Annotated in this window: 49 protein-coding genes and 3 pseudogenes (1 of these 52 running past the window's edge); 29 read left to right on the top strand and 23 right to left on the bottom strand. The window is 65.2% G+C overall.

Going from position 1 to position 56163, the window contains the following annotated elements:
- Nucleotides 1-149: 149 nt before the first annotated feature.
- A complete protein-coding gene (locus BRAGE_RS56220) occupies nt 150-683 on the bottom strand; it encodes a hypothetical protein (protein WP_159073945.1) in 534 nt (177 codons plus the stop codon).
- Between BRAGE_RS56220 and BRAGE_RS0135850 the strand changes: the two genes are divergently transcribed.
- The gene (locus BRAGE_RS0135850) at nt 664-2358 is read left to right on the top strand and encodes an autotransporter outer membrane beta-barrel domain-containing protein (protein WP_159073944.1); all 1695 of its coding nucleotides are present in this window, start codon (nt 664-666) and stop codon (nt 2356-2358) included. The two genes, BRAGE_RS56220 and BRAGE_RS0135850, sit on opposite strands and share 20 nt — an antisense overlap.
- Before the next feature lie 115 nt (nt 2359-2473).
- Here BRAGE_RS0135850 and BRAGE_RS0135845 read toward each other — a convergent pair whose 3' ends face one another.
- Nucleotides 2474-3250, bottom strand: coding sequence for an IclR family transcriptional regulator (locus BRAGE_RS0135845; protein WP_027561533.1), 777 nt, complete (start codon nt 3248-3250; stop codon nt 2474-2476).
- A 121-nt stretch (nt 3251-3371) separates the two neighbouring features.
- On the opposite strand from BRAGE_RS0135845, the gene BRAGE_RS0135840 reads away from it, so the two are divergent.
- The 3 genes from BRAGE_RS0135840 to BRAGE_RS0135830 are packed head-to-tail and all read left to right on the top strand — an operon-like array spanning nt 3372 to nt 7311.
- On the top strand, nt 3372-4163 hold the full coding sequence (locus BRAGE_RS0135840; protein ID WP_027561532.1) for an enoyl-CoA hydratase/isomerase family protein: 792 nt from the start codon (nt 3372-3374) through the stop codon (nt 4161-4163).
- Nucleotides 4164-4166: 3 nt separating this feature from the next.
- A complete protein-coding gene (locus tag BRAGE_RS0135835) occupies nt 4167-6254 on the top strand; it encodes an acetate--CoA ligase family protein (protein ID WP_027561531.1) in 2088 nt (695 codons plus the stop codon).
- Between the two features lie 22 nt (nt 6255-6276).
- A complete protein-coding gene (locus tag BRAGE_RS0135830; protein WP_027561530.1) occupies nt 6277-7311 on the top strand; it encodes a tripartite tricarboxylate transporter substrate binding protein in 1035 nt (344 codons plus the stop codon).
- Between the two features lie 63 nt (nt 7312-7374).
- Here BRAGE_RS0135830 and BRAGE_RS50835 read toward each other — a convergent pair.
- Nucleotides 7375-7701: pseudogene (locus tag BRAGE_RS50835) on the bottom strand (hypothetical protein).
- 310 nt (nt 7702-8011) lie between these two features.
- Here BRAGE_RS50835 and BRAGE_RS0135820 point away from each other — a divergent pair.
- Nucleotides 8012-8230: a hypothetical protein gene (locus tag BRAGE_RS0135820; protein WP_027561529.1), complete on the top strand. Its 219-nt coding sequence runs from the start codon at nt 8012-8014 to the stop codon at nt 8228-8230.
- 71 nt (nt 8231-8301) lie between these two features.
- Here BRAGE_RS0135820 and BRAGE_RS0135815 read toward each other — a convergent pair whose 3' ends face one another.
- Together BRAGE_RS0135815 and BRAGE_RS50830 are read right to left on the bottom strand one after the other, a co-directional pair.
- Complete coding sequence (locus tag BRAGE_RS0135815) at nt 8302-8655, bottom strand: hypothetical protein (protein ID WP_027561528.1); 354 nt, start codon at nt 8653-8655, stop codon at nt 8302-8304.
- Between the two features lie 230 nt (nt 8656-8885).
- Nucleotides 8886-10691, bottom strand: coding sequence for a tetratricopeptide repeat protein (locus tag BRAGE_RS50830; protein WP_027561527.1), 1806 nt, complete (start codon nt 10689-10691; stop codon nt 8886-8888).
- A gap of 156 nt (nt 10692-10847) precedes the next feature.
- Between BRAGE_RS50830 and BRAGE_RS0135805 the strand changes: the two genes are divergently transcribed.
- Nucleotides 10848-11288, top strand: a complete 441-nt coding sequence (locus BRAGE_RS0135805) for a hypothetical protein (protein WP_027561526.1) — start codon at nt 10848-10850, stop codon at nt 11286-11288.
- Nucleotides 11289-11308: 20 nt separating this feature from the next.
- Here BRAGE_RS0135805 and BRAGE_RS0135800 read toward each other — a convergent pair whose 3' ends face one another.
- Both BRAGE_RS0135800 and BRAGE_RS50825 read right to left on the bottom strand, forming a co-directional pair.
- Nucleotides 11309-12331, bottom strand: a complete 1023-nt coding sequence (locus tag BRAGE_RS0135800; protein WP_027561525.1) for an LLM class flavin-dependent oxidoreductase — start codon at nt 12329-12331, stop codon at nt 11309-11311.
- Between the two features lie 9 nt (nt 12332-12340).
- On the bottom strand, nt 12341-13426 hold the full coding sequence (locus BRAGE_RS50825) for an AraC family transcriptional regulator (protein ID WP_035730464.1): 1086 nt from the start codon (nt 13424-13426) through the stop codon (nt 12341-12343).
- 230 nt (nt 13427-13656) lie between these two features.
- Here BRAGE_RS50825 and BRAGE_RS0135790 point away from each other — a divergent pair, with 230 nt between their 5' ends.
- Entirely contained in the window at nt 13657-13995 is a 339-nt protein-coding gene (locus BRAGE_RS0135790; RefSeq protein ID WP_231164184.1) for a hypothetical protein, read from the top strand.
- Between the two features lie 36 nt (nt 13996-14031).
- Nucleotides 14032-14379 (top strand): DUF1488 family protein, encoded by a 348-nt coding sequence (locus BRAGE_RS50820; RefSeq protein ID WP_051378259.1) that lies wholly within the window; start codon nt 14032-14034, stop codon nt 14377-14379.
- Here the strand turns inward: BRAGE_RS50820 and BRAGE_RS0135780 are convergent.
- From BRAGE_RS0135780 to BRAGE_RS50815, 3 genes and pseudogenes are all read right to left on the bottom strand, one after another.
- Nucleotides 14348-15058: a class I SAM-dependent methyltransferase gene (locus BRAGE_RS0135780; protein ID WP_035730462.1), complete on the bottom strand. Its 711-nt coding sequence runs from the start codon at nt 15056-15058 to the stop codon at nt 14348-14350. The genes BRAGE_RS50820 and BRAGE_RS0135780 overlap by 32 nt on opposite strands.
- Nucleotides 15058-15513, bottom strand: a complete 456-nt coding sequence (locus BRAGE_RS0135775) for an Rrf2 family transcriptional regulator (protein ID WP_027561522.1) — start codon at nt 15511-15513, stop codon at nt 15058-15060. The genes BRAGE_RS0135780 and BRAGE_RS0135775 overlap by 1 nt, the downstream gene beginning before the upstream one ends.
- Nucleotides 15514-15905: 392 nt before the next feature.
- A pseudogene (locus tag BRAGE_RS50815) lies at nt 15906-16155 on the bottom strand (DUF3362 domain-containing protein); the annotation flags it as partial.
- A gap of 132 nt (nt 16156-16287) precedes the next feature.
- Between BRAGE_RS50815 and clcA the strand changes: the two are divergent.
- Nucleotides 16288-17613: a H(+)/Cl(-) exchange transporter ClcA gene (gene clcA, locus BRAGE_RS0135765; RefSeq protein WP_035730459.1), complete on the top strand. Its 1326-nt coding sequence runs from the start codon at nt 16288-16290 to the stop codon at nt 17611-17613.
- A gap of 134 nt (nt 17614-17747) precedes the next feature.
- On the opposite strand, the gene BRAGE_RS0135760 is transcribed toward clcA, so the two are convergent.
- Both BRAGE_RS0135760 and BRAGE_RS50810 read right to left on the bottom strand, forming a co-directional pair.
- Nucleotides 17748-19769 (bottom strand): YgiQ family radical SAM protein, encoded by a 2022-nt coding sequence (locus BRAGE_RS0135760; protein ID WP_027561520.1) that lies wholly within the window; start codon nt 19767-19769, stop codon nt 17748-17750.
- A gap of 83 nt (nt 19770-19852) precedes the next feature.
- A pseudogene (locus tag BRAGE_RS50810) lies at nt 19853-20657 on the bottom strand (3-keto-5-aminohexanoate cleavage protein).
- Nucleotides 20658-20811: 154 nt separating this feature from the next.
- On the opposite strand from BRAGE_RS50810, the gene BRAGE_RS0135750 reads away from it, so the two are divergent.
- Both BRAGE_RS0135750 and BRAGE_RS56215 read left to right on the top strand, forming a co-directional pair.
- On the top strand, nt 20812-21000 hold the full coding sequence (locus BRAGE_RS0135750) for a hypothetical protein (RefSeq protein ID WP_027561519.1): 189 nt from the start codon (nt 20812-20814) through the stop codon (nt 20998-21000).
- A gap of 174 nt (nt 21001-21174) precedes the next feature.
- Nucleotides 21175-21339, top strand: a complete 165-nt coding sequence (locus BRAGE_RS56215) for a hypothetical protein (protein ID WP_167336543.1) — start codon at nt 21175-21177, stop codon at nt 21337-21339.
- A gap of 6 nt (nt 21340-21345) precedes the next feature.
- Here the strand turns inward: BRAGE_RS56215 and BRAGE_RS0135740 are convergent, their stop codons facing one another.
- Together BRAGE_RS0135740 and BRAGE_RS0135735 are read right to left on the bottom strand one after the other, a co-directional pair.
- Entirely contained in the window at nt 21346-22011 is a 666-nt protein-coding gene (locus tag BRAGE_RS0135740; protein ID WP_027561518.1) for a GntR family transcriptional regulator, read from the bottom strand.
- A 12-nt stretch (nt 22012-22023) separates the two neighbouring features.
- Complete coding sequence (locus tag BRAGE_RS0135735; RefSeq protein ID WP_027561517.1) at nt 22024-23436, bottom strand: FAD-binding oxidoreductase; 1413 nt, start codon at nt 23434-23436, stop codon at nt 22024-22026.
- A gap of 186 nt (nt 23437-23622) precedes the next feature.
- Here BRAGE_RS0135735 and BRAGE_RS0135730 point away from each other — a divergent pair, with 186 nt between their 5' ends.
- From BRAGE_RS0135730 to BRAGE_RS0135695, 8 genes are all read left to right on the top strand, one after another.
- A complete protein-coding gene (locus tag BRAGE_RS0135730; protein ID WP_027561516.1) occupies nt 23623-24507 on the top strand; it encodes a dihydrodipicolinate synthase family protein in 885 nt (294 codons plus the stop codon).
- Nucleotides 24508-24719: 212 nt separating this feature from the next.
- On the top strand, nt 24720-27041 hold the full coding sequence (locus BRAGE_RS0135725; protein ID WP_027561515.1) for a TonB-dependent siderophore receptor: 2322 nt from the start codon (nt 24720-24722) through the stop codon (nt 27039-27041).
- A 2-nt stretch (nt 27042-27043) separates the two neighbouring features.
- Nucleotides 27044-28072, top strand: coding sequence for an extracellular solute-binding protein (locus tag BRAGE_RS0135720; protein WP_027561514.1), 1029 nt, complete (start codon nt 27044-27046; stop codon nt 28070-28072).
- Entirely contained in the window at nt 28065-29258 is a 1194-nt protein-coding gene (locus BRAGE_RS0135715) for a PepSY-associated TM helix domain-containing protein (protein WP_027561513.1), read from the top strand. The genes BRAGE_RS0135720 and BRAGE_RS0135715 overlap by 8 nt, the downstream gene beginning before the upstream one ends.
- A 74-nt stretch (nt 29259-29332) precedes the next feature.
- Nucleotides 29333-30565 carry a rhodanese-like domain-containing protein gene (locus tag BRAGE_RS0135710; RefSeq protein WP_027561512.1) on the top strand — a complete coding sequence of 411 codons (1233 nt, stop codon included), beginning with the start codon at nt 29333-29335 and terminating at the stop codon, nt 30563-30565.
- Between the two features lie 317 nt (nt 30566-30882).
- Nucleotides 30883-32127, top strand: coding sequence for a phosphoglycerate dehydrogenase (gene serA, locus BRAGE_RS0135705; RefSeq protein ID WP_027561511.1), 1245 nt, complete (start codon nt 30883-30885; stop codon nt 32125-32127).
- A gap of 211 nt (nt 32128-32338) precedes the next feature.
- Entirely contained in the window at nt 32339-33358 is a 1020-nt protein-coding gene (locus BRAGE_RS0135700) for a patatin-like phospholipase family protein (RefSeq protein ID WP_027561510.1), read from the top strand.
- A 3-nt stretch (nt 33359-33361) separates the two neighbouring features.
- Nucleotides 33362-34816 (top strand): GntP family permease, encoded by a 1455-nt coding sequence (locus BRAGE_RS0135695; protein ID WP_027561509.1) that lies wholly within the window; start codon nt 33362-33364, stop codon nt 34814-34816.
- A gap of 9 nt (nt 34817-34825) precedes the next feature.
- On the opposite strand, the gene BRAGE_RS0135690 is transcribed toward BRAGE_RS0135695, so the two are convergent.
- From BRAGE_RS0135690 to BRAGE_RS0135675, 4 genes are all read right to left on the bottom strand, one after another.
- Complete coding sequence (locus BRAGE_RS0135690) at nt 34826-35935, bottom strand: hypothetical protein (RefSeq protein WP_027561508.1); 1110 nt, start codon at nt 35933-35935, stop codon at nt 34826-34828.
- Nucleotides 35935-36591: a 5-bromo-4-chloroindolyl phosphate hydrolysis family protein gene (locus BRAGE_RS0135685; protein ID WP_027561507.1), complete on the bottom strand. Its 657-nt coding sequence runs from the start codon at nt 36589-36591 to the stop codon at nt 35935-35937. The genes BRAGE_RS0135690 and BRAGE_RS0135685 overlap by 1 nt, the downstream gene beginning before the upstream one ends.
- A complete protein-coding gene (locus BRAGE_RS0135680; protein WP_035730456.1) occupies nt 36592-38178 on the bottom strand; it encodes a vWA domain-containing protein in 1587 nt (528 codons plus the stop codon).
- 65 nt (nt 38179-38243) lie between these two features.
- Complete coding sequence (locus tag BRAGE_RS0135675; protein ID WP_027561505.1) at nt 38244-39302, bottom strand: toxic anion resistance protein; 1059 nt, start codon at nt 39300-39302, stop codon at nt 38244-38246.
- A 310-nt stretch (nt 39303-39612) separates the two neighbouring features.
- Between BRAGE_RS0135675 and BRAGE_RS0135670 the strand changes: the two genes are divergently transcribed.
- Complete coding sequence (locus tag BRAGE_RS0135670) at nt 39613-41274, top strand: tannase/feruloyl esterase family alpha/beta hydrolase (RefSeq protein WP_027561504.1); 1662 nt, start codon at nt 39613-39615, stop codon at nt 41272-41274.
- Nucleotides 41275-41426: 152 nt separating this feature from the next.
- Here BRAGE_RS0135670 and BRAGE_RS0135665 read toward each other — a convergent pair whose 3' ends face one another.
- Both BRAGE_RS0135665 and BRAGE_RS0135660 read right to left on the bottom strand, forming a co-directional pair.
- Nucleotides 41427-43049 (bottom strand): MDR family MFS transporter, encoded by a 1623-nt coding sequence (locus tag BRAGE_RS0135665; protein ID WP_199820244.1) that lies wholly within the window; start codon nt 43047-43049, stop codon nt 41427-41429.
- Nucleotides 42991-44253 carry an HlyD family secretion protein gene (locus BRAGE_RS0135660; protein ID WP_035730453.1) on the bottom strand — a complete coding sequence of 421 codons (1263 nt, stop codon included), beginning with the start codon at nt 44251-44253 and terminating at the stop codon, nt 42991-42993. Before BRAGE_RS0135660 ends, BRAGE_RS0135665 begins: the two co-directional genes overlap by 59 nt.
- A gap of 142 nt (nt 44254-44395) precedes the next feature.
- On the opposite strand from BRAGE_RS0135660, the gene BRAGE_RS0135655 reads away from it, so the two are divergent.
- The 7 genes from BRAGE_RS0135655 (at nt 44396) to BRAGE_RS0135625 (ending at nt 52126) form a co-directional block, all read left to right on the top strand.
- Nucleotides 44396-45007, top strand: a complete 612-nt coding sequence (locus BRAGE_RS0135655; protein WP_322596935.1) for a TetR/AcrR family transcriptional regulator — start codon at nt 44396-44398, stop codon at nt 45005-45007.
- Between the two features lie 48 nt (nt 45008-45055).
- Nucleotides 45056-45511 (top strand): MarR family winged helix-turn-helix transcriptional regulator, encoded by a 456-nt coding sequence (locus BRAGE_RS0135650; RefSeq protein ID WP_027561500.1) that lies wholly within the window; start codon nt 45056-45058, stop codon nt 45509-45511.
- A gap of 4 nt (nt 45512-45515) precedes the next feature.
- Nucleotides 45516-46286, top strand: a complete 771-nt coding sequence (locus tag BRAGE_RS0135645; protein WP_027561499.1) for an enoyl-CoA hydratase — start codon at nt 45516-45518, stop codon at nt 46284-46286.
- 124 nt (nt 46287-46410) lie between these two features.
- On the top strand, nt 46411-48492 hold the full coding sequence (locus tag BRAGE_RS0135640) for a methyl-accepting chemotaxis protein (protein ID WP_027561498.1): 2082 nt from the start codon (nt 46411-46413) through the stop codon (nt 48490-48492).
- Nucleotides 48493-48615: 123 nt separating this feature from the next.
- Nucleotides 48616-49554, top strand: a complete 939-nt coding sequence (locus BRAGE_RS0135635; protein ID WP_027561497.1) for a dihydrodipicolinate synthase family protein — start codon at nt 48616-48618, stop codon at nt 49552-49554.
- Nucleotides 49555-50048: 494 nt separating this feature from the next.
- Nucleotides 50049-51449 carry a selenium-binding protein SBP56-related protein gene (locus BRAGE_RS0135630; RefSeq protein ID WP_027561496.1) on the top strand — a complete coding sequence of 467 codons (1401 nt, stop codon included), beginning with the start codon at nt 50049-50051 and terminating at the stop codon, nt 51447-51449.
- 83 nt (nt 51450-51532) lie between these two features.
- Entirely contained in the window at nt 51533-52126 is a 594-nt protein-coding gene (locus tag BRAGE_RS0135625) for a hypothetical protein (protein WP_092217953.1), read from the top strand.
- A 3-nt stretch (nt 52127-52129) separates the two neighbouring features.
- Here BRAGE_RS0135625 and BRAGE_RS0135620 read toward each other — a convergent pair whose 3' ends face one another.
- The 3 genes from BRAGE_RS0135620 to BRAGE_RS0135610 are packed head-to-tail and all read right to left on the bottom strand — an operon-like array spanning nt 52130 to nt 54696.
- Nucleotides 52130-52828 carry a DUF1045 domain-containing protein gene (locus tag BRAGE_RS0135620; protein ID WP_027561494.1) on the bottom strand — a complete coding sequence of 233 codons (699 nt, stop codon included), beginning with the start codon at nt 52826-52828 and terminating at the stop codon, nt 52130-52132.
- Nucleotides 52829-52846: 18 nt separating this feature from the next.
- A complete protein-coding gene (locus BRAGE_RS0135615) occupies nt 52847-54040 on the bottom strand; it encodes an alpha-D-ribose 1-methylphosphonate 5-triphosphate diphosphatase (protein WP_027561493.1) in 1194 nt (397 codons plus the stop codon).
- Nucleotides 54037-54696 (bottom strand): chloramphenicol acetyltransferase, encoded by a 660-nt coding sequence (locus BRAGE_RS0135610; RefSeq protein WP_027561492.1) that lies wholly within the window; start codon nt 54694-54696, stop codon nt 54037-54039. The genes BRAGE_RS0135615 and BRAGE_RS0135610 overlap by 4 nt, the downstream gene beginning before the upstream one ends.
- Nucleotides 54697-54869: 173 nt before the next feature.
- On the opposite strand from BRAGE_RS0135610, the gene phnC reads away from it, so the two are divergent.
- Complete coding sequence (gene phnC / locus BRAGE_RS0135605) at nt 54870-55679, top strand: phosphonate ABC transporter ATP-binding protein (RefSeq protein ID WP_027561491.1); 810 nt, start codon at nt 54870-54872, stop codon at nt 55677-55679.
- A gap of 65 nt (nt 55680-55744) precedes the next feature.
- On the top strand, nt 55745-56163 hold the beginning of the coding sequence (gene phnD, locus BRAGE_RS0135600; RefSeq protein ID WP_027561490.1) for a phosphonate ABC transporter substrate-binding protein. It continues 517 nt past the right edge of the window; only the first 419 of its 936 coding nucleotides appear in the window; it begins with the start codon at nt 55745-55747; the stop codon falls past the right edge of the window.

Raw genomic sequence — 56163 nt, 5'->3', positions numbered from 1 at the left:
GCTGCGTGCGATCAGTCGGGCACCAGCGTTACCTGCAGCGGCACCGCCACGGCCGGTTTCGGCGACGGCACGCAGAATGGCTATGCCGTGACCGTTCAGCCGGACGCATCGATTGCGCTTGGCACGGGTGTTAACGGGATTTGGCTCAATCAGAACAACACCGTCACAAACAATGGCGCGATTACGACGGGCGACAGCTCTTTCGCTATTCGGGGAGAGGGCGACGGCAACATCGTGACGAATAACGGCTCGATCTCTCTCGGGGCGCAATCAAGCGCCATTCTAGTGAATGGCGTTGGAAACACGGTGACGAACAACGGTACCATTTCCTCGAGTTCTTTCCACACATACGGTCTTGACCTTTCGAGTGACGGGAGCGTTGCCACAAATACCGGCACGATCACGCTGACCGGCTCGTCGAGTAACGGCATCAATATTTTCGGAAGCGGCAACACCGTCTTCAATTCCGGAACGGTCACGGTTGGGAACAGCGCTTCGACCAACAATGTCGGAGTCTTTCTGTACATAGGCAACACGTTTACCAACACGGGTACGATCAATGCCTTGGGCAACAATTCGGTCGGCGTTGATGTGTCCGGCGACGGCAACGCCATCGTCAACAAAGGTGTGATCCGTGGCACTTCGGGGCTCTCGATCATCGGCATGAACGAGACGATCGTCAACGATGGCACCATCATCTCTTCGTCCGCCGGAGGCTCGATCATCGGTCTCATGGTCCAGAGCTCGCTGACCAACAACGGAACGATCGACGGCCGGCTGTTTGTGAACGACGTCTTCAACACGAACACGTTCACCAACGCGGGGCTCGTCACCATTACCGACCCGAACACGCCGGTGGGCACCGCTCACCTGTTTCAAGGAACGTTCAACCAGACCGCGACAGGCGTCCTGGCGCTTCGGGTGAACGCGGCGGGTGCTGCGGACACGTTCGTCGCCACGACCGCCAATCTCGGCGGCACGTTGCGTGCGGTGGTCCAGCCAGGGACCTATGCGTCGAACACGTTCTACAGCGGCATCGTCGCAGCGACCAATCCGCTCAGCGGCCGGTTTGACCAGGTCACCACTTCATCGGCGTTCTACAACGCGGTCGCCACCTACAACAGCACCAGCGTCGACCTGACTTTGACCCGCTCCGGCTTTGGTGGGGTTGTGGGGGAAACGGCGAACCAGCGCGCGGTCGGCAATGCGCTCGAAGCCGGCTATTCGCCGTCGCTCACCGGTGCGGCCGCGACGTTCTATTCCAATCTGTTGCAGGCTGGCTCGGTCCGCGTGCTCGACCAGCTTTCCGGCGAGGGCACCAGCGGCACGCAAAACAGCGCCTTTGCCGCCGGCAACCTGTTCGGTCAGACCATGGACGGCCAGATGGATGCGTGGCGCGCGGGCCATCGCGCCGATGCTGCGGGCTCGGGCGCGCTCGGTTACGCCTCGGAGCGCCCGGTGACCTCGGCCTTCAATGCTCTGAAGGCGCCGCCGCGGGTCGAGCCGCAGTGGCACGCCTGGGCGTCAGGCTTCGGCGCCGGTCAGTCGCTGTCGGGCGATGCCACGGTCGGCAGCGCCGGCTTCAGCGGCCGCACCGCGGGCGGCGCAGTCGGTGTCGATCATCTCGTCGGGCCCGATCTGCTGGTCGGCATCGCCGCGGGCGGCTCCAGCGCGACGTTCAATGTCGATGATCGCTTGACCTCCGGCAGGCTCGACGGCGCCCATCTCGGCGGCTATGCGATGGCACGCTTCGGCGCGACCTACCTCTCGGGCCAACTCGCCTACGGCCATTTCAACAATTCGACGACACGCACCATCACCGGCATCGGCGCTGACGAGGTCGCCAAGGGTTCGTTCGGCAGCGACCAGCTCGGTGGACGCCTTGAGGTCGGCCGCACCTACGATTTCGGCACGGTCACGGCCACGCCGTTCGCAGCGCTGCAGGCCGCAGAGCTGTGGCAGGCGGGCTATACCGAGACCAGCGTCACCGGCGCTGGTCCGGGCGTACTCGGCCTCAGCTACGCCTCGCGCCGCGTCTCCTCGCTGCCGACCTTCCTTGGCAGCAAGTTCGACGCTCGCTTCGATCTCGGCAATGGCATGATCTGGATGCCGTTCGGAAGCCTCGCCTGGGTGCACGAGTTCTTGCCGAACCGCGACGTCACGGCATCGTTGATCTCGATGCCGGTCCCGGCCTTCACCGTCGAGGGTGCGCGTGCCGCGAGCGATTCGGCACGGATCGAACTCGGCTCGCGCCTGGTCCTGAACCGCTGGTCGGAACTGTCCGCGCGCTTCAGCGGCGAGTTCTCGAGCGCAGGCCAGAGCTACACTGGGATGGGCTCGCTCAGGGTCAATTGGTGAGGGCGGGATCCGAGAGCTTGGAAATCGGCGATGCTCTGCGTTGCGCCTTGAGCGTGGGCGCGGCCGTAGCGGGCTAGGCCCACCGCCGCGTGTGACCGCCGTTCCCATGGCGGCATCACCGGCCCGCCAGCGCCTCCTTGCATTTGGCCGCAAAGGCGTTGAGGTACGAACCGATCTCGCTCGCCAGCGCGTCGGAGCGGTCGACATTTTGCAGGCTCATGTTGAGTGCGTAGACCGGAAGCCCCTCCAGCACGATGGGCGTCGCGACGGCGAGAACGCCGGGCTGCCACGACACCGCGCAATAGCCGTCGCGTTCGACGGAGCGGATCGATGTCCTGACGTCCGCAAGCAGCGCCTTGGTGGCAGCAGTGCTGCGCCGCTTGAACAGTCTCAGCAATCGCTCGCGCTCGGTGTCTGCAATGCCGGCGAGGTAAGCGCGACCGAGCGACGTCAGCTCCATCGGGACCTGCTGGCCGGCGACCACGTTGCGCAGCGCCGCGCGCGGGCTGTAGCGGATCGACTCCAGGTAAACCATCATGGTCCTATCAGCTGCAGCCAGCCCGACGTTCAGCCGGCGCTTGGCCGACTCCGCCCGCATCATCGGGCCGATCGCGTTGAGCAGGGGTGATCCCGTCCGCATGGCGTGGCCGATGCTGATGACGGACGCGGCAAGGCGGTAGGTTCGCTCGGTGCGGACTTCGTCGAGCATCCCGGAATTGACCAGCGTGCGTGTCAGCCGGCTGACCGTCGATCGCGGCAATCCTGTTCGCTCCGCGATCTCGCCGTTGCCCAGCGTGTCGACGCCGGGCCGGAACGCCCTGAGGATCTCGATGCCCCTTTCGAGCGACCGGTTGCCGTCGACGCCGCCCGCATATCTGCGCACCTGTGCCAAATCCACCCCCTCCCGGCATTTCCACTAAGTGGAATAGGGGGATGTTCTGGGCGGTGCAAGCCGCGATACGTTCGAAACAAGGCGAATATTTCCGCCGCGCACGCCAACCACGGGCCTTGCCATGTCCTATCAGCTCATCGAATTTTCCGTCGAGAACGGCGTCGCGACCATTGCATTCAACCGTCCCGAACGGCGCAACGCCATGAGCGACGAGATGCGCGCCGAATTCGCAGGCGCGCTCGAAACCGTTGCGCGTGACAAGGCCATCAGGGCCCTGGTGCTGACGGGGCGTGGCAACGCCTTCTGTGCCGGGGGGGATATCAGCGGAATGAAGCGCCGGCTCGCCGCGCCGCAGGGCGAGGTTGCGTTCAACGGCTGGAGCCGTCAGCAGGGCGTGCATCACGTGCAGTCGTTCCTGCTGGGCCTGCCGAAGCCGACGATTGCCGCCGTCAACGGCGCCGCGGCGGGGCTTGGTGCGGACACCGCGCTCGCCTGCGACTTCGTGATGGGAACGGAGCGATCGAAATTCACCTGGTCCTACATCAAGCGCGGCCTCATCCCCGATGGCGGCGGGCTGTATTTCCTGCCGCGCCGGGTCGGGCTTCCCAAGGCGAAAGAGCTGATCTTCACCGGCCGCGTCGTCGAGGCCGACGAAGCGCTCGCGCTCGGCATCGTCGATCGCAAGGTGGCCTCGGCCGAGCTTCTGCCGGCGGCGCAGGCCTGGGCGGCCGAGCTGGCGCAGGGCTCTCCCACCGCGCTGGCGCTGGGCAAGAAGATCCTGAACGAGACCTTCGAGCATTCCGCGCACGATATCTTCAGCCTCGGCAGCCAGGCGCAGGCGATCTGCTACACCAGCACCGAGCATCGCGACGCCGTGACGGCGTTCCTCGCGCAATCCGCGTCGAAGGATTGAGCCATGGATGCGATCGAACGCCTGATCCGGCCGCGCAGTGTCGCGATCATCGGCGCATCCGCGGACCCGACCAAGACGTCGGGGCGGCCGGTCGCCTATCTCCAGAAGCATGGTTTTGCGGGTGCGATCTATCCCGTCAATCCGAAGGTCGCAGAGATCGGCGGTCTCGTCTGCTATCCCGACATCGCTTCGCTGCCTGATGTGCCCGATGTCGGCATTGTCCTGTTAGGTGCCGAGCGCGCCCACGTCGCAGTGCACGACTTGTCCGAGCGCGGGGCTGCCGCGGCGATCGTTCTCGCCAGCGGCTTCACCGAGACGGGGGCGGAAGGCGCCGCGCGCCAGAAGCAGCTGATGGAAGCCGCCGGATCCATGCGCCTGCTCGGGCCGAACACCATCGGTCTCGTCAATCTCACGGACAATATCGTGCTTTCGGCGTCCGGCGCGCTGGCGATGGATCACTTTCCGGCGGGCCCCATTGGCCTCGTCTCGCAAAGCGGCGGCATTTTGGGCGCCTTGCTGTCGCGCGCCGCTGCGCGCGGCATTGGACTGTCCAAGCTGGTGTCGACCAGCAACGAGGCCGATCTCGAGCTCGCCGACTTCATCGACTTTCTGGCCGATGACAGTGCGACCAAGGTCATTGCGCTCTACATCGAGGCGATCCGCAATCCGGCTCGCTTCCGCGAGGCGGTTCTCAAGGCGCAGCGCGCCGGCAAGTCCGTTGTTGCCTTCAAGATCGGGCGGTCGGAGGCGGGCGCAAAGGCGGCGGTCTCGCACACGGGCGCGCTCGCGGGCTCCGACCGCATGTACGACGCCCTGTTCAGGCAGCTCGGCGTGATCCGCGCGAGGACGTTCGAAGACCTGCTCGACATTCCTGCGCTGCTTGCGGCCGGACGGAAGCTGCGCGGCAGGCGCGTGGCGATCCTCACCTCCACCGGCGGCGCCGGCACGATCGTATCCGACAGTCTGGGCGTCGCAGGCTTCACGACGCCCGCACCCGATGCGGAAACGGCCGCGCAATTGCGAGCATTGCAGTCGGGATCGCACGCCGCACTCGATCGCAATCCGATCGACGTGACCCTGGCCGGTCTCCAACCGGATCTGCTGCGCGCCGCAATCAAGATCCTGCTCGCCAGTCCCTCCTACGATGCGCTGGCCGTCATTGCCGGCTCGTCGGCCGTGGGATCGCCGGCCCTGATGGCCGATGCCATCCACGATTGCCTGCCGCTCAGCGACAAGCCCGTCATTGCCTATGTGAGCCCCTACGCGCCCGACGTGGTCTCCGTCCTCACCCGGCGCGGCGTCCCGGCGTACACCTCCGCCGAGAGCTGCGCTGCTGCGCTCGACGGGCTTTTGCAGGCCGGAATGCCAAACGAGGTCCAGACCTCCGGCTCGATCGCGGCGACGGCCGATGTCAGCGACTTCCCGGCGGGATCGCTGGATGAGGCGCAGGCGAAAGCACTCTTCGCCCGCTTCGGCGTTCCGATCGTGGCGGAGAAGGTGGTCGCAACGCCAGGCGAAGCGGAGCAGGCTGCGCGAGACTTCGGCGGCCGGGTCGTGCTCAAGATTCTCTCGCGCGAGATCGCGCACAAGAGCGACGTCGGCGGCGTCGCGGTCAACCTGACCGCTGATGCGATTGGCGCCCGCCTGACGGCGATGGCTCACGAGGTCGAGTCCAGGACCGGGAAGCGACCCGAACGGTTCCTGGTTCAGGAAATGGTGTTAGGCGGCGTCGAGATCATTCTCGGCATGCATCGCGATCCCCTGGGCACCGCGATCCTGCTCGGAATGGGCGGCGTCACCGCAGAACTATTCAAGGACACGACGATGCGCCTGCTTCCCCCCGAGGGCGGCCTCAGCCTCGTCGAAGCTTCAGCGATGGCGCGCGATCTCGTCACATGGCCGTTACTGGACGGTTTTCGCGGCCGGCCGAAATGCGATGTCGAAGCGCTCGCGAAGGCGATCGTCGCTTGCTCGCGCATGGTTGCGCAGCTCGGCGACCGCCTCACTGAAGCCGAGATCAATCCGGTCTTCGTTCTGCCCGCGGGCCAGGGCGTGAAGGCAGCCGATGGATTGGTTGTTCTCAATGTCTGAACAAGAAACGAGGGAGGCCCAGATGGCCATTGGCGATATCATCGATCATGATGGCGCACGCGGGAAGGATTTCGCCATGCGGCGCCGGCTGAACCTCGCCATCCTTGCCTGCGCCGTCCTGCCGGCCGTCGCCGGGCTTGGAGTTGCGCCGGCGCGCGCCGAATATCCCGAGAAGATCATCAAGATCGTGGTGCCCTTCGCGGCCGGCGGCGGGACCGACATCATCGCGCGAACGACAGCGCAGGAAATCCAGACGGACCTCGGCAAATCCGTCATCATCGAGAACAAGCCGGGCGCCGGCACCATCATCGGCACCCAGACGGTCGCCACCAGCGATCCCGACGGCTATTCGCTGCTGATGGCGACCTTCGCGCACGCAGTCAATCCGAGCCTGTACAACAAGCTGCCGTTCGATCCGCACAAGGATTTCGCGGCGGTCTCGCTGATCGCGCGATCCTTCAATATCGTCGTCGTCAACCCGGCCTCCAAGATCAACTCGATCGCCGATCTGATCGCGGAGGCCAAGGCCAATCCGGGCAAGCTCAATTTCGGGACGTTCGGCACCGGCACCTCGGCCCATCTCGCCGGCGAGCTGTTCAATTCCATGGCGAAGGTCAAGATGACGGCGGTGCCCTACAAGGGCGCGGCGCCTGCGATCAGCGATCTCCTGGGCGGGCAGATCGACGTGATGTTCACCACCGTTGCAAGCGCGGCCTCGCTGGTGGCCGCAGGTCAGCTCCGGGCGCTGGCTGTCACCTCCACCGAGCGTTCGGCAGCGTTTCCGCAACTGCCGACCATCGCCGAGGCCGGCGTGCCCGGCTACGCCGCCGAGTCCTGGTACGGATTGTACGCTCCGGCCAAGACCCCCGCTCCGGTGATTGCGCGGCTGAACCAGGCGGTCGCAAAGGCCGTCAAATCAGGTGGTTTCAAGCAACTCGAGGCAAACGAAGGCCTCATCATGGTTGGCAGCGCTCCCGAAGAGCTCGATCGCTACGTCGGGCAGGAGGAGGAGCGCTGGCGCAAGCTGGTCAAGGACGCGAACATCGAGGTGCAATAGGTTCAGCACTCCGAGCTGGTACTCGCTTCGGCGCCCGGGTCAGCTCCACGCTGCCGCCAGCGTTCAGCGCAGACCCTGTTCGTCGATCAGAATGCGATGGATCTCGATGCGCTCCGGCAGTTCGATCAGGAATTCCGGATCGCGCGCGAGATGATGCACCTTGGTCGGCTCGCCCTTGGTGAATGCCGTCATTGCCATGATATCGGCCCAGTAGGAGATGGTCGTGAACCACGTCTCCTCATCACGGTCCTCGCGCAACTACTGCACGCCGAGCGCCGTGTTCATCAGCGGGGGAATGCCCTCGGCTTGCAGATAGGCCTGGTAGGCGTCAGCGACGTCGCGGCGGGTCCGGCCGCGCCAGATGCGCGCGATGGTCGGCTTGGTTGGCATATGAATTCCCTTCCGTGCGTGGAACCCGAGGGCCGATCAACCTAAAGCATGATCCGGAAAAGTGCGCAGCGGTTTTCCGAAAAGATCATGCTCAAACAACAACCTAAAGCGCGATGACGATTCATCCTGATCTCATCGCGCTTCAAGCCAAATGCCGTAGCCCAGCACCAGTTCACATCGTCCGGTGCAGTGTTTCGTCGCAGTCCCAAGGTGAGGACGGCAGGGGTGGAGATTTCCGGCGCCACGCGGGAACTTCCCACTTTTTCCCGACGTTGATCATGCGGCTCCCAGAAGCCGTTGGCCCGACGCGATGAAAAACTTTTCCAACGCCGCATTTTCCCCCGAGGTGATCGAGCTCATGACCGCCACCCTGGAAGCTGCGGTTGCGACCCTGCCGGAGCCCGTGCATTCCTCGCATGTCAACGCGCTCGCCGAATCCATCCTGCGCACGGCAAGTGCGGGCGAACGTAACGTCGCTGATCTCCAGAGGATCGCCTTGATGGAGCTGCAGCTGGCGCCGCGCAAGTGATGAAGCCGACATGAAGACGACAGCTGCGGTCACCGCAGCCGGCTGAATCCCTGGTTGCTCCGGCTATTCCGCTACGGATCGCGGGTCAGCTCCACGCCGTCGACCACCATCTTCCATGTCCCTGCATCCTGATGAGGCGGCGTCGACACCTCGAAGGTCGTCGAAATGAATGGAATTCCGACGACGAAATTGTCGCCCTCGAACCGCCGCAGCGGGGCCTTGATGGTCGTCGTGGCCTCGCCGATCGCGGTGCCGTGCCTGACGCGCTTGTAGCGGACCATCCCGTCCTTGGTGAGCTCGACATCCATCGCCGGCGCATGCCACTCGCCGACATAAGCGGCCTTGTCCTCCGGCACCGGCTGTCCGCACGCCGTCAGCATCGGCAGTGCCGCAACCAGAACCACCACGGAAATTTGCTTTCTCATGTTTCGCTCGACCACGGGAGGTGTCGCGGAAAATGCGACAGTGCCCATCTTCGTCGGCCAGCGCGCCATTCGGGTTCAAGAGCGACGGTCGCCGTTCGCCGTACATGCCGGCCTCGAACCGCGATCGGGATGAAGCGTTCGCGCGGTTACGGTTGTCGTTTGCGCATGATCTCTCGCAAAACTGCGTCGCGCTTTTGCGCTGACGCGGCCCTTCAGGCCCGGATCACGCTTTAATGCGGGCTAGGTTCAAATGAGCTGGCCCGTGTCCGCAATTCGTCCCTGATACGATCGAGCACGCTCTCATACTCACGCGTTTCGGTCTGCCGGAACAGCCGCATGCTGGGGTACCAGGGGCTGTCGGTGCGGTCGAGCAGCCAGCGATAGTCGGGCGTCCATGGCAACAGAAGCCAGGTTGGACGGCCAAGGGCGCCGGCCAGATGGGCGATGCTGGTGTCGACGGTGATCACGAGATCAAGACAGCTCATCAAGGCGGCGGTCTCGGTGAAATCGGTGAGCTCGGCGGTCAGGTCGACAATGTCGTTTCTTTCCCGCAGCACCGCGGCGTCGCTCGGGCGCGGCCCCTTCTGGAGGCTGACAAAGGTGGCATCGACGTCGAGGATACGGGACAGCGTCCGCAGCGGTATCGAGCGCGCGTGATCGTTGACGTGGGTCGGATCGCCGGACCAGGCGAGACCGACCCGGAGCCTGGTTCGAGGACCAAGACGATTGTCCCAGGCCTGAATACGGTCGTCCGGTGGCGAGGCCAGATACGGCATGTCCGCCGGGATCGTATCGAGGCGGGTGCCGAAGGCGAGCGGAAGGCTGGATATCGGGCAGTGCAAATCGAAATGCGGCAGCGCGCCTGCAGCCGACATCGGGACGTGGTGGGATACGCCGCTCAGACCCGACATCAGCCGACGCAGCGGGTCCTGAACGGCAAGAATAACGCGCGCCCCCCGCGCCGCCAGCATGGGGACGTAGCGGACGAAGTGAATGGTGTCCCCCAGTCCCTCGTCCGCAGCGACCAGGATCGTCTTTCCTTCGATGTCTTCGCCACCGAGCCACATCGGTTGCGCAAAGCGGGCGTATTTTGCCGAAGGCAGTTTCAATCGGGTCTGGTGCCCGCGCCAGCCGGCTTCGAAATCGCCTGTCAGGAGATGAGCCAGGGCCACATTCCAGTCTGTCACCGTATCATTCAGCCCGAGCGCCTTCATGTGATCGGACAGCGCGAAGACCTCGTCGAAGCGATGCAGCTGGAACAGCGTGGTCAGCTTGTTGTTGAAGGCGGCCAGCAGGCGCGGCTCTATCGCAATGGCCTTTTCGAACCATGCCAGCGCCTCTTCATCCCTGCCGAGCCGGCGCAGCGAAAGGCCGAGATTGTTGCAGGTGTCGGCCTTGTCGGGAGCGAGCTGGTGCGCCCGCTTGCCCTCGGTCGCGGACTCCTCGAACCGCTTCAGGCTGTAGAGGATCCATGCGCGCGCGTGCACCGTCGGGGCATGGTTCGGGAACAGCCTGTCGCTGAGGTCCAGATGCGCGATGGCTTCCTCGTCCCGTCCGAGATTGTGGAGAAGAATCCCGCTCTTGCGCAGGGTGTCATGATGCTGCGGATCGAGCTTGAGTGCGTGCTCGAAGCTCGCCAGGGCTTGATCGAGGCGCGAGAGCTGAGAGAGGATGTCGCCGCGCTGACGCCACAAGCCGGCGTCGTCAGGCCGAAGCTGGATCGCCTTGTCGAGGACGTTGAGCGCCTCCTCGAAGCGCCCGTGCTGCTGCAATGCCGTTCCGAAGCTTGCAAGATATTCGGGCTTGGGCGCTCGACGGATCGCGCGGACGATCCACTCCAGGGCGTCATTGTAGTGTTTGTCGTGGAGAAACAGCAGGCCCATCAGATGCTGGGCGTCCGTGTGCTCCGCATCGATCGTGAGGGCCTGCTCGCAGCAAGCACGCGCGTCGAGATGCCGTCCGGCCCGGAGATGCTGAAGGCCCGCTTCACAATAAGCGGCTGGTGTTTCCATCACTGGCACGTTGCGGGCTGTCATTGAGCTCTTGCTGGCGGCGCGGCGCTAGCGATGTCCGGCCAATTCATGAGTTTCGACGTTGAGGCCGGCAAAAATGCATGATTCTGGTGATGGTAGAAAGCTGGGCAGCCGACGGTTACGATCTCCTTCACAAGCCTCGCGCAAGGAGACTGACGCGTGATCGAACACATTCTCAGATTCATGACGCTCGGCACGGTCATCGTCGGCATGGCGGCGATCTATGCGGCGCTTCATACCAACAACCGGCGCCTGGGCGCGGACATCTTCCTGCGATACTCCGACCGGGTCTCCGACCTGCGGCGCCGCCTTCCGGTCGCAGTGTTCCTCGAGCGAGGGGCTGCCGGCGACCTCGAGATCACGGCGGAAGAGCACCGGGCCGTACATGAGATCATCCACGCGATCTTCGAGCTCTACGAGCTCAAGGTGCATGGCTTCTTTCCGGCGGAGATATGGAAGATCAGGGAGCCCGACATCGAAAGGCTGCTGTCGCTGCCGGTGTTTCAGCGGGAGCTGGCAAGCCTGCAAGCCCGATATGCCAGACATCCGCGCCTGGCGGCCTGGCTCGAGAAGATCAGGAGGCAGTCAGAGATGGCCTGACCTGTGTGTCGGCGATTGCCTCACCGCCATCCGAGCGCCGGCGCGACATGGGTCAGGATCGCCTCGAGCGCATGTGCGCAGTAGGCGACACCGAGCTGGTTCGGAATCGTCAGCAGCAGCGTGTCGGCCTCCGCGATCGCCTCGTCCTGCCGCAGCTGCTCGATCAGCACGTCGGGTTCGGCTGCATAACTCCGGCCGAAGATCGCGCGGGTGCGCGGATCGATGAAGCCGATCTGGTCTTCGCCGCCGCGTTCGCCGCCGAAATAGGCGCGGTCGCGATCGTCCATCAGCGCGAAGATGCTGCGGCTCACCGACACGCGCGGCTCGCGGCTGTGGCCGGCTTCCTTCCATGCGGCGCGGTAGCTACGAATCTGCGCGGCCTGCTGAACGTGAAAGGCTTCGCCGGTCTCGTCGTTCTTCAGCGTCGAGCTCTGTAAATTCATGCCGAGCTTGGCCGCCCACACCGCGGTCGCGTTCGAGCCGGCGCCCCACCAGATGCGCTCGCGCAGTCCTTGCGAATGCGGCTCGATGCGCAGGAGGCCCGGCGGATTGGGGAACATCGGCTGCGGATTGGGTTCGGCAAAACCTTCGCCGCGCAGCAGGTCGAGGAACACTTCGGCGTGGCGGCGGCCCATGTCGGCATCGCTCTGACCCTCGGCCGGGCGATAACCAAAGTAGCGCCAGCCGTCGATCACCTGCTCGGGCGAGCCGCGGCTGATGCCGAGCTGGAGCCGCCCGCCGGCGATGAGATCGGCGCTTCCCGCGTCCTCCACCATGTAGAGCGGGTTCTCGTAGCGCATGTCGATCACGGCCGTGCCGATCTCGATCCTGCTGGTTTTCGCGCCGACGGCGGCGAGCAGGGGGAAGGGCGAGGCCAGCTGACGCGCGAAGTGGTGCACGCGAAAATAGGCGCCGTCCGCGCCCAGCTGTTCCGCCGCGACCGCAAGCTCGATCGATTGCAGCAGCGTGTCCGCCGCCGAGCGCGTCTGCGATTGCGGCGAGGGCGTCCAGTGCCCGAAGGAGAGGAATCCGATCTTTTTCATGGGAGCAATTTAGGGATGGTCGCGGCGATTTGCGATGGGCCTCTCGGAGGAAACCTGCTCACGATCTGGCCCGTCGCCTGCGTCGTGGTCCCGTTCGGGGGTGCCCAGGACGCGCCATTGCCTTGGCGTCATTCCGGTCCAGCGCTTGAAGGCGTGAGTGAATGCGCTGACTTCTCCGTAGCCGAGCAGCCAGGCGGTTTGCGAAATAGGCAGTTCATCGTTCTTCAGATAGCTCTTGGCGAGGTCGATCTTCATCTCGTCAAGGATGCCGCTGAAGGTCAATCCCTCCAGAGCGAGGCGCCGCACCAGCGTGCGATGGCTCATGCCTAAGCGGCGGGCGATCTCTTCGACCCGTGCCTCACGATGCGGGAGCAATGGGGCGATTGCATTCTCGACGCTCGATCTGAGCGAGACTCCGCCGGATTTCCGGTGTGCAAGTGCCTGCTCGCAATACGTCACCAGCAGGTCGTTCAGATAGTGGTCAGCACTTTCGATCGCCATCGGTCCCACGGATACCGGGAAAGCGATCTCATCGACATCGGACCCGAACTCGATCTCGCAGCCCAGGAACGACCTGACCTCCGTGGGCGTCGTTCGACGGCGATGCACCATTTTGAGCCGGCTCGGGATCAGGCGGCGATTGGTCAGGACGCGGTTCATGCGAATGATTGAGGTCAGCCAGAATTCGATCTGGTGCCGATCCGAGCGCCGTTCCACACCGACATATTTCAGCGTGATCGTCATCTCTTTCGCGGCGAATTGCAGCGAAATCCCCTCGTTGGCGAGACGGCAATAGCGCTCGGCCTTTGCGAAGGCTTCCGCGATCGTCCCGGAGGATGCGGCCACGTAATAGAGCAGGCCAATTTCACGAAGGTCGAAGTCGCGTGCCAAGTGGAAACCGAGGCTGTCGTCCTGCAACGCCTCGGCCCCAAGTTCCAGGAACCTGATCTGGCTCTCGGCGCTCAGGCGAGCCTTGCGATCCTCGATCTGCTTGAGAGTCAATCCAGCCTTGGACAAAAGACTGTTTGCCTCGATGCCGGCGTCGTGCAGGCGTGCCCATACTAGGCGGGCGATTCCGCCGGTCGCACTGGGCATTGTTTCAAAATGGGGCGAATGGGCAGCCGGCACACCGAACCCTTTCGTCGTTGCCGCTGCGGGCCTCGCGCTTTGGGCTCGCCGATCGTGATGGCGGCATGAAAAATCAACTTATTGGCTCACGATAACAAGAAACCCGGGGGGCGTGTGACTTAAATCGCTTGTCTACCCCGAGACTGGTCTTGCGTTCTCGGGGCAGCCCCCTTTCCCCGAAAGCTACGATGGCCTTGATGTCCAGCAGTGACGGCGTCGCGCCGCCCATCAACGTGAAGATATTGCGAGGGTACGGAAAGTTGCTCGGACTTCCCAATATCGCCCATGGCTCGCGGGTGGTTGCGCTCGAACGTGTCGGGGACTGTGAGATCAGCATGTTCGAAGCGCTGGGAGCGGGCTTGCCCGAGAGCCCGTTGTTCTGGATAGAGCTGTTCGACCTTCGCGTTCATGCGTCACGCGACAGTCGCGGCTGCCATAACATGAGCGATGCGGTCGCAACGTTCGAGGATTTTGCCTCGCAAGCGCACCGTTTGGCGGAGCCATCGCTGTGTACTGCCGTCGAAACGGCAGGCTGACAATTGCCGCGTCCACTGGGAGTTCCCGACAAAGCCGTGCCGCTGACCCGCGGCCGGCCTCTGCGGTACGACGCCAAGCGAATGGCATTCCTGTTTACGATGATGCACGGCGCAAACATCGTCGATTGCGAGATCAGCAGCAGTGCGCTGGATGATCTCGACCACACGAAAGGCACGCTGCCGGGCGAAAGGCAGGCCCAGTTCATGCGCCTGCGCGAAACGGTCGAGCGCGTTGCGTCAGTCGCGTTCGAGCAGGGCAAGCGCAAGGGCGAACCGGTGCGCATCTTTTCCAAACAGTCAAGGCGCTGTGACGACCGATGGAACGCCGCAGCGTTTTTGAAGCCGCCGGCCTTCAGGCGTACGCGACCCAGCCGCGGAAGGTGAAGCCCGTGTAGAACAGGGATGCGCCCGAGAAGCCGGCCTGACGCAAGATCAATTCATCCTGCTCCGGCGCCAGAATGCTCAATTGCCCATCGACCGCTTTTCGCGCGGCCACCGCCTTGTCGGGTTCGACGCCGGATGCGGCGAGGTAAGCGGAATATCGCGAGAGCCAGATCGGCCGCTCATCGTCGCCGTCGGGAATGCTGAAATGGGCCGCTACGAACGGAGCGCCCGGCTTGAGCCGGCGGCGGATTTCGGAGGCGATGCGACGCCGTTCCTCCGAGCGCACGAAGTGCAGGGTCAACAGGCAGGCGGCGCCGTCGAACGGCCCCGCCGGCGCATCGTCGATATAGCCTTGATGCAGCTGCGCGCGCGACGCAAGCGGACCCAGCGTTTGCCTGGCGAGATCGAGCATCGCCGCCGACGGGTCCACGCCGTCGAAATTCCAGCGCGGCTGCGCCTGCGCAAAGGCCCTCAATTCCAGGCCGCCGCCGGCGCCGAGAACGAGCACCTTTGCATCTTCGGGCGCGCGCTCGGCCAGAAGGATCGCCGCCATGGACAGCATGGAATTGTAGCCGGGAACGAACCGCGGCGGTCCTTCCGTATATTTCGCCACCATTTGCGGATCGGCGAACGCGCTTTGAATGTCGGTCACGATGCTGTCCTGTTGAATGGAGTCCATCACGCGTGCGCGCTCATGCCCTGATGCTTCCGCGACCCGAGGCGCTTGCGCAGATCGTCGCTCAACATCGCCAGCGTCACCTCGCCAAAGCGCGCCAGCAGCAGCGTCTCGGCATCGCCAAAGGCTTGATCGAGCGCGGCATTGACGGCCTGCTCGACGAGGCAGCCGGGCGCCTCCGTCCGATTGCCCATGGCGAGAAGCGAGGGACTGCCGAGCGCGGTGTAGACGTCGCGCAGTGTCACCCTCGAAAGGTCGCAAGCGAGCGTCCAGCCGCCACCATGCCCCTTCTCGGACCGCACGTAACCGAGGTCCCGCAACCCCGCCATGATGCGACGGATCACCACCGGGTTGGTGTCCATCGCCTTCGCCAGGGTCTCGGACGTGAAGGGCCCGGGCTGTTGCGCCATGTGCAGGAGCACGTGGAGTACGCCGGATAGACGGCTATCTCGTTTCATGTAACTTCATATGTTACATGATGACGCCGGCGTCAACCGGTTTCCGCGCGTGCTCTGTTCGTGAACGAGTATGGCTGGTGGCACGGGCCGAAAGGCACGTCCGTCGGATCAATCGCAACGGCAGTCGCTTGATCTACGACGAAACAACCAGTGCATGCGATGATGCCATTCTGCACCTGTTTTGCCCCGACGGGTCAATCGATTTGGTAAAACCCGAAAATGCGCAACAACGACTTTCCTGAAGGGGCACGGTACGCAGCTAACAAGCGAAGACGAGCTAACAACTGATCCCAAGCTCGTCGCGCTTCAACTCGTTGATTTCGCTGCCCCCGGGCCACTGTGCATGGGGGTTGTTTTTATTTTGGATCACCAAAGTGACGGGCTCCCGTCCGCTACTTCATCACCCGCAGGCCCTTGGTCGTGAAGCGCTGCGTCTTGCCGCCGGGGCGCAAAGGTTTGCTTCGTGCCCGCAGCCTTGCCGGTGCCGGGCGGCTGGTGCGCGGGCACGAGCTGGTGAGGCTGCGAGCCGATCAGGTCGTGGCGGCCCATCTCGATCAAGGCCTCGCGCAGCACTAGCCAGTTGTCGAGGTCGTGATAGCGCAGGAACGCCTTGTGCAGGCGGCGCTGGCGCAGGCCCTCAACGTGGGGTCAGGTTCTGGCGTGTCGGTCGGAGAGGCAGTTCTTCGGTCAAGTCAGAAGGATTTTTGCGGGACATTCGCCGGTGATTTCGGCAAAGATTGTCGCTTGTGAAGGCCTCGGGATCATCGACCAGCCATGGACCGTAACCCTGACGAGCGACAAGTCGCGGACGAACGTCGCAGCCTGTTAGGGCTCGCGGCGATCGCTCTCATCGTAGGAGCAGCGACTGGATGTGTCGGGGCGATCTTCCGGCTTTTACTCGTGCGTGCCGACGGCCTGCGCGAGGCGATGATCGCCTGGGCCCATGGCCACGCAATCTGGGGGTTCTTGACTGTCGTCGGCGCGTGCGCTGTCGCGACCCTGGTTGCCGCGTGGATGGTGCGGCAATTCTCGCCACACGCTTCAGGCAGCGGCATTCCGCATGTCGAAGCTGTCCTGCGCGAAGAGATCCCACCGGCTCCGTTTGCTCTGGTGCCAGTGAAATTCTTCGGCGGAATACTGGCGATCGGCTCCGGACTAGCGCTGGGCCGCGAGGGGCCGACCGTCCAGATGGGCGCCGGTATCGCGGTTTTCGCTGCAAGCGTCTGCCGGCTCCGTTGGGCGGATGCCCAGGTGTTGCTGGCGGCGGGCGCGGGCGCCGGTCTTGCAACGGCATTCAATGCGCCGATAGCCGGGCTCGTGTTTGTGCTGGAGGAACTGGTGCAGAGGTTCGAGCACCGTGTTGCCGTCGCGGCCCTTGCGGCGCTCGCAACGGCGATCCCGGTCGCAAGGCTGCTGCTCGGTGACGCGCCCGACTTCCAGGTCGCGCCGCTGAGCTATCCCAGGGCTGAGTCCGCCCCGCTGTTCCTGGCTCTGGGCGGCATCGCGGGTCTGCTGGCCATCGCTTACAATCGCACCCTGCTCGCGACCATCGCAGTTCGCGACCGATTTGGACGGCTACCGATGGAGCTCCGCGCCGGCTTGATCGGCGCAGGCGTCGGCATATTGGCCTGGTTCTCGCCCGAACTGGTCGGTGGCGGAGATCAGATCACGCAGCGCGCGTTGATCGGCCACGAGAATATGTGGATCCTCGGGTTCGCATTCCTGATCCGATTCGGGCTCGGCGCTCTCTCCTACGCGGCCGGCACGCCCGGCGGGCTGTTCGCACCCTTGCTCGTGCTGGGAGCCCAGTCCGGGCTGCTGTTCGGAGAGGCTTGCCGCGCTGCATTCCCGGTGCTCGCGATCCAGCCGGAAGCATTTGCATTGGTGGGCATGGCCGCTCTCTTCACCGGCGTCGTGCGCGCGCCGGTGACCGGCATCGTTCTCGTCGCCGAAATGACCGGTAACGTGACGATGCTGCTGCCGATGCTGGGCGCCTGCTTCATGGCGATGCTGCTACCCATGCTGCTGGGCAACCCACCGATCTACGATTCCCTGCGTGAGCATACGCTGCGCCTGGAGCGGCAAATCAGACAGAGATGAGCAACGACTTTTTGCCCGACGGGTCAACGTCTTCGCAGGACGTCTAAGCCATTGATCCCGCTAGGGCCGGCTACTGTGCATGGGGTTGTTTTCGATTTTTATTTTGGATCACCAAAGCAACGGGGTCCCGCCCGCTACTTCATCACCCGCAGGCCCTTGGTCGTGAAGCGCTGCGTCTTGCCACCCGGGCGAACGGGGCGCTTCGTGCCGGCCGCCTTGCCGGTGCCGGGCGGCTGGTGCGCGGGCACGAGCTGGTCGGGACGGGAGCCGATCAGGTCGCGGCGGCCCATCTCGATCAAGGCCTCGCGCAGCACCGGCCAATTGTCAGGGTCGTGATAGCGCAGGAACGCCTTGTGCAGGCGGCGCTGGCGCAGGCCCTTGATCGCATCGACCTTGTCGCTGCCGCCGTGGCGCACGCCACGCAGCGGGTTGACGCCGGTGTGGTACATCGCCGTCGCGGTCGCCATCGGCGAGGGCAGGAAGGTCTGCACCTGATCGGCGCGATAGCGGTTCTTCTTCAGCCACAGCGCGAGGTTCATCATGTCCTCGTCTGTCGTGCCCGGATGCGCCGCGATGAAATACGGGATCAGATAATATTTCTTGCCGGCCCGCTCCGCCGCTTCATCGAACATCCGCTTGAACTTGTTGTAGGCGCCGATGCCCGGCTTCATCATCTTGTCGAGCGGGCCGCGCTCGGTATGTTCAGGCGCGATCTTGAGGTAGCCGCCGACGTGATGGGTGACGAGCTCCTTGATGTATTCGGGGCTCTCGACCGCGAGGTCGTAGCGCACGCCGGAGGCGACCATCACCTTCTTGATGCCCTTGGTCTCGCGCACCTTGCGATAGAGCCGGATCAAATCGTCATGCGAGGTGTTGAGGTTCGGGCAGATCTCGGGGAAGACGCAGGACGGCCGCCGGCACGCCGCCTCGACCTTCGGGTCCTTGCACGCCATCCGGTACATGTTGGCGGTCGGGCCGCCGATGTCGGAGATCACGCCCGTGAAGCCCGGCGTCTTGTCGCGGATCTTTTCGATCTCGCGCAGGATCGAGCCTTCCGAGCGGTTCTGGATGATGCGCCCCTCGTGCTCGGTGATCGAGCAGAAGGTGCAGCCGCCAAAGCAGCCGCGCATGATCGTCACCGAGAACTTGATCATGTCCCAGGCCGGAATCTTCGCATCGCCATAGGACGGATGCGGCGCGCGCGCGTAAGGCAGGTCGTAGACCGCGTCCATCTCATCGGAAGTCAGCGGGATCGGCGGCGGGTTGAGCCAGAGGTCGCGATCGCCATGACGCTGCACCAGCGGCCGCGCATTGCCGGGATTGCTCTCCCGGTGCAGCACGCGTGACGCGCGCGCATAAGCTTCCTTGTCCTGCTCGACCTGCTCCAGCGCCGGCAGCCGGATCACGGTGGCGCCCTTCTGGCGCGTTGCGCCCTCGTCGGCGGAATCGAGATCGTCGGCGTGCAGCTCGGCATAGTCTTCCGGCACACGGCGGAACAGCGCGACGCCCCTGATGTCGTCGAGCTCGCGCGGCGCTTCGCCGGCGGCGAGCCGCTGCGCCACCTCGACCACGGCGCGTTCGGCATTGCCGTAGAGCAGCAAGTCCGCCTTGGCATCGGCCAGCACCGAGCGGCGCACCTTGTCGGACCAGTAATCGTAATGCGCGATCCGGCGCAGCGAGGCCTCGATGCCGCCGAGCACGATCGGGGTGTCCTTGAATGCCTCGCGGCAGCGCTGCGCGTAGACGATGGTGCAGCGGTCCGGCCGCTTGCCGCCTTCGCCACCGGCCGTATAGGCATCGTCGCTGCGGATGCGCCGGTCCGCGGTGTAGCGGTTCACCATGGAATCCATGTTGCCGCCGGTGACGCCGAAGAACACCTTTGGCTTGCCGAGCGCCTTAAAGGGCTCGGCCGAGTGCCAGTCCGGCTGCGCGATGATGCCGACCCGGAATCCCTGCGCCTCCAGCAGCCGGCCGATGATCGCCATGCCGAAGCTCGGATGGTCGACATAGGCGTCCCCGGTCACCAGCACGATGTCGCATTCATCCCAGCCCAGCGCGTCCATCTCGGCGCGGCTCATCGGGAGGAACGGCGCCGGCTTGCGCGGGCGCGCCTGAGCCATCAGGGGCTTTTCGGCGGTGATGATCTGGGTGTCCATGGCGCTTACGCATAGGACTCCCGGCCCGCGAATACAACCGACGGACGCGTGAAAGATCGCGGTTCCCGGCTCGTTCGGGCGCGTTAACCGTTCGCGAGCACCCGCCGGACCTCAGCCGTCGTGGCTGGCTCGCCGCCATGCTCGCAGACCATCCGCACGGCGTCCTCGACCAGGCGGAGATTAGTCACTGTGGAGCCCAGCAGGGCATCCTCGAGCCCGACGCGGACATGGCCGCCACGCACCGCGCGCTTCTTCCTCCGTCAGCGTGACCAGCGCTGCCAGGCCATATGGCTTCGGCGGAAAGCAGAAGGCGAATTGCTGCGAGAACATGAAGCGGTAGACGGGCGTCTTCACGCCGCTCGCGCGCGCCAGCGCTGCGCCGGCGCGGATGAAGCCCGGCTCGTAGATGGCGAAGGCGGGGTGGATGTCGTGGCGTCTGGCGACGTCGAGCCCGTGGCGGATATGGGTCTCCGGATTGAGATAGGTCTCCGCCGGCTTCGCCTGCGCCTTGGTCGCGGTCAGCGTGAAATTGACGCTGCCGGGATCGACCACCGCGAATTCGAGCAGGCCGCGTTCGGCCAATGCCTCGATATGGGCGAAGCGCGCTTTGGGGTCGGCGACATTGCCGCGCGCATCGAGGCCGGGGATGGAGGGGTAGACAGGCACGTCGATCTTGGCGCGAATGCCCTCGATGATGCGGGCGTAGACCTGCCCGTCGAACGTCTGCGGTCCGCCGCCGTCATAGGCGTGAGTGTGAATGATCGCCGCGCCGGCTTCCGCACAGGCGATGCCCTCGGCGACGATCGCCTCGATCGTGTCGGGTATGCCGGGCTGAAGCGCGCGGCTCCACGGTCCATTCAACGCCGCCTCGATCCAGACCTTGTGCATGGCGCGCTTCCTCATTTGCCCGAATGACGGTGCTTGTTTTGCAGGACCGTATCACGCCCGCATTGCGCGGACAGCGCCCTCAAATGTGTGATGCCGTCCACATACCTGCCGCGCGGGCCCCAGCATCCTCCCATCAGTTTCATGGGAGAGAGTCATGTTCTTTCTGATCGATGCGCTGCTGATCCCCGCGATGTTGTTTTTCCTGCTTCTGCCGATCACTGATCGAAGGACGGTGCGGATGAGGCTCTGCATGGTCTGCGCGCTGCTGGCGGTGTTCTCGGTCTCGGTCGCCCGCACCCATGTGGCTCCGGTGCAACTCGCGGGCATGGTCACGGCGCGGTGAGCGCTGAATTCGTCACATGTGTTCAGCATTGTGGTTCGCTCGCAGGAACCAACCGCCTCCGCGAACATTCTGACCTAGGCGCCCGCGCGAGCCGTGCTCGCGCGCGCCTCGACGATTCCGGCGCCTGTGACCGGACTTTTGCCCCGATGCTCGCTTCGGGGCGATGGGGGAGCTGTGAGTACGGTCATAGAGAACTTGCTGGCGCGAAAGCAGAAGCTGGTGGAATTGCTCGAAAAGGCGCAAGCCGTCGAGGATCGCGACAAGATTGAGCATCAGCTCGAGCAGATCAATACCGCGCTGGATTTTCTGGACAGGCCGGGATCGAGGGACGCGCGGTAGGCGCGCTCAATCCACCTTCAAGGCCTTGGCATAGATCACGCCCGAATTGGTGATGTGCGTCGTCATCAGCGCCTCGAACGCCGCGAGCTCGCCGCGTGCGAACAGATCGAGCAGCCTGCGATGCTCGTCGAAGGACGAGCGGGTGCGCACGTCGATCGGCGAGGTCAGATTGGTGCGCAGCGCGGCGACGCGCCCGGAGACGAGCTGGTAGGACTCGGCGAGGTAGCGGTTGCCGCAATGGGTGAACAGCGTCTCGTGAAAAGCGGCGTCCGCGCGGCCATAGGCGATGTTGTCTTTGGCCTCGACCGCGGGCTCCATCGCCGCGATCGCATCGCTCATTGACGCAATTGCACCATCGCGATCGTGGCGGAAGGCGAGCCCGGCGGCCTTGGGCTCGAGCGCCACGCGGAACGTGCAGAGCGCATCGATGTCCTCCGCGCTCGGCGTGAACACGAAGCTGCCGACCTGCGGGCGGATCACCACGAGACCCTGCGCCTGCAACTGGCCCATCGCCTCGCGCACCGGCGTGCGGCTGACGCCGAAGGAATTGGCGACCATCTCCTCGGAGATTGCCGCACCCAGCGCGAACTCGCCGTCGATGATGGCCTGCCGCAGCCGCTGCATCACCCGCTGCGACAGCGATTTCGGCGTATCGAGCTTGAGCGATCGCATGCGCGCTCCCGCTCAGATCACCTTGCCGGGATTGAGCAGATGATCGGGATCGAGCGCGGCCTTCAGGGTGCGCATCAGCGCGATCTCGGCCTCGCTCCTGGCATGACCCAGCCACTTCTTCTTCAGCGTGCCGATGCCGTGCTCGGCGGAGACGCTGCCACCGAGCTCGCGCACGAGACCATAGATGATCGCGTCCATCTCCTCCTTCGGCTGCTGCTCGACGGAGAGGCCCGTGACCCAGGAGACGAGATGCAGATTGCCGTCGCCGATATGGCCGTAATAGACGCTCTCGCAGCCCTTGATGCCGGAAGCGAGCGCCGCCTTGCAGCGCGTGGCGAACTCGTCCATGCGCGCCACCGCAAGGCCGATGTCGTAGGAGATGTGCGGCCCCAGCACCTGGCCGAACTCGGCGCAGATGTCGCGCACGCGCCAGAACGCCTGCGCCTGCGCCAGCGATTGCGCCACGGCCGCATCGGCCAGCAGGCCGCGCTCCATCAGCTCTTCGAGCCAGGCCTGAAAGCGCGGCGCGTCGATGCCCTCGTCGGTGCCTTGCGCTTCCACCAGCACGTAGAGGCCGTGGCCTGCCGCGACCGGCGGCTTCACGCCGGCGCGCGTTGTGATGACGTCCCAATAGTCCGGCCACATCACCTCGAACGCTGACAGCAGCGGGCCGACTCCGCTGCGCGCGGCACCGAGCAGGTCGATCACCGCGGCATAGTCCTTCAGCGCGCAGAGCGCGGCCACGGTCGAACGCGGCTTCGGGAACAGTTTCAGCACCACGCGGGTGATGATGCCGAGCGTGCCCTCGGAGCCGATGAAGAGATGCTTCAGATCATAGCCGGCATTGTTCTTCATCAGCTTGTTGAGGCTGGTGATGATGGTGCCGTCGGGTAGAACGACTTCGAGACCGAGCACCAGCTCGCGCGTCATGCCGTAGCGGATCACGCGGTTGCCGCCGGCATTGGTCGAGAGATTGCCGCCGATGGCGCAGGAGCCGCGCGAACCGAGGTCGAGCGGGAAGAAGAAACCGGCCTCGTCAGCGGCCTTCTGGATCGTCTCCAGCGGTGTGCCTGCCTTCACCGTCATCGTCATCGAGGCAGGGTCGATCTCCTCGATCCCGGTCATGCGCTCCAGCGAGATTGCGACCCAACCCGCTTCAGGCGATGCGCCGCGGCATAGCCCGGTCAATCCGCCCTGCGGCACGAACGGCAGGCGCGCCTGCCGGCAGGTCAGGATCGCGTCCGCAACGCCCTGCGCGTCGAGCGGACGGATCACCGCCAGCGGCGTCTGCGGCAGGCTCGCGCTCCAGTCGTTGCAATTGCGCGCGGGCACATCCGCGCCGGTCAGCACCGCCGCCGCGCCGAGCTTTTCGCGCAAGGCGCCGAGCAATCGGTCGGGATGCTCGATGGGGGTCACCATGTTCATGCGAGACCTCCTCTAAATTCAGCTGCGCCTCATGCGCGCCGTGAGGGTGGAAAGGGTTTGCGTCTGTCTTGTATGTAAGGTACAAGATGGAAAGTAAAGCAAAAACAAGGCTCGGGAAAGCCTCCTCGGATCGTTTGGGGATCAGGGGGCTCGGTCCGGGATCGAAGAATATGAAGGGGTTGTGAGATGGCAGAGGCAATTCGCGGGTTCTGGGTGGCATCGGCGACGCCGCTGGCGGCGGACGGCAGCGTGGACTGCGCCAAGCTCGCGGTCCATGCCAAGCAGCTCTTCAGCAAGGGCGTCGACGGCGTCGTGCTGTTCGGCACCACCGGCGAGGGCACCTCGTTCAACGTGACCGAGCGCGTCGCGACCATCGAGGCCATGCTCAAGGCCGGGGTTGCGGCGGAACGCATCGGCATCGGGGGCGGCTTTCCCGCCATCAGCGACAGCATCGCGCTGACGCGCGCCGTGCTCGGCCTCGGCCTGCGACACGTCCTGATGCTGCCGCCCTATTTCGATCGCAGCGTCACGCCCGAGGGTATCGAGGACGCGTTTGCCGCGATCATCGACGGTGTCGGCGACGATCGGCTGCGCGCCTATCTCTATCACATCCCGCAGGTCTCGGGCGTCGCGATCCCGACCAGCGTCGCCGCGAACCTGCGCAAGCGCTACGGCAAGGTGGTCGCGGGCCTGAAGGACTCCAGCGGCGACTTCAAGCAATTCCAGGCGTTCCGCGCTGCTGCTCCCGAGCTCGCCATCACTGTCGGCAATGAAGCCGACATCGCCCGCGCGATCGCCGCCGGCGGCGCCGGCACCATCTGCGGCATGGCCAATGTCGTGCCCGAGCTGGTCAAGGGCATGATCGACGGGCGGGATGTCGAGGCGCGCATGCAGGCCGCAATCGACGTCGTCGTGAAGACGCCGTCGTTCCTCCCGACGCTGAAGGCGATCCTGGCGGCGCAGACGGGTGACGCAGCCTGGCTGCGTGTGCGCCCGCCGCTTCGCGCGTTGTCCGACGGCACCGCATTCAAGCGGAAGCTCGACGAGCTGATCGCTCCTGCGATCGCGTGAGATCGCGCAATTTCGCGACATGCTGCCTGAAATTCTCGTGCAGCGTGTCGCGCCTGGTGCGACGGCAATTGGTGATTGCCGTAACGCCGCGATCTGCTCTTAGAATGATTCAACACTAGAGCGATTCAATCCCGCCTACGGTTCTCTTCACGTCCGGCGACTGTTAGACGCGCCAGCTTCAATGCTGTGTCTGACTTGGAAGTGAATCGAACGTGCGTGCTCATCTGGATGGCCGCGACAGCGGCCATCGAACCGGTGCCTGCAGGAGCCGTGCAGGTCTTCTCATTGGCGCAGCCGTGCTGCTCGCCGAATGCCCCTCCAACGCGAGCGCGCAGGCGCAATCGACACTTCCGCCGGTGACGGTGGATGCCCCGGTGCAGCGGCCGAAGCCGGCGCGTGCATCGAGCCAAGCTTCGCGGCGTGCGCAAGCCGTTGCGCGCCGTCAATCCGATCGCAATCCCGCACCTGCAGCGCCGACATTGTCGGAACGCGCGGCGTCTGAAGCGGCCGCACAACAGGCGGCCAAGCTCGGTTACCGCGCGATGCCGAGCTCAACCACGCTGCGCAGCGGCGCCTCGCCGCTCGATACCTCGCAGACCGTCAACGTCGTCCCCGCGCAGGTGCTGAAGGACCAGCTGCCGCGCAACATCGACGACGCGCTGGTCAATATTTCCGGTATCACCCAGACCAATACGCTCGCGGGGACCCAGGACGCCGTCATCCGCCGTGGCTTCGGCGATAATCGCGACGGTTCGATCATGCGCAACGGCATGCCGCTGGTGCAGGGCCGCAGCCTGAACGCTGCGGTCGACAGTGTCGAAGTGCTGAAAGGGCCGGCTTCGCTGCTCTACGGCATCATGGATCCCGGCGGCATCGTCAACACCATCAGCAAGCGGCCGGAGCTCTACCAGCACGGCTCGGTGACGCTGCTCGGCTCGACCTACGCCAACAACCGCAGCGGCGCCGACGGCACGCTCGACATCACCGGTCCGATCGGCGACGGCGGTCTTGCCTATCGCTTCATCGGCTACGGCGTCAGCGAGGATTATTGGCGCAATTTCGGCCGTCACCGGGAGATGCTGGTGAACCCGTCGTTGGCCTGGTACGGCGACACCACGACGGTTCAGCTCACCTACGAGCACCGCGAGTTCATCACTCCGTTCGATCGCGGGACGGCCTTCGTCAACGGCACGCCGCTGGCGATCCCCAAGGAGCGTCGGCTCGATGAGCCCTTCAACAATATGTGGGGCACCTCCGACCTGGTGCAGGCCTCGGTCGAGCAGAAGCTGGACGACAATTGGAAGGTCACGGCGGCCTACAGCTACAACACCGAAACCTTCAGCGCCAATCAGCTTCGTATCACCGGCGTCAATGCCAAGACCGGCGTCGAGACCCGCAGCAATGACGGCACGCAGAATTCGCTGAGCAATGCCAGCTACGGCACCTCCTACCTGCAGGGCGACGTCTGGGTGGGCGGCTTCCGCAACGAGATCCTGTTCGGGGGCGAGGCGCTCTATCGCACGATCGATCGCCACGATTTGATTCGCCAGGCGACGCCGAGCTTCAATTTCTACAATCCCGTCTACGGACTCGTCACACCAGGCACGACCGTTTCGGGGGTCGACAGCGAGCAGACCGACAAGCTCGGCACCCGCGGCTTCTTCGCCCAGGACACGTTCCACGTCACCAACTGGCTGTCCGTGGTCGGCGGCGTGCGTTGGATGGAATACGAGCAGCTCGCCGGAAAGGGCCGGCCGAACTTCATCACGAACACCAATCTGGCGGGTGACAAGGTGCTGCCGCTCGGCGGCGTCATCTTCAAGCTGAGCGATCAGCTCTCCTATTATGTGAGCTACACGCAGTCGCTGAAGCCGACTTCGACGATTGCGGCATTCACCACCGGCTTCGTCGTCGATTCCACCATCGCGCCTGAGGAGGGAACGCAGTGGGAGACCGGCCTGAAGTTCGACGTCAACAAGCGGCTGTCGGGCACCCTGGCGGTCTACGACATCGAGAAGAAGAACGTGCTGGTGCTGGACGATATCGGTAACGGCAAGTCGGCGGCGCGCGCGTCCGGTGCGGCGCGATCGCGTGGCGTCGAACTGGACGTCACCGGCAGGCTGACCGATGAATGGAGCATGATCGGCAGCTACGGCTATACCGATGCACGCTTGATCAACGATCCCGTCAACGGCAACGCAAAACTGCTGAATGCCGCGATGAACACGGCCTCGCTCTATCTCGTCTACGATTTCGGCGACAGATTGCCCGGCCGTCTGCGGCTTGGCGGCGGTGCGCATTATGTCGGCGACCGGCCCGGCGATTCCGCGAACACCTTCTTCATGCCGGCCTATACCGTCGCGGATGTCTTTGCGACCTATGACACCAAGGTCGACAATCTGCCGGTGACCTATCAGTTCAACGTCAAGAACCTGTTCGACAAGGTCTACTATACGTCCACCACCGGGAGTGCTCTGGCCGTCGCGATCGGCGATGCGCGGCGCTTCTCGCTGTCGGCCACGGTGAAGTTCTAGCGATGGCGGCGCGGCGCAACGCCTTCGCGGTCCGGGTCGCGCTGGCGGCTGCCTGCCTTGCCGGCACAACTGCGAGCCGCGCCGAAGACGTCACGCTATATTCGACTAGGGAGGCTGCCCTGGTCGAACCTGCGGCCGCTGCTTTCGCGGAAGCCAGCGGCATCAAGGTGAAGATCGTCTTCGTCGAGGACAGTCTCGTGAAGCGGCTCGGATCGGAAGGCGAGACGTCGCCGGCCGACGTGCTGCTGACGATCGGTCTGGACAAGACCACGCAACTTGCTGAACTTGGCTTGACCCAGCCCTTTGCATCCGGGCCTATCGCACACGCGGTGCCGGCGAATTTGCGCGACGGCACCGCGCAATGGTTCGCCCTGTCGATCCGGCCGCGCGTCGTTTTCGTGCGCAAGGACAGCACGCTTGCTTCGATCAATTATGAGGACCTCGCCGACCCCAGATGGCGCGGCAAGCTCTGCATGCGCACGCCGCTGCATCAGAACAATGTCGCACTGGTCGCGGCCTATCTCGTCCATCACGGTGAAGCGGCGACGGCGGCCTGGCTCACTGGCCTGAAAGCCAATCTCGCCCACAAGCCTGATGGCAAGGACAACGACGTGATCCGCGAGATTGCGCAAGGCACTTGCGAGATCGGCATCGGCAACACCGTGGCGCTGGCGCAATTGCGCGACGGACGCGAAGGCGCCGGCTGGCGTGCATGGGCAACGGAGGTCAAGGCTGTCCCGACGGCCTTCAGGGGCGGCGGTGCGCATGTGAACCTCACGGGCGCCGCCATTGCGAAACACGCGCCGCATCGGGAAGCTGCGCAAGAACTGCTCGAGTTCCTCGTCACGCCGGCAGCACAGAAAATCTTTGCCGCCGCTGAACTCGAATATCCCGTGCTTGCCGCAGCGGAGCGGACTCCGATCGTTACCGACATCGGTGCGTTCGCTGCCGATGCGTTGCCGATCGACCGGATTGCCGCCCAGCGGCAGGCCGCGATCGCCTTGATCAGGAAGGCCGGCTTCGATGAATAGGGTGGGGCATAGCATCAAAGCCGTCCTGCTCCAGGTCCATTCGATTGCGGGCCTCGTGCTCGCACTGCTACTTGCCCTGATCGCGCTGACCGGCGCGATCATGAGTTTCGAGGACGAGATCGTCGAGCATCTCAACGCCGGCCTCATGCATGTCGTGCCGCGCGAGAAGCCGGCGCTCACGCCAGACGAACTGGTCGCGCGGCTGAAGGCGGGGCAGGACGTCGGCCAGGTCTCGGCCGTCATGCTGTCGAGCGATCCGACTGCCGCGGTACGTGTCCGCTTCGCCCGCGACGAGCAGGGCACGCGGCCGACATCACTCTATGTCGATCCCTATGATGCGCGCGTGCTGGGCTCGCCGCGTGGCGAGGAGTTTTTCGTGACCGTCCGCAGGCTGCATCGCTGGCTGCTGATCCCCGGCGACGCCAAGGGGTGGGGCCGCCAGATCACCGGCATTGCCGCGCTCGGGCTCATCGTCATGCTGGTTTCGGGGCTGGTACTGCGCTGGCCGCGTCGCGCCACGAGCGTCAAGATGTGGCTGAAGCCGAACCTGGCGCTCAGCGGACGCGGCCTGCATCGATCGCTGCACGCCGTGATCGGCACCTGGGTGCTGCCGATTTATGTGGTGATGACGCTGACCGGCCTCTGGTACTCGTTCGACTGGTACAAGGACGGCGTCGCCTGGCTGCTGGCGCGCCCGGAGATCGCCGCTGCCAAGATGCAGCCAAAGATGTCTGCAAAGGCACCGCGCGACGCCGTTCGTCACGAACCGACAGCGGCGATCGGATTCGATCAGGCATGGACCACGTTGCGTCGTGAGCAGGGCGACCGCTTCTCCAGGGCTCTACTGACACTGCCCGGCGGCCCCGGGACTGTGATCCGGATCCGGTCGTGGCCGAAGGACTCGACGCTCGATACCACGCGCGACGAATTCCGCGTCGATGCGGTCACCGGCCAGGTGGTCTCCGCGGAGCGCTACGCCGACAAGACGTTCGGCGAGAAGATCATCGCCAACGTGCTCGACATCCATCGTGGCGCAGTCCTGGGCTGGCCCGGCAAGCTCGCCTTCATGATCGCGGCAGCCCTGATGCCACTGTTCTCGGTGACAGGCATTCTGCTTTATCTGTCGCGCCGCAAGCTGCGGCGCCCGGCGCAGCCACCGCTCGGGCGGCTTGTTCCGGGCGAGTGAGTAGCCGCGAAGGCTAGCCAAGCGCGCAACAATCGTTCAAAAGCCCTTGGCTTGTCCTCGCCAAGGCCCACGCCATGAAACTCCCGACCGCCACCCCCGCCGACATCCGCCGCGCGCTGCTGCTGCGGGAGGAGATCGCGCTGCTTGATCTCCGCTACGAGGCGGGCTTCGCCACCGGCCATCCGCTGTTTGCAGCCAACATGGCCGCGGACCGGATCGAGATCGAAGCCGAGCTGAGGCTGCCGCGGAAGGACGTGGCGATCGTGCTTTATGACGACGGCGAGGGGCTGGTTGAGACCGGCGCCGAACGTCTTGCCGCGCTCGGCTACACCAATGTCAGCGCGCTCGACGGCGGGCTGAAGGCGTGGCGGGCGGCGGGCTATCAAACGTTCGAGGACGTCAATTCCTATTCCAAGGCCTTTGGCGAGCTGGTCGAGGCGCGCCGCCACACGCCCTCATTCAGTGCCGACGAGGTGGCAAAGCTGATCGCCGACAAGGCCAACATCGCCATCCTCGACGTCCGGCGTTTCGACGAATACGCGACCATGAACATTCCGGGCTCGGTCAGCGTGCCCGGTGCGGAGCTGGTGCTGCGGGCAGGGCAGGCCGCGCCCGATCCCGACACCACCATCATCGTCAACTGCGCCGGCCGCACCCGCTCGATCATCGGCACGCAGTCGCTGATCAATGCCGGCGTGCCGAACAAGGTACGCGCGCTGCGCAACGGCACCATCGGCTGGACGCTGGCGCGGCATACGCTCAACCACGGCGCGGACCGGCGCGGTGCGATCGGACCGTTCGAAGGCGGCCCGGCCAATGCCCGCGATGTCGCCTATCGCGCCGGCGTCCGCCGCATCGGCGCGAGCGAGATGGCGGTGCTGCTCGCAGACCGTGATCGCACGCTCTATCGCTTCGACGTACGCGATGCCGAGGAATACGCGACCGGGCATCTCCCCGGCTTCCGCCATTATCCCGGCGGCCAGCTGGTCCAGGAGACTGACATGGCCGCGCCGGTGCGTGGCGCGCGCATTGTCCTGTCCGACGACAAAAGCGTGCGTGCCGACATGACGGCGTCATGGCTCGCGCAGATGGGCTGGGAGGTCTATGTGCTCGAAGGCGGCTATGACGGCGCCCTCGAGATCGGCCCGCCGCGCGTGCTGCCGAAGCCCGACCCGGCGCATCGCTACCGCCGCCCCTATGAAGGCACGGATGTCGCGGAGAAGGCGATGCAGGCCTATCTCGATTGGGAATATGGTCTTGTCGAGCAGCTTCGGCTCGATGGCACGCATGGGTTTTATGTGATCTGAGACGAGTGGCCTATCGCGCCTGAGCAATACTCTATCTCCGTCACCCTGAGGTGGCCGCTTCTTCAGCGGCCCTCGAAGGGCGACGGCCCGGATGCATCGGGGGCCGTCGTCCTTCGAGGCTCCCGATGGGGCGCTACGCGCCCCATCACTCGCACCTCAGGATGACGGGGCGGCGATTGTGTGCGGGGAGGGCGGGGCTGGTGGGATGCCAAGCACATCTCTCGCTCCGCCATCTTCTCCCCGTATCCAAACCCTATTGTGCTGCGCCTCGTCCGCGGTCTAAGAGCTGCGGCAAAGCCGTCACCTATGGAGATTTCATGTCAGCCCCAGGCCAAAGCCCTGAGCGGAGCGCGAAGGCGCTGCTGCTCGAAGGCGTCAATGACAGCGCTGTCGACCTGTTCAAGAGCGCGGGCTTCACCAATGTCGAGCGGCTGACCAAGGCGCTGGACGGCGAGGACCTGCGCCGGGCGCTCAAGGGCGTGTCGCTGCTCGGCATCCGCTCGCGCACCCAGATCACCGATGAGGTGCTCGCGGCAACGGACGGGCTGCTCGCGGTCGGCTGCTTCAGCGTCGGCACCAACCAGGTCGACCTGCTGGCGGCGCGCAAGCGCGGTATTCCCGTGTTCAATGCGCCGTTCTCCAACACTCGCAGCGTCGCCGAGCTCGTGATCGGCGAGATCGTGATGCTGCTGCGGCGGATCTTCCCGCGCTCGGTCTCGGCGCATGACGGCGGCTGGGACAAGTCGGCGACCGGCAGCCGCGAGGTGCGCGGCCGCACGCTCGGCATCATCGGCTACGGCAATATCGGCTCGCAGCTCTCGACCCTGGCCGAGGCGATGGGCATGCGCGTGATCTATTTCGACCGCACCGACAAGCTCCGCCACGGCAACACCGAGCCGGTCGAGAAGCTGGAGGAGCTCTTGGCGCAGAGCGATGTCGTCAGCCTGCACGTGCCCGAGACGCCGGAGACGGCAGGCATGATCGGCGAGAAGGAGCTGCGGGCGATGAAGCCGGGCTCGTTCCTGATCAACAACAGCCGCGGCACCGTGGTCGATCTCGACGCGCTCGCGCGCTCCTTGCGCGATGGCCATCTCGCCGGCGCCGCGATCGACGTGTTTCCGGTCGAGCCGTCGTCGAACGCCGACCGCTTCAAGAGCCCAGTGCAAGGCCTCGAGAACGTCATCCTCACCCCGCATATCGGCGGCTCGACCGAGGAGGCGCAGGAGCGCATCGGCGGGGAGGTCGCGCGCAAGCTGGTCGACTATTTCATCACGGGCTCGACCATGGGCGCGGTGAACTTCCCGGAAGTGCAATTGCACTTGCGTCCGTCCGGCGCGCGCTTCAGCCATGTCCATCGCAACGTGCCGGGCATGCTGCGGCGCCTGAACGAGGTGTTCCTCCAGCGCGACATCAACATCGCCGCGCAATACCTCGAGACCGCAGGCGACCTCGGCTATGTCGTGCTCGACGCCGACCTTGCGGGACAGGATTCCGGAACCCTGCTTCAGCAGATCCGCGGCCTCGAAGGCACGGTGGGCGCAAGGCTGGTGTTCGAGCACTAAAGCATGATCCGGAAAAGTGCGAAGCGGTTTTCCGGAAAGATCATGCGCAAACAACAACCTAAAGCGCGATGACGGTTCATCCAAATCTCATCGCGCTTTAGGCGGGCCTACGTTCCGGTTGCATTTCGCGGCCTCCGCTCCCTAAACTGCCGTCATCGTCGGCGCGTTATAATTCGCGTCGAATTTGAGCTTCAGTTGCGGCGGTGCTGCGATGGAACGGGATACCGTACTCGTCGACCTCGCGCTTCAGGGCGGCGGCTCGCACGGCGCCTTCGCCTGGGGCGTGCTCGATCGCCTGCTGGAGGAGAAGTGGCTCAGCATTGCCGCGATCTCCGGAACCTCGGCGGGCGCGATGAATGCGGCGGTGCTGGCGGACGGCTGGACCGCCGGCGGCGCCGAGGGCGCGCGTGAGGCGCTCGAGCAATATTGGCGCCGGGTGTCGAGGGCCGCGGCCTTCAGCCCGCTGCAGCGTTCGCCGCTCGACCGGCTGATGGGGCGCTGGACGCTCGATACCTCGCCGTTCTACATCTTCACCGACCTGATGTCCCGGGTGCTCTCGCCCTACGACCTCAATCCGACCGGGTACAACCCGCTGCGCGCGGTGCTGGCCGAGAGCATCGATTTCGAGCGGCTGGCGCGCTCGCCGATCATGCTGTTCATCACGGCGACGCGGGTGCGCACCGGGCGCGGGCGCATCTTCCGCAACGCCGAGATCACGGCCGACGTGCTGCTCGCATCGGCCTGCCTGCCGACCATGTTCCGCGCCATCGAGATCGATGGCGAGCCCTATTGGGACGGCGGCTTTGCCGGCAATCCGACCATCACGCCGCTGGTGCGCGAAAGCGACGCGCACGACACCATCCTGGTCCAGATCAATCCGACCGAGCGGCCGGAGGCGCCGCGGACGGCCGCGGAGATCCTCAACCGCCTCAATGAAATCTCCTTCAACTCGCCGCTGATGAAAGAGCTGCGCATGATCGCGCTGCTGCGCCAGGCCGCCGATCCCGGCAGCGGCGAGGGCGCGCGCTGGGCCAAGATGCGGACGCACCGGATCAAGAGCGACATGCTCGCAAAGTTCGGCGCGTCGTCCAAGCTCAATGCGGAGTGGGAGTTCGTCTCGATGTTGCGCGCCGAGGGGCGCCTCGCCGCGGAGGCGTTTCTCGATGAGCATGGCGCGGATATCGGCCGGCAATCGACCGCCGATCTCGACGTACTACTGGCGGAGTGCTGAGGCATGGGTCTGCTCGGCCTCCTCGTCGGGCTCGGTCTGCTCGTGCTGTTTGCGTTTCGCGGCTGGAGCGTGCTCCTGCTTGCGCCGTTCGCCGCGCTCGTTGCTGCGCTGTTCGGCGGCGAGCCGCTGCTTGCGAACCTGACCCAGGTCTTCATGGTGAATGCCGGTGGCTTCCTGGCCCAGTTCTTCCTGATCTTCCTGCTCGGCGCCGTGTTCGGCAAGCTGATGGACGACAGCGGTGCGGTCACGTCGGTGGCCGGCTTCATGGCCCAGCGCCTCGGCGAGCGCCGCGTGATCCTCGCGGTCGTGCTGGCCGGCGCGGCCGTGACCTATGGCGGCGTCAGCCTGTTCGTCGCGTTCTTCGTGATTGTCCCGATGGCGCGTTCGCTATTCCGCGCGGCCGCGATTCCGCGCCGTCTGATCCCGGCGGCCATCGTGCTGGGCACGTCCACTTTCACCATGTCGGCGCTGCCGGGCACGCCGTCGATCCAGAATGCGATTCCGATGCCGTTCTTCGGCACCACGCCGTTTGCCGCGCCGGGCCTCGGCATCATCGCGTCCCTCATCATGTTAGGTGCGGGATTGTGGTGGCTGCATCGCGCCGAGGCCGCGGCCAGGCGCGCCGGGGAGGGCTATGGCGATGATGTCGAGGATGCGGCCGAGCGCGCGGCTGCCGACGAGCTCGTGCGCGAGCGCGCGACCACGGCGCGCGAGTTCGATCCGGCGGAATTGAGTCGCGGGCAACGCAGCAGCGGACCCTCACCGGTGGCGAGCGCGATCCTGCCGTTGGTCGTCGTCGTCGTAGTCAATCTCGTGATGTCGCTCGTCGTGCTGCCGCGGCTCGACGTCTCCTACCTCGCCGAGCAACGCTTTGGCGGGACGTCGCTCGCCGCGGTCGCGGGCGTATGGTCGGTCGCGGTCGCGCTGGCCGCGGCCATTGCCACGACGATCGCGCTGAACTGGGCGCGCCTACCGGCATTGCGGCAGACCATGGATGCCGGGGCCAATGCCTCGGTGCTGCCGGCATTCAGCGTCGCCAGCCTCGTTGGGTTCGGCGCGGTGGTCGCCGCGCTGCCGGCCTTCACTATTGTGCGCGACTGGGTGCTTGCGATCGAAGGTGGTCCGCTGGTCTCGCTTGCGGTCGCGACCAACATCCTTGCCGCACTGACCGGGTCGGCGTCAGGCGGCCTGACCATCGCCCTCGACGCGCTCGGCCCGACCTATGTCGAACTCGCCGCGCGCAGCGGTATCGACCTTGCGCTGATGCATCGTGTGGCCGTGATCGGCTCGGGGACCCTCGATATCCTGCCGCACAATGGTGCGGTGGTCAGCCTGCTCGCGATCTGCGGCCTGACGCATCGCGACAGCTATTTCGACATCGTGATGGTCGGCATCGTGACGTCGCTCGTGGCGCTGGTGGCCGTGATTGCACTCGGCAGCGCACTTGGATCGTTCTGAACGAACTGTCTAAGCCGCCAGCCGGTCGAGCAGGGCCAGCATGACCGGCGCGTCGGGCATCGGCAGCACGGCGTCGATCCGCTCTAGCAGGCGCGATTGCAACAGCGCGTTGCGCGCCTTGCCGATGGTGCCGAGCGGACCGCGAAATCCGTGATCCTCCCAGGCCATTTCGAGCAGGCTCTCGCTGATCAGGGCCTCGATGAGGTCGTCGGCCTGGCGCTCGATGCTGATCAGCGGATGGGCCGAGAACACGGTGGGCTGCGGATAGAGGATGACGGGCTTGGCCGGCGCATTAGCCTCGAGCCGTTTCCAGCGGTCGGCGTCCTGGAGCACCCATTCGACCAGCTGGTTCTCGTAGCCGACGATCAGCGGCTGCGCGCCCGCGCCGCCTGCGACATAATCGTCGAACAATTTGCCTGATGACGGCGGCTTGAAGCCCATGCGGCGGAACACGGTGGCGACATCGCCGTCGATTCTGCTTAAAGTCTCGGGCATCACCACGTCGCCGGACAGCAGACTCGCGGCAAGACCGGCGAACATGAAGCCGGAGTTGGACTTGTTCGGATCGGTGCAGACCACGCGGGCGCGACCGAACAGATCGGCGACGCCGATCGCCGACCAGTTCTCGCCGGCGATGATGGCCTTGAGCAGCTTCGACAAATCCACCGTGTAGCGCGGCCCGCCGGCGGGCTGCGCGATGCCGCCCTTGACCAGGCCGTCGGCGATGCGATCCCAGGAATACAGCACGATCGGCGAGTTGAAGATCACCTGGTCGCGCGTGATTTTCACACCCGAGGATCGTGCGACTTCTACGAGCACCGAAGATGACGGCCACAAAAATTGCGGCTTCTGGTCGAGCAGCGCGCGCTCGCGCACCATTTCCACCGAGCCGGCACGGCGGCCGTCGAGGACGAGGCCGAAACGGCGCTCCAGCGTGTTCTTGACCCGGGCGTTGGCCAGAAACCCCTCCTTCTCACCGCCGGCAAAGCCGAACAGCCGCTTGGCTTCGCCGAAGCGGCCGGCAATTTCAGGATGCTCGCGCAGATAAACATAGCCGCCGGTCGCCGCTGCACTCGCAGCGACGAGGCCGATGCCGAAGGCGCGGCGCGAGATAGCCATCAGGGCGTTCCTCTCTTGGTCTCAACTGGAGCTGCCGGCGGCGTCGGGCCGATGTCCTCGTCGAGCGAGCTTTTGAGCAGTTTCAGCTCGATATCAAGCTTGTCGAGGTCGGCGTCCCTCAGATTGGCGGCATAGCGGGTGAAGGCGCCGTCGAGCCGCTCGATCATGTCGCCCGTGGCGGCGAGCCGCGCGGTGTCGGGCACGGCGCTCTTCTCGAGCGAACGGTAGGCCTCTGCGATCTCGGCCGCGCGCGGCAGATAGTAGGTCAGGAACCGGCGCACCCGGTCAAGCCGCAAGGGATCGCTCTCGATCGCCGCAAAAATGTCGCGGGCGATCTGCACGAGATGACGGATGCGATCGGCGACCGCGCGGGTGCGGATCGCGGATGCGGTATATTCCATCCGCTCGGCGAGCGGCTCGGCTTCGGCCAGCAGCTCGTTTGCAAACTCGATCTTGCCGCGCGCAATGCCGCTAGCTTCGAGCGCGGCGAAGCGGTTCCGCGGCGCCAGCGCCACGACGATGCCGCCGCCGGCGACCGCGCTGATCGCGAGTGCGATCAGGAACGGCATGCCGAGCCCGATCGCCAGCGACGGCAACAGCGCTGCGGCTGTCACCCCACCCGCGATCCAGCCAAGCCCGGACGGCATTGCGGCCATTCAGTTGTACCCTCGTACGGCGCGGAACGCGTCGGTGAGACTCTTGCTGCCGTCGAACACGCGGCCTCCGGTCAGCTTCGCCAGATTGTCGAGCTGGCCCCGGTCGACCTCGGAGCCGAACGTCACGCCGAACACCGGCACGCGATGACCGTCCGCACGCCAGGCCGACTCGAATGTCGACATATATCCCTGACTCTTGCCGTCGGTCATGATGACGATGGCCGGCAGATGCTGGCCGTCGGCGAGCCGCGGCTTCATCAAGGCGAGCGCCTGCGCGGCACAGGTATAGAAGTCGGTGCCGCCGCCGGCGCGCAGTTCGAGCGCGCGGGCGAGCAGGCCGGTCTGCTCGTTCTCGTCGCCGGTGGCCCGCGCCGTCCAGAGGATGTGATCGCTGAACGGCAGCACCAGGATCTCGTCCGACTTCGTCCACTGCACCAGCACCTCGCGCGTGCGTGCCGGCGTGAGCAGGAAGCGTATGGCATCGAGCAATTGGGTCTCGCCCGGGCCCTGCATGCTGCCGGAGACGTCGAGGCAGAGCGCGGTCAGCGAGGGCCGGCGCAGCGCTTCCTGGTAGATCAGCAGCGCTTTCTGGATCACCGCCGGCTCCGGCGGACGGATCACGGTCACGGGACGCGACGGATCGAGATTGGTCTTCGGGTCCGCGGCAAGCGGCGTGGCGCGGCCGATCTCGACGCGCCGGCCGGTCTTGGCGATCTTGCCTTGCGTATCGCCATTGAGCAGGAACGCCTGGAGGTCGGTGAAGAAGCTCTCGACCTCCTTGCCGCGGCCACGGTCGACGAAGCCGAGCGGCGAATCGGCGACCGCCACGCCATCGGCGGGATAGATCGCGTAGAGCGGCTCGTGATTGTCGGCGATCAGCTTGTCGTTGGTCTCCTTGATGACCGCCTCATAGTTCCAGATCGCCTGGTAATGCGCGCCGCTGCGCTCGCCGTCGCGGTAGAGGTCGGCGAGCCAGCCGCTGGAGCCGGCGCTGCGCTCGACGCCCTTCAAGAGTCCGCGTGCCGTCGCCAGCACCTCGGGCTTGTCGAGATCGCCGGCCTCGATCAGATCGGGCTTGCCGATCCCCGCCGCGAGCATTGCAAGATAGGCGGCGGCTCCCGAATTCGATTGCGTCGCCGACGTCATCAGGAATTTCAGCTTGCCGGCCTCGACGGCGGCGAGGATGTCCTTGGCGGTCACCTTGGCGCCGATCCAGCCCAGCTCCTGCGCCTTGGAGCGGCGCACGCCGAGAATGACCGGCATCTGCACGATCGACTTGACCATCTTCACGCGCCGCGTGGTGTCGAACATGTCGATCCAGATCGAGGCGGCCGGCCACACGGCATCGGTGCCGGGATCGCCGGCTTTCAGCGCGAGGGCGATGTCGAGCGAACCCTGATAGCGCATGGTGCAGGTCGCGTTGCGCGACTTGCAGAACTCCTGCACCAGCGGCTCGAGGATGTCGTTCTCCGAGCCCGAGAGGATGGTGAATTGCGGCCCCGGCCCGCCGCAGCCCGACAGCAGTGCGGCCATCAAAGGCACGGCGAGCAACGCCAACGAACGCCGCAGGAAACCGAAAATCCTCATGCGCGAGCCTTCATGCAGCAGCCCTTATGCAGAAGCTTCATGGAGAAACCGCTACAACGCACGCATCAAGGCGCAGCCTTCGCGATCGCGGTCTTCAACTCATCCGTCAGCTGCGACATCCGCTGCTCGATCTCGGCGCGCTTGGTGCGGCCCTGCTCCTGCACGGTGAGCACGCCGGAGATGGTGTCGATCAGGTCGCGGTTGGTCTTCTCCAGGGTCTGGATGTCGACGATGCCGCGCTGCGACTGCTTCTCGATCTCGATCGCCTGGGTCTTCATCATCTCGGAAGCTTGGCGCATCATCTCGTTGGTCGCATCCGTGACCGTCTTCTGCAGCTCCAGCGCCGACTTCTGCCGGTTGAGGCCGAGCAGCAGGATCATCTTCTGCTTCCACACCGGGATGGTCAGCTCGGTGGTTGCCTGCAAATTCTCGATCAGCGTCTCGTCGCCGGACTGGACGATGCGGATCTGTGGCAGCTGCTGGATGCCGATCTGGCGCGCCTGCTGCAAATAGAACACGCGCTTCTCGAGCCGGTCGAGCGCCTGGAGCGCATCCTGATAGGTCTGCGCGGCGAGCATGGCATCGCTGCCGGCGCCTTGCGCCTTCGCGTTTCGCTCCATCTCGATGAGCTTGCCGCCGCGGAATTCCTCGGTGAACGCCTTGCCGGCGGCGATGTGCATGTCGAGCTGACCGAGCGCACCCCTTGTCTGCTCGTAGAGATCGTCGAGCAGGGCGATGTCGCGGCGCAGGACCTCCTTGTTGCGGTCGAGCTCGACGCAGACGCGGTCGACCTGCGAGGCGACGTCGTTGAACTGCTCGGTGAAGCGGCGCAACCGCGCCTCCGCCGACGAGAACAGGCGGGTGAGAAAGCCCTTGTCCTTGAGATCGGCCGGATCGAGCCCGCGCGCCTTGCCGAGGATATCAGTCAGCAGCTTGCCGGTGGCGCCGAGCTCGCGGTTCTGGGTCTGGGCGAGGATGCGGTCGGCGAACTCGACCACCGAGCGCTGGGCCCGCTCGCCAAACGTGACGAGGCGCGAGCGATCCGAAATGTCGATCTCGGACTTGATCCGCGCGACCGCGGATGCGTCGGTCGGAAGTGCCGGGACATTGATGGTTTCGCTCACCATTTGCTCCTTGGTTCGTGCCGCAGCCAGGATCTCGACCTGCCGCTTGGGCAGGAAAGCCCGGCTCGTCTGACAGATTGATGACAGCCCTGTGGACTTGGTCGGTGCACAGGCCGTCCGAGTTCGGTGGTGGGACAAAATTTCACATTGGCTTCAATTCGTTAGGACGGCGGCGCGCGCTCCGGTAGGCAGGCCGCGATCTTCCTTGGCGCGATTGGTTCAGGCTGTGGCAATTGACGGGGGGCGGTCAGTTGCATTGAATTGGTCGGCCTATCGGCTGAACGATATCAAGACAGTGGGGATGGAAACGATGGCGCGCAAGATTGCGAAGCTGTGTGCGTGGCTCGCCGGTGCTGCGGCCGTAATGGGTGCAAGCGCCGGCTCGGCGGCGACGCTGGCGGAGGATGCGGACACGGTCTGCAAGGGGCTCACCGGCGGGACGGATGTCGTGAAGATCGATTCCGCGACATCGCTGGCGCCATCGCAGCTCGCCCTGGCCGAGCGCGGACCGACGCCGTCGGGGCGCATCACGCCGGCCAATCCCGCCTTCTGCAAGGTGCTCGGCCGTATCGATCCGGTCGATCCCAAGGCGCCGCCGATCAAATTCCAGGTCAATCTCCCGGTCGAATGGAACGGCCGCTCGCTGCAATATGGCGGCGGCGGCTTCAACGGCGTGCTGATCACGGGCCTCAGCCTGCCGCCGGCCTATCCTTTCGACAAGCCGTCGCCGCTGGCGCGCGGCTTCGTCACCTACGGCACCGATTCAGGCCACGAATCCAAGCCGGGCGAGCCGCCGCAGCTGTTCGCGCTGAACGACGAAGCCTTCGAGAACTTCGCGCACCGCGCCTACAAGAAGGTGCGTGACGCCGCCATCGCGCTGATGCAGCGCGCTTATGGCAAGAAGCCGGAGAAGATGTACTTCATGGGCTCGTCCGAAGGGGGCCGCGAGGGCCTCACCATGGCGCAGCGCTATCCCGACGATTTCGACGGCATCTTTTCGCGCGTGCCCGTCATCAACTGGGTCGGCTTGCAGCATGCCGGCACGCGTTCGGGCCTTGCGACCATGGGCGAGGGCTGGATCAACCCGGCGCAGGTCAAGCTCGTCGCCGATGCGGTGCGGACGGCTTGCGACAAGGCCGATGGCGCTGGCAATGCGCTGGTGCGGGATCCCGTCGCCTGCAAGGCCGCCTTCAAGGTCGAGACGCTGCGCTGTGAGGCCGGCAAGACGGGCGATCAATGCCTCACCGAGCCGCAGGTCAAGGCGGTGCACACGCTGCATGGGACCTACAAATTCCCGTTCGCGCTGGCCAACGAGCTCGACGATTATCCGGGTTGGGGTATCTCAGGCGAGGACACGCCTGCCATCGGGCCGACCGGCGGCTGGACCGCGTGGTGGCTCGGCACCGCGCCGCCGGCACAGCCGCCTGCACCCAACAACGGCATCGCCTGGATCTACGGCGCCGGCGGCATTCAATATGTGTTCGCGCGCGATCCCAAGCTCGACGTCGCGACCTACAAGGTGGAGGACCACAAGGCGCGGCTGCTCGAGGTCTCCAGCCTGATGGACTCGACCGATCCTGATCTGAGCCGCTTTCGCGCGCGGGGCGGCCGGCTGATCATGCTCGAGCACATGGCCGACTACGCGCAGAGTCCCTATGCCGGCATCCGCTATTTCGAGAGCGTCGAGCGCAAGCTCGGCAAGGCCGAGACCGCGGAGTTCGCGCGGCTCTACACCGCGCCCGGCGTCGACCATGTCGGCTCCGGCGCGCCCGCCAATATCGACATGCTGAGCGTGCTGGTCGATTGGGTGGAAAAGGGCAAGGCGCCGGGCGATCTGGAGGTCAGCGAGCAGAAGCTCAAGGCACCGTCATTTGCCGTGCTGCGCGCACTGCCGCTGTGTCGCTGGCCGGCCTGGCCGCAGTACAAGTCCGGCCCGGTGACCGAAGCGGCGAGCTTCACCTGCGCGCCGTAACCCTTCACCTCTCCCCGCTTGCGGGGAGAGGTCGGATCGCTCTTGCGATCCGGGTGAGGGGGTACGGGTCTCTCGATGGATCTCACGTGTAGAGAGAGCCCCTCACCCCGACCCTCTCCCCGTAAGAACGGGGAGAGGGAGAAGAAGCGCGCCTAGTGCGCGCCACCCCCGCCGGCCGCCTTCACGCGCCGTGTCAGCATCACCGCGATCGCGGCGAGCACCAGCACCACGCCGATCACGGCAAAGGTGTCGGAATAGCCCATCACCAGCGCCTGGCGCCTGACCGTCTTGCCGAGCGCGATGATGGCCTGCTCGCGCGCGGCGTTGGGGTCGGGCACACCGTGCGCGATGAAGTAATTGGTCATCTGTGCGATGCGATCACGGACTTCCTCGCGGCCAAGCGTGACCGAATGGCCGATGATGTTGGAGTGGAACTGCTCACGCTTGGTGACGATGGTCGCGAGCACCGCGGTGCCGATGGCGCCGCCGAGGTTACGCATCATGTTGGAGATGCCGGAGGCGGCCGGCGCATCCTGCGGCGCGACGCTGCCGAGGCTGAGCGCCGACAGTGGCGCCAGGGTGAGAGCCTGACCCACGGCGCGCACGACGTTGGGGATGAAGAACTGGTCGCCTGAGTAGTCGAGCGACATCATGATGTTCATGAACGAGCTCGCCGCGAACAGCAGCAAGCCGATCGTCGCGATATAGCGGGCATCGAACCGCTGCATCAGCTTCGGCACCAGCGGAATCAGCAGGAGCTGCGGCAGGCCGGTCCAGGCCAGCACGTTGCCGATCTGCTCGGCATTGTAGCCCTGCACCTGGCCGAGATAGGCCGGCAGCAGATAGACCGAGCCGAACAGCGCGAAGCCGAGGAACACCGCGGCGATGGTGCCGACGCCGAAATTCCATTGCGTCAGGAGGCGCAGGCGCAGCAGCGGCTTCTCGACCACGAGCTCGTTGTAGATGAACAGCGACAGGCTGACCGCGGAGATGACCGCAAGCCGCACGATGAAGGGCGAGCCGAACCAGTCGTCCTTGTTGCCTTCCTCCAGAACGGCCTGGAGCGAGGCGAGACCAACTGCCATGGTCGCAATGCCGAACCAGTCGCCTTCGCGCAGAAGCCCGAGATTCATGGGAGCGCGTTCCAGGGTGAAGAAGAGGATGGTCACCATGACCGCGGTAGGCAGCACGTTGACGAAGAAGATGGTCTGCCAGCCGTAATTCTCGGTGAGATAGCCACCGATGGTCGGGCCGATGGCCGGGGCAAACGTCACGGCGAGCGAGAACATGGCGAGACCGATCGGCTGCTGGCCCTTCGGCAGCTTGGTGAAGACCAGCGTGAACGCCATCGGGATCAGCACGCCGCCGAAGAAGCCCTGCAAGCCGCGCATCGTGATCATCGACGGCAGATCGTGCGTGAAGGCACAGGCGACCGAGAAGGCTGCGAACAGCGTTGCGAAGCTCAGGATGATGTTGCGGAACGAGAACACCCGCGACAGGTAGTCGGTCAGCGGAATCACGATGATCTCGCCGATCAGGTAGGACGTGGAGATCCAGGATCCGTTGTCGACACCGGTGCCGATGCCGCCCTCGATGTTGAGCAGCGAGGCGTTGGTGATCTGGATGTTCAGGATCGCCATGAAGGCGCCGATCATCGCCGCGAAGACGGCGATCCAGACCGTGGCGCTGGCGCGATTCGGATCGGCGGCAACGCGATTAAGCGTCGCGGTCCGAGGTGCGGGTGCTGGCGTCGAGATTGTGAGGCTGCTTGACATGGCACGACCCTCCGGAAACGAGCTTTGCTTTAGGTTTTGCTTGGGGCGTCGTTGCCGCTTGCGCGGTCGGCGCTGAACGGGTTGCGATCGTCGGGATCACGGACATGCCAGGCCGCAGCGCGATCGCGGGCGCGGTCTCGGCGTCCAGCGCGATCTTCACGGGGATGCGCTGCACGATCTTGGTGAAATTGCCGGTGGCGTTGTCGGGCGGCAGCAGCGCAAACTCCTGGCCGCTGGCCGGCGCGATGGAATCGACGTGACCGTGCACGACCTGGCCCGGGAAGGTGTCGACCTCGATCTCGACGGTCTGGCCCGCGCGCACGTGGGTGAGCTGGGTCTCCTTGAAATTGGCGACCACATAGGCGCCCTCGGTCGGCACGATCGACATCAGTTGCGTGCCGGCCTGCACGTACTGGCCTACGCGCAGCGTGCGGTTGCCGACGACGCCGTCGATCGGCGAGACGATCGTGGTGTAGCCGAGATTGAGCTCGGCCTGACGCTGAATGGCGGCGGCGCGGGCGGCTGCGGCTTTTGCCTGCACGATCTCGGCCTTGAGCAAATCGACCTGCTTCTGTGCGGAGATGAGGTTGGCATTATCGCGTGCGATCGCGGCGTCCGCGCCGGCATCGCGTGCCTGCGCCTGCTGCGCGTTCTGGACGCTGCCATAGCCGGTCTTGGCGAGGTCGCTGTAGCGCTTGTTCTCCTGCTGCGCGAAGGTCTTTGCCGCCGTGTCGACATCGATGGTCGCCTTCGCCGCGGCGATCACGGCCTCCTGAACGTCGAGCTGGGCCTGCTTGCTGGTCACCGTCGCGTTGGCGGCAGCGACATCGGCCTTGGCCTGATCGAGCGCGACGCGGAAATCGCGGTCGTCGATCCGGGCCAGCACCTGGCCGGCCTTCACATGCTCGTTATCGCCGACCAGGACGCCGTCGAGATAGCCGCTGACCTTCGGCGCGATGGTGGTGTTGTCGGCCTTCACATAGGCGTCATCGGTGGAGACGAGGAAGCGGCCGACGGTCCAGTAATCGTAGCCGTACCAGGTTGCGCCGGCGAGGGCGGCGGCCGCCACGCCTGCTAGCAACAGCTTGCGAAGGTTCAGCTTTTGGCGGCGCGCGGGTTGCGACGGGGCGGGCAGGACGCCCTCCAGCCCAGGGGGCGGGACCACGGTGGCTTCAGTCTTGGACGGGGTGGTGTGCACGGTCATGGCCGGCTCCCTTGAATTAGGAAACTTGACGATTTCCAAAATAGGACTAGCTTTGGGACTGTCAATGGAATGACAGTCATCATCTAAAAACATGGCTCAGGCAAAACCGTCATCAGAATGTCGCCCGCGCGGGCGGCCCCCGGTGCGCAGCGACGACGAGACGAAGCGAATCGTCATCGAGGCCGCACGGCACGCCTTCGCTGTCGACGGCTACGCAGCAACCAGCACCGAGGAGCTGGCACGCGGCGCCGGCATCTCCACCAAGACTCTCTATCGGCTGTTTCCGGGCAAGGCGGCTCTGTTCGAAGCGATGTGCGCGGACCGGCTCGAGCGATTGCTCTCCGACGTCAATCTTCAGGCCAACAATCAGGCCGACATCGAAACGAGCCTGGCGGCCGTGCTGGTCGCCTGTGCCGATCTCGCGCTCGATCCGGAGGTCGTGGCGCTCCAGCGTATGGTGCTGCAGCAATCGGCCACGTTTCCCGACCTTGCCGCGAATTTCTACAGGGACGGCATCGCCCGCACTGCGGCGGCGCTCGCGGGCTGGCTTCGCGACCAGGTCAAGAAGAAGCGCATCGCACTCGATAACGTCGATGAAGCCGCCGGGATGATGATTGGCATGATGGTGTCTGCGCCGCAGCGCGCGGCAATCTATGCCAGCCTGACGCTGCCCTCGCGCAAGGAGATCGAGACGCGGGCGAAGGTATGCGCCGCCATTCTGCTCGACGGGTGCCGCGGGACGTCGGGCGACTAGCGACGGCAGGTTTTGACAATCGGCTGGAGTTGCGATTATATGCTTCGCATGCGAAATAAATCGCCCGAGGCGAAGCATCACCGTCTGATCTATCTGCTGAACGTCGCGCAGCGCCGGCTGCAGCGCTGGATGGCGGCACAGCCCTCGAACGAGGTGACGCCGGCGCAGGCGGGGCTGCTGTTCATCCTCGGCAAGCAGGACGGCGTGCTGATGGGCGGGGCAGGCGCGGCGCTCGATATGGGGCCGGCTGGTATCTCGGGGCTGGTCGATCGCTCTGCCGCGGCGCGGCTGGTCGAGCGGCGGGCCGATCGCGAGGACGGCCGCGCCTTTCGTGTCTGGCTGACGCCGAAGGGACGCACCGTGCTGGCCCAGGCGAAGACTGAAGCTGCCGAGATCAACGCGGCGCTGATGGAAGGATTTACAGCTGCGGAGATCGACATCGTCGCGCGCTGGCTGACGAGCATCCAGGACAAGTTTCCAAGAAGTTCAGACGAGAAGGAGTAGAGCAATGACCGAGCATGTGCGAGTTGAGAACAACCGCGGAATTCTCACGCTCACTTTGGCGCGCCCCGACAAGAAGAACGCGCTGACCGATGCGATGTACGGCAAGCTCGCCGACAGCATCGAATCCGCCGAGTTCGATCCGTCCGCCCGCGTGATCCTGATCCGCGGCGAGGGCGACATGTTCACCGCCGGCAACGACGTCGGCGAGTTCGCGGCCGTCGCATCGGGCAAGTCGGAAGGCAGCCGCAACGTCGTGCGCTTCATCCAGTCGCTGGCGCGCTGCACCCGGCCGCTGGTCGCGGCGGTGCAGGGCCGCGCGGTCGGCGTCGGCACCACGATGCTGCTGCATTGCGACCTCGTCGTGCTCGCCGACAACACGCAATTGTCGACGCCCTTCGTCAGCCTCGCGCTGGTGCCGGAAGCCGCCTCCAGCCTGTTGATGCCGGCGCGGATCGGCCATGCCCGCGCCTATGAGATGTTCGCGCTCGGCGAGACCGTTCCGGCCAAATCGGCGCTGGAATGGGGCCTCGCCAACCGCGTGGTGCCGCTCGACAAGCTCGATGCGGAGGCGCTCGCGCTGGCGCAGCGTCTCGCCCGCCAGCCGGCCGGCGCGCTCACCGCAACCAAAAAGCTGATGCGCAATGGCGAGGCGCTGGTGGCGCAGATGCAGGCCGAGAGCGAGCAGTTCGCGCAGCGGCTGCGCACCGCCGAGGCGCGCGAGGCGTTCACCGCTTTTGCCGAGCGCCGCCCGCCCGATTTCACCAAGGTTGCCTGATTTCGCCAGCGTAAAGCGTCAGTAGGCCGGGGAACTCCCGGCAATTTGACTAAAACCTTAACCGATCCTTGGCATGTCGCGATGCAGGGTGGCCCGCAGTTACAAAGCAGGCCCCCTGACCCCCATGGCAATGTTTAAGAAATCGGTAAGCTCGCTTCTCCTGACCTTGATGGCCCTGCTGGCCGTGGGCGCGCTCGCCTCTACCGCGATCCAGATGGTCGGAGCCTTCGGCCGCTACAGCGACAGCCTCGAGACTGCGCGGCTTGCCGCTGCCGACAAGGCGATCTTCCATGGCGTGCTGTCCCTGCGCAACAATCGCGGCGATGCCCAGAGCGCCATCCTCGGCGAGGACGATCCCAAGGCAAAGCTTGCCGAAGCCGAGAAGGCCGAGCAGGCCGGCTATGACGGGATCATCGCCGCGCTTGCGACTGTCGATTTCGCGCGCCGCGACGAGCTCGCCGACACGCTGAAGCAGCGCTGGAGCGACGCCGCGCCGCAGTTCCAGCTGTTCTACGACGAAGCCAAGCGTCCGCGCGCCGAGCGCAAGATCGAGCGGACCAATTCCTGGTACGATGCCGTCACCAAGGTGATCGACACCGCGAACCTCGCCTCGACCGCGGTGTCGAACCGCGCCTGGATGAACGATCCCTATATCGCCCGCATGATCCAGGTCCGCCGTTTCGCCTGGCAGGTGCGCGACCGCTACGGCATCCATTGCTCGTCGCTGCGCTCGAACGTCAATAGCAGCAAGCCGCTCGACGACGCCCAGAAGCGATCCGTGGCGCAATGGGACGGCACGATCAACTCCGGCTGGGCCGGCATGGCGGAGCTATTGGCTGCGCCAGATGTGACGGCGGAGCTGGTGACGGCCGCGACGGAGGCCAAGGCCAAGACCGACGGCGTCCTCAAGCAGATCGGCGATCTCACCAAGAATTTTGATGGCAGCGGCAAGCCCGCGATGCCGGCGTCCGAATGGAACACGCTGTGCCAGTCACCGTTCCCGCTGATTGTCGGCGTGGCGACCAAGGCGCTGGACCAGTCGATCGCGCGCGCCGAGGCGGTTCAGACGACGGCGCTGACCAAGCTCATCGTGCAGTCGCTCGCCTTCCTGCTCGCGCTCGCCGTGACCATGGCCGGCGTGTACGTCGTGCGCAACCGCCTGATGCGCCCGGTGCGCGCCATCCTCGACGCGATCGCGCGCATCAGCGCCCGCGACTATGCGACGCCGGTGCCGCAATCGAAATATCCGGACGAGTTCGGCACCATGGCCGCCGCGCTGGAAAGCCTGCGCGAGAGCGCGGCAACCGCCGAGCGCCTCGGCCAGGAACGCGAATCGCAGCAGGCGCTGCAGCTCGCCCGCTCCGGCACCGTCGATGCGGCCTGCCACAGCTTCGACGATACCGTGCAGGCGGTCATCCAGAGCGTGGTGGCCTCGACCAAGGAGCTCGATGCCACCGCGACCGGCGTGCGCTCGCTGGTTTCGGAATCGAGCAGCCAGACCGCAGCGGTCTCCTCTGCAGCCGAGCAGGCCACCAACAATCTCGAGACCATCGCAGCTGCAACCGAAGAGCTCTCGGCGTCGGTCGGCGAGATCTCCGCACAGGTGCAGTCGAGCGCCCGCGAGGCGCGCGAGGCCGTGTCGCAGGCCGCGCAGACCAACGCCACGGTCGAGATCCTCGACCAGACCGCAAGCCGCATCGGCGAAGTCGTGAAGATGATCCACGCCATTGCTGGCCAGACCAATCTCCTCGCGCTGAACGCAACCATCGAAGCCGCACGCGCCGGTGAAGCCGGCCGCGGCTTCGCGGTGGTCGCCGGCGAGGTCAAGAGCCTTGCGGCGCAAACGGCGACCGCGACGGAAGAGATTTCGCGCCAGGTCGAGGAGATCCAGGGCGCGACCGGCCAGGCGGTGACCGCGATCCGCGCCATCGGCGGCGCCATCAGCGGCATCGACGAGAAGATGACGGCGATTGCGGCCGCGGTCGAGCAACAGCGCGCGGCCACCACCGAGATCTCGCGCAACTTCCAGCAGGCAGCCCAGGGCACCCGCGAGGTCACCGACACCATCGGCAGCGTCGCCAGGCTGAACCAGGAGACCGGCAACGCCGGCACGGTGCTATCCGAATCCGTGAAGAAGATGTCGGCGGATGCCGATCGTCTCCGCGTCGCGGTCGAGGGCTTCCTCGGCGCGGTGAAGACCGCCTAGCTTCACTCAGTTCTTCCATCCCGACGTCGCGCGGGCATTGCCGCCGGTTCGCGCGGCGAGTACATCTGTGCCGCCGCACGAGCGCGGCACCAGACGTAAGATACCTCAGGGATGGAGAGTTCGATGCCGGTTACCCCACACAAGGCCCAGCGCCCCTATCGCGGCGTGTTCCCGGTCGCGCCCACCATCTTCGACGAGCGCGGCGAGCTCGATCTCGAAGGCCAGCGCCGCTGCATCGATTTCATGATCGATGCCGGCTCGCACGGCCTCTGCATCCTCGCAAACTTCTCCGAGCAGTTCGTGCTCACCGACGCCGAGCGCGAGACCGTGATGCATGCCGTGCTGGAGCATGTCGCTGGCCGGGTTCCCGTCATCGTCACCACCACGCATTTCAGCTCCGCCGTCTGCGCGGCGCGCAGCAAGCAGGCTGAGGCCGCGGGTGCTGCCATGGTGATGGTGATGCCGCCTTATCACGGCGCGACCTTCCGCGTGCCCGAGAAGGGCATCGTCGAATTCTTCAAGGTGCTCTCCGGCGCGATCACCATTCCCATCATGATCCAGGATGCGCCGGTCGCGGGCACGCCGCTGTCGGTCGAGCTGCTCGCGCGCTTGTCGCGGGAGTTTTCCAACATCCGCTATTTCAAGATCGAGGTGCCCGGCGCTGCTTCAAAGCTCCGCAGCCTGATCGAGGCGGGCGGCAAGGACATCGAGGGTCCCTGGGACGGTGAGGAGGCGATCACGCTGCTCGCCGATCTCGACGCCGGCGCCACCGGCGCGATGACCGGCGGCGGCTATCCCGACGGCATCCGCCAGATCATCGATCCCTATTTCGCCGGCGATCGCGAAAAGGCGAAAGCCGCCTATGAGCGCTGGCTGCCGCTGATCAACTACGAGAACCGCCAATGCGGCCTGATCGCCTGCAAGGCGATGATGCAGGCCGGCGGCGTGATCAAGTCGGAAGCGGTACGCCATCCCTTGCAACCGCTGCATCCGGCAACGCGCGCGGGGCTGCTGGAGCTCGCCAAGGAACGCGATGCGCTGGCGCTGCGGTGGGGGAAGTAGCGGCGATACGCTCTGCTGTCGTAGGGTGGGCAAAGCGGAGCGTGCCCACCACCTTTACCGACGGCGACAGGTGGTGGGCACGCTCCGCTTTGCCCACCCTACGAAGGTCTGCAGTGGAGGAAGTAGCGCCAAACATTCAGTGTCGTCCCGGACAAGCGCGCGCCGATCCGGGACCCATAACCACAGGGAGAAGTGTGGCGAAGACTTGGAGTTGGCAGCTGACTCTATAACCTCTCCCTGGGGTTATGGGTCCCGGCCTTCGCCGGGACGACACTGTGGGTGAGGTACGCGCTCGCCTCACCTCATCGGCCTGTATCGCCTGAAGGCGTCGAATTAGCGCGGCTCGGACCGTTCCCCGCAGCTCGGCAATGGCATATTGTACGCTCGCCGACCAAGCCCGCGGGATGCATCTCAAGACATCGCGGAACAGTTCTTCATTATGCCGCTATCCCGAGCCAGGTTGGCGCGAACCGACAGAACAGGGAGGCAGTGCCATGACGATGAGGCCGGATCCCACCTTTCACGCATCGCCCAAGCTAGCGATGGAAGCACCGGCGGAGAACTTTGCCTACACGCTGCTGCTCAGTGCGGATTTCTCAAAGCCGGATGCTCTCGCGGTCATCGACGTCAAGCCGGGATCGCCGACCTATAGCCAGATCGTTCATACCGTGACGATGCCCAACAAGGGCGATGAGTTTCATCATTTCGGCTGGAATGCCTGCTCCTCCGCCTTGTCGCCGCTCACCGGACACGCCTTCATCGAGCGGCGCTATCTCATCATCCCTGGGCTGCGCTCGTCGCGGATCTACATCATCGATACCAAGCCAGATCCAACCCAGGCCAAGATCCACAAGATCATCGAACCGGAGGAGGTCTTCAGGAAGACCGGCTACTCACGGCCGCATACGATCCATTGCGGGCCGGACGGCGTCTATGTGAGCACGCTGGGCGGCGGCGGCAAGGACGGCACCAACGGACCTCCGGGTGTCTTCATCATGGATTGCGAGACGTTCGAGGTGCTTGGTCGATGGGAGATCGACCGCGGTCCGCAGACACTGCATTATGATTTCTGGTGGAACCTGCCGCGCGACTACATGGTGTCGAGCGAATGGGCGCTGCCGCCGCAGTTCGAGAACGGGATCGTCCCGGAAGACCTGCTGGCGAACAAATATGGCCATCGTCTCCACTTCTGGGACCTTCGTGCCCGCCGCAACGTGCAGACCATCGATCTCGGCGCCAACCATCAGATGGCGCTGGAGGTGCGGCCAGCGCACGATCCGGTTCGCGAGTACGGCTTTGCCGGCGTGGTGGTCGACACCACCAATCTCGAAGGTTCGATCTGGACCTGGTGGCGCGAGGGCGGAAAATTCCATGCCGAGAAGACGGCGACCATCCCGCCGGAGCCCGCCGACAAGGAGAAGCTTCCGCCGCTATTGCAGGGCTTTGGCGCCGTGCCGCCGCTGGTGACCGATATCGACCTGTCGATGGACGATAGATTCCTCTATGTCTCCTGTTGGGGCACCGGCGAGATGCGCCAGTACGATGTCAGCGATCCCAGAAAGCCCAAGCTTGCGGGCTCGGTACATACCGGAGGTATCGTGCGCCGCGCGCCGCATCCGAGTGGCAAGACATATGCGGGTGGTCCGCAGATGGTCGAGATCAGCCGCGACGGCAGGCGCGTGTACTGGACCAATTCGCTCTATTCCACCTGGGACGACCAGTTCTATCCCGACGGGGTTCCGGGCGTGGAGGTCATGGCCAATGTCGGTCGCAATGGCGGCCTCGAGCTCGACAAGGACTATTTCGTGAGCTTCCCCGACGGATATCGTGCGCACCAGATCAGGCTCGAGGGCGGCGATTGTTCGACGGACTCCTTTTGCTACCCGTCGGTCTAGATTGGGGGCACGCGAGCCCGGCAGTCGGCTGGCTGTGGCTCGCGCTTGTTGCGAGCGGTCTCTACCATGGCGTCAATCCGGGAATGGGATGGCCGCTCGCCGTTTCGGCCGGGCTCATGGACAAGAGCCCACGCGCGCTCTTTGGTGCGTTGTGGGCCCTCTCGGCCGGGCATCTCCTGGCAACACTTCTCGTGCTGCTGCCATTCGCGTTCCTGCTCGTACTGGCCGCGTGGCAGCGTCCAATCCAGCTGGTCGCGAGCCTTGTCGTCATCGGCTTCGGCGTCTATCAGCTGATCGCGCGGCGCCATCCCCGCGCGTTGGCACGAATTCCGCCGACGCAACTGGCGCTCTGGTCATTTGCCGTCGCCATTGCTCACGGCGCCGCTTTGATGCTCGTGCCGATCTATCTTGGGCTTTGTCAGGCCTTCGAGCTCGATGCCGGCCATGAGGCAGCGGGCGCGCTGATGCAGGCAAGTCTCGGGATGGCGGTACTGGTGTCGCTGGTTCACGTGACCGCCATGGTCGGCGCCGGCGGGTGTCTGGCGTGGCTGGTTTACCGCTATCTGGGATTGAAGTTCGTCTCGCGAAGCTGGTTCAACCTGGATGCAGTCTGGGCGTCCAGCCTCGTTCTGGTCGGCGCGGTGGCGCTCGCCTTCAATCTTGCGAGCTGGCGCTGAGGTTCAGAGCGTCAGAGCCCACTCGCCGATGATGCGAAAGCGCGCCTTGGAGTCATCCTGCTTGAACAGCGCGATGCGGTCGACCGTCAGCGTATCGAGCTTCAGCGCCGCAAAGCTTCCCCGCAGCATCTCCAGAATCGGCCCGCGCCGTCCCGCATCCAGCCGCCCCGTCAGCGTCATGTGGAATCGGAATTCCTCCATCACGTAAGGATAGCCCCAGCGATCGAGATAATCGCGCTGGTGCTCGCTCAGCTTTTCGGGCTTGCGCCGCGCGCGGTCCTCCGCGGTCAAGGCCGGACGAAAGGAATCGAACTCGCGGACGCAATCGGCAGCGAGCTGTTGAAGTGCGTCCACAGGCTCGGCCGGAATCACCGCAATGAAGCCGCTGATGGAATCCACGATCGGGCTGATCGCTGGGATCGGCCGCGCCTTGCCGGCGAAGCTCGCACAGGCAGCCGACAACTCGGCCTCGGTCTTCTCGGCCGCCAGCGCCATCGGCGCCTTCAGCGTGGCATGAAAGCCGTATTTGCGGGGATCGCCTGTGACGTCGCGCCAGTCCGGCGCGATGCGCAATGCATCCGCGGGAAACGGGAGTTCGTCGCCTGTATAGGCATCATAGCCGAGCAGCTCGGCGCCGAACCGGGTGAGGGCGCTGTCGCTGCCTGCGGCAAAATAGATCGCGTAGCGGGGAAAGCCTGTCATTGCCCGAACATAACCGGTTTATGCCGCAACGACAGCCTCGCGCGGCGTCGGCGCGGTTGCGAGCAGCCGCGTCGCATCGGTGAGGTGCACGAGCTTGCCGCCCGAGATCACGGCGATCAGCCGCGGCCGCAATGGCGCCGTGTCGTCGACGAGGATGATGTCGGCCCGGCGGCACTCCGCGAGCACGCCGCGATCGGTGAGGCCGGTCGCGCGCGCAGGTCCCGCAGAAACGAGGCTCCAGGCCTCGGTCAGCGGCAACACGCCGTCGGCGGCGAGGCGGAACGCGGCGAGCAGCTGCGCGGGATAGTAATAGTCCGAGGCCAGGACCGAGCAGAGCCCCTTGGCGATCATGTCGGACGCCTTGGTCCAGCCGGTGTGGCTGCCGCCGCGCACGACGTTCGGCGCGCCGTAGACGATGGCATCGCCATGGCTTGCCGCGGCGCGCGCCGTCTCCTCGTTGATCGGAAACTCCGCGATGTCAGCGCCAAGCTCGCGAAACTCCCGGCGCATCGCCGGTGTCGCGTCGTCATGCGAGAGCATCCGCACTTCGGCTGCGCGAGCAACCGCGGCCAGTCGCGAGACGGAAGCCGGAACCTCTGCGGCGCGCGCGACCACGCGATCGACCAGCTTGTCAAAATCCTCAGCCGACAGCCCCGTGCGCTCGACCATGCGGTTGCGCTTGCGCGGCTTGGCCATATCGGCAACCGTGCCGTCCATGTGGTCGTTGAAGGCGAACAGGTCGACGCGGCCTTCGGCGAGCCACTGGGTCATCTCGGCCTCGGCGTCGAGATTGTAGGTCTCGTGCCTCAGGTGGAAGCGGGTGTCGGCGGCGAATTGCGGACGCTGGCGTTCGATCGCCTCCATCAGCCCGCGTGCGTTGTCGGCGCTGCGCAGGCCCGGCTCCCACGAGCAGGTGGTGGCGTGGAACACAGTGGTGATACCGTTGCTGATCGCCTGGCGGTCGCTGTCGGCGAGCGCGACGTCGATCGGAAAGTCGACGCCGGCGCGCGGCATCATCTGCCGCTCGAAGGCGTCGCCATGGAGGTCGACGATGCCGGGCAGCACCAGGAGATTGCGCGCATCGATCGAAAGCCGCGCCCGGCCGCGCGAGGCATCGACCTCGGCGATATCAGTTCCGGACACGAGAAGCGATGTCTCGATGAGCTCGGTGCCGATCAGGGCCCGGCCGCCCTCAATGAAAATGTCTGTCACGCGACCGCGCTTCGTTTGCTGGTTGTGGAACTCGTCCGTGCTTCGTATGCCGCGAGAAAATCTTCAATCCCGAGTTTGCGGAAATTGGGTAGCGCCTCACGCAATTTGTCGTGATCCCAATCCCACCACGCGAGCTTGGCAAGTCGTCCGGCGATTTCTTCCGAGAACCGGCGCCGCACGATGCGCGCCGGATTGCCGGCGACGATGGTGTAGGCCGGCACGTCCTTGGTGACGATGGCGCCGGCCGCGATCACCGCGCCGGTGCCGATGTTGCGCCCCGGCAGCACGATGGCGCCGTGGCCGATCCAGACGTCATGGCCGATATGGACGTGGTGCTGGCGCCGCCAGTCGAAGAACTCGGTGTCGTCGCTTTCGCCTTCGAAATAGGCGCTGGAACGATAAGTGAAGTGCGCTTGCGTAGCGCGATGCATCGGATGATTGCCCGGATTGATCCGCGTCATCGCCGCGATCGAGCAGAACTTTCCGATCGTCGTGTAGGTGATCTGGGCGTCGTTCACGACATAGGAGTAATCGCCCATCGCGACTTCGTGCAGGATGGTGCGCGCGCCGACCTCGGTATAGGCGCCGAGCCTGGTCTCATGCAGTTTTGCGGAAGCATCGATGGTCGGTTGAACCGAAAGCTTCTTACCGGCCATGTTACATCCGTAATGCGAGGGCGGGCACTCCTCTTCGAGTGGCTTGATGACGATGTCATGACGCGGTGATGACAGGGGACGAGGTGTGTAGGATCGCCGCACCGCAACGCGTGTGTCACACAAGTGTCAAGCGCCGGCGTTAGCGGTGGCTTCCAGCTACTCTGGAGCCCTGCATGCTGGTGGTTGAAGGTCTGACGTGCCGCTTCGGCGCAAAAGCCGCGGTGGACGACGCTTCGTTTCAAATTTCCCCCGGCGGCTTCGTCGGTGTGATCGGGCGCTCCGGCGCCGGCAAGTCGACCCTGCTGCGGACCATCAACCGTCTCGTGACGCCGACGCAGGGCCGCATCGTGTTCGACGGTCTGGACGTCACCGCGTTGCGCGGCAAGGAACTGCGGCAGTGGCGGGCGCGTTCGGCCATGATCTTCCAGCAGTTCAACCTGGTCGGCCGGCTCGACGTGCTGACCAACGTCCTGATGGGGCGCCTCGCCACCATCCCGGCCTGGCGCTCGCTCTCACAGATCTGGCCAGAGCACGACAAGGCGCTGGCGATGTCCGCGCTCGAACAGTTCGACATCGCTTCGCTCGCCGCCCAGCGCGCCGACCAGCTTTCCGGCGGCCAGCAGCAGCGCGTGGCGATCGCCCGCGCCCTGGTGCAGCAGCCCGACATCATCCTCGCCGACGAGCCGATCGCCTCGCTCGACCCGCGCAACACCAAGATCGTGATGGATGCGCTTTTGCGCATCAACAAGCACTTCGGCATCACCGTGCTCTGCAACCTGCATTCGCTCGATCTGGCGCGCACCTATTGCGATCGCCTGATCGGCATGGCGGCGGGCCGCGTGGTGTTCGACGGCGCCCCGTCGGCGCTGACCGACCTCGTTGCGCGTGAGCTCTACGATCTCGAAGCCGCCGACGTCATGGGCGGAGCATCTGCACCGGCGCCCGAGGGCGTTCCCGCACTTGGAACGGCTGCGGCGGCCTGAGCCGCGCCGCTTCCGTTATTGCCCAGTTTTTGCGTCAACCGATCCCAACCGATCAAGAGGGTATCATGATCACTCGCAGACTCATCCTTGCTGGCGCTGCCGCGCTCGCTTTCGCCTCGTCGGCCTCCGCCGAAGACTGGAAAGCCAAATATCCCGAGCTGACCTTCGCCGTTGTTCCGGCCGAGAACGCCTCCGGCGTCACCGAGCGCTGGACCCCGTTCGTGGAATATCTCTCGAAGCAGCTCGGCGTGAAGGTCACGCTGCGCATCGCCAACGACTACGCCGCCGTGATCGAAGGCCAGCGCGCCGGCAACATCCACATCGCCAGCTACGGCTCGGCTTCGTTCGCCCGCGCCCGCCTGACCGGCGTCAAGACCGACGCCTTCGCCAACGACATCAACGCCGACGGCTCGACCGGCTACTACTCGGTGTTCTTCGTCAAGGCGAGCAGCCCCTACAAGAAGGTCGACGACCTCAAGGGCAA

It is taken from the genome of Bradyrhizobium genosp. SA-4 str. CB756 (assembly GCF_000473125.1).
Taxonomy (GTDB): domain Bacteria; phylum Pseudomonadota; class Alphaproteobacteria; order Rhizobiales; family Xanthobacteraceae; genus Bradyrhizobium; species Bradyrhizobium arachidis.
This window is presented reverse-complemented; position numbering and strand designations above follow the sequence as displayed.

Excerpts from the sequence above, each read along its gene's own strand:
- phnC (WP_027561491.1), top strand. The coding sequence starts at position 54,870 with ATGCTGGTGGTTGAAGGTCTGACGTGCCGCTTCGGCGCAAAAGCCGCG.
- BRAGE_RS0135685 (WP_027561507.1), bottom strand. The coding sequence starts at position 36,591 with ATGGCCGCAATGCCGTCCGGGCTTGGCTGGATCGCGGGTGGGGTGACA.
- BRAGE_RS0135730 (WP_027561516.1), top strand. The coding sequence starts at position 23,623 with ATGGCAGAGGCAATTCGCGGGTTCTGGGTGGCATCGGCGACGCCGCTG.
- BRAGE_RS0135740 (WP_027561518.1), bottom strand. The coding sequence starts at position 22,011 with ATGCGATCGCTCAAGCTCGATACGCCGAAATCGCTGTCGCAGCGGGTG.
- clcA (WP_035730459.1), top strand. The coding sequence starts at position 16,288 with ATGGACCGTAACCCTGACGAGCGACAAGTCGCGGACGAACGTCGCAGC.
- BRAGE_RS0135835 (WP_027561531.1), top strand. The coding sequence starts at position 4,167 with ATGGATGCGATCGAACGCCTGATCCGGCCGCGCAGTGTCGCGATCATC.
- BRAGE_RS0135635 (WP_027561497.1), top strand. The coding sequence starts at position 48,616 with ATGCCGGTTACCCCACACAAGGCCCAGCGCCCCTATCGCGGCGTGTTC.
- BRAGE_RS0135815 (WP_027561528.1), bottom strand. The coding sequence starts at position 8,655 with ATGAGAAAGCAAATTTCCGTGGTGGTTCTGGTTGCGGCACTGCCGATG.
- BRAGE_RS0135760 (WP_027561520.1), bottom strand. The coding sequence starts at position 19,769 with ATGGACACCCAGATCATCACCGCCGAAAAGCCCCTGATGGCTCAGGCG.
- BRAGE_RS0135670 (WP_027561504.1), top strand. The coding sequence starts at position 39,613 with ATGGCGCGCAAGATTGCGAAGCTGTGTGCGTGGCTCGCCGGTGCTGCG.
- BRAGE_RS0135850 (WP_159073944.1), top strand. The coding sequence starts at position 664 with ATGAACGAGACGATCGTCAACGATGGCACCATCATCTCTTCGTCCGCC.
- BRAGE_RS0135695 (WP_027561509.1), top strand. The coding sequence starts at position 33,362 with ATGGGTCTGCTCGGCCTCCTCGTCGGGCTCGGTCTGCTCGTGCTGTTT.
- BRAGE_RS0135625 (WP_092217953.1), top strand. The coding sequence starts at position 51,533 with ATGGGATGGCCGCTCGCCGTTTCGGCCGGGCTCATGGACAAGAGCCCA.
- BRAGE_RS50830 (WP_027561527.1), bottom strand. The coding sequence starts at position 10,691 with ATGACAGCCCGCAACGTGCCAGTGATGGAAACACCAGCCGCTTATTGT.
- BRAGE_RS0135640 (WP_027561498.1), top strand. The coding sequence starts at position 46,411 with ATGGCAATGTTTAAGAAATCGGTAAGCTCGCTTCTCCTGACCTTGATG.
- BRAGE_RS0135840 (WP_027561532.1), top strand. The coding sequence starts at position 3,372 with ATGTCCTATCAGCTCATCGAATTTTCCGTCGAGAACGGCGTCGCGACC.
- BRAGE_RS0135690 (WP_027561508.1), bottom strand. The coding sequence starts at position 35,935 with ATGGCTATCTCGCGCCGCGCCTTCGGCATCGGCCTCGTCGCTGCGAGT.
- BRAGE_RS0135710 (WP_027561512.1), top strand. The coding sequence starts at position 29,333 with ATGAAACTCCCGACCGCCACCCCCGCCGACATCCGCCGCGCGCTGCTG.
- BRAGE_RS50825 (WP_035730464.1), bottom strand. The coding sequence starts at position 13,426 with ATGCCCAGTGCGACCGGCGGAATCGCCCGCCTAGTATGGGCACGCCTG.
- BRAGE_RS0135650 (WP_027561500.1), top strand. The coding sequence starts at position 45,056 with ATGCGAAATAAATCGCCCGAGGCGAAGCATCACCGTCTGATCTATCTG.
- BRAGE_RS0135715 (WP_027561513.1), top strand. The coding sequence starts at position 28,065 with ATGAATAGGGTGGGGCATAGCATCAAAGCCGTCCTGCTCCAGGTCCAT.
- BRAGE_RS0135680 (WP_035730456.1), bottom strand. The coding sequence starts at position 38,178 with ATGAGGATTTTCGGTTTCCTGCGGCGTTCGTTGGCGTTGCTCGCCGTG.
- BRAGE_RS0135645 (WP_027561499.1), top strand. The coding sequence starts at position 45,516 with ATGACCGAGCATGTGCGAGTTGAGAACAACCGCGGAATTCTCACGCTC.
- BRAGE_RS0135735 (WP_027561517.1), bottom strand. The coding sequence starts at position 23,436 with ATGAACATGGTGACCCCCATCGAGCATCCCGACCGATTGCTCGGCGCC.
- serA (WP_027561511.1), top strand. The coding sequence starts at position 30,883 with ATGTCAGCCCCAGGCCAAAGCCCTGAGCGGAGCGCGAAGGCGCTGCTG.
- BRAGE_RS0135720 (WP_027561514.1), top strand. The coding sequence starts at position 27,044 with ATGGCGGCGCGGCGCAACGCCTTCGCGGTCCGGGTCGCGCTGGCGGCT.
- BRAGE_RS0135820 (WP_027561529.1), top strand. The coding sequence starts at position 8,012 with ATGAAAAACTTTTCCAACGCCGCATTTTCCCCCGAGGTGATCGAGCTC.
- BRAGE_RS0135800 (WP_027561525.1), bottom strand. The coding sequence starts at position 12,331 with ATGAAAAAGATCGGATTCCTCTCCTTCGGGCACTGGACGCCCTCGCCG.
- BRAGE_RS0135665 (WP_199820244.1), bottom strand. The coding sequence starts at position 43,049 with ATGTCAAGCAGCCTCACAATCTCGACGCCAGCACCCGCACCTCGGACC.
- BRAGE_RS0135610 (WP_027561492.1), bottom strand. The coding sequence starts at position 54,696 with ATGGCCGGTAAGAAGCTTTCGGTTCAACCGACCATCGATGCTTCCGCA.
- BRAGE_RS0135750 (WP_027561519.1), top strand. The coding sequence starts at position 20,812 with ATGTTCTTTCTGATCGATGCGCTGCTGATCCCCGCGATGTTGTTTTTC.
- BRAGE_RS0135660 (WP_035730453.1), bottom strand. The coding sequence starts at position 44,253 with ATGACCGTGCACACCACCCCGTCCAAGACTGAAGCCACCGTGGTCCCG.
- BRAGE_RS0135630 (WP_027561496.1), top strand. The coding sequence starts at position 50,049 with ATGACGATGAGGCCGGATCCCACCTTTCACGCATCGCCCAAGCTAGCG.
- BRAGE_RS0135780 (WP_035730462.1), bottom strand. The coding sequence starts at position 15,058 with ATGGACTCCATTCAACAGGACAGCATCGTGACCGACATTCAAAGCGCG.
- BRAGE_RS0135700 (WP_027561510.1), top strand. The coding sequence starts at position 32,339 with ATGGAACGGGATACCGTACTCGTCGACCTCGCGCTTCAGGGCGGCGGC.
- BRAGE_RS0135620 (WP_027561494.1), bottom strand. The coding sequence starts at position 52,828 with ATGACAGGCTTTCCCCGCTACGCGATCTATTTTGCCGCAGGCAGCGAC.
- BRAGE_RS0135830 (WP_027561530.1), top strand. The coding sequence starts at position 6,277 with ATGGCCATTGGCGATATCATCGATCATGATGGCGCACGCGGGAAGGAT.
- BRAGE_RS0135790 (WP_231164184.1), top strand. The coding sequence starts at position 13,657 with ATGTCCAGCAGTGACGGCGTCGCGCCGCCCATCAACGTGAAGATATTG.
- BRAGE_RS0135775 (WP_027561522.1), bottom strand. The coding sequence starts at position 15,513 with ATGAAACGAGATAGCCGTCTATCCGGCGTACTCCACGTGCTCCTGCAC.